This is a genomic window from Pseudomonas marginalis, assembly GCF_008692035.1.
In the GTDB taxonomy this organism is placed as follows: Bacteria; Pseudomonadota; Gammaproteobacteria; order Pseudomonadales; family Pseudomonadaceae; genus Aquipseudomonas; species Aquipseudomonas marginalis.
In genome coordinates, this window is record NZ_VTFG01000002.1 from 1,996,625 (window position 1) to 2,054,295 (window position 57,671).

Annotated in this window: 46 protein-coding genes and 1 tRNA gene (2 of these 47 running past the window's edge); 27 read left to right on the forward strand and 20 right to left on the reverse strand. The window is 59.6% G+C overall.

The window, feature by feature from the left end; all coding sequences use genetic code 11:
* The 4 genes from FX984_RS29395 to relB all read right to left on the reverse strand — a co-directional run.
* Positions 1–665 carry the beginning of an ArnT family glycosyltransferase gene (locus tag FX984_RS29395; protein WP_146476813.1) on the reverse strand. The gene continues 940 nt to the left of window position 1, outside the view, so 665 of the gene's 1,605 nt are visible here — the first part of the coding sequence; its start codon is at positions 663–665; its stop codon lies beyond the left edge, outside the window.
* Between the two features lie 85 nt (positions 666–750).
* Complete coding sequence (locus tag FX984_RS29400) at positions 751–1,716, reverse strand: arsenic resistance protein (RefSeq protein WP_092358711.1); 966 nt, start codon at positions 1,714–1,716, stop codon at positions 751–753.
* A 41-nt stretch (positions 1,717–1,757) separates the two neighbouring features.
* Positions 1,758–2,066, reverse strand: coding sequence for a type II toxin-antitoxin system RelE/ParE family toxin (locus FX984_RS29405; RefSeq protein WP_051429336.1), 309 nt, complete (start codon positions 2,064–2,066; stop codon positions 1,758–1,760).
* Entirely contained in the window at positions 2,056–2,250 is a 195-nt protein-coding gene (gene relB / locus FX984_RS29410; protein ID WP_081744416.1) for a type II toxin-antitoxin system RelB family antitoxin, read from the reverse strand. Before relB ends, FX984_RS29405 begins: the two co-directional genes overlap by 11 nt.
* A 199-nt stretch (positions 2,251–2,449) precedes the next feature.
* Here relB and FX984_RS29415 point away from each other — a divergent pair, with 199 nt between their 5' ends.
* Positions 2,450–3,424: an alpha/beta hydrolase family protein gene (locus tag FX984_RS29415; protein ID WP_092358709.1), complete on the forward strand. Its 975-nt coding sequence runs from the start codon at positions 2,450–2,452 to the stop codon at positions 3,422–3,424.
* Positions 3,425–3,441: 17 nt separating this feature from the next.
* Complete coding sequence (locus FX984_RS29420) at positions 3,442–3,846, forward strand: hypothetical protein (protein ID WP_027605088.1); 405 nt, start codon at positions 3,442–3,444, stop codon at positions 3,844–3,846.
* A gap of 74 nt (positions 3,847–3,920) precedes the next feature.
* Here the strand turns inward: FX984_RS29420 and gabP are convergent, their stop codons facing one another.
* On the reverse strand, positions 3,921–5,312 hold the full coding sequence (gabP, locus tag FX984_RS29425) for a GABA permease (RefSeq protein WP_146476812.1): 1,392 nt from the start codon (positions 5,310–5,312) through the stop codon (positions 3,921–3,923).
* Positions 5,313–5,867: 555 nt separating this feature from the next.
* Between gabP and FX984_RS29430 the strand changes: the two genes are divergently transcribed.
* From FX984_RS29430 to FX984_RS29450, 5 genes are all read left to right on the forward strand, one after another.
* On the forward strand, positions 5,868–6,641 hold the full coding sequence (locus FX984_RS29430; RefSeq protein WP_146476811.1) for an ABC transporter ATP-binding protein: 774 nt from the start codon (positions 5,868–5,870) through the stop codon (positions 6,639–6,641).
* A 13-nt stretch (positions 6,642–6,654) separates the two neighbouring features.
* On the forward strand, positions 6,655–7,407 hold the full coding sequence (locus FX984_RS29435; protein WP_027605091.1) for an ABC transporter substrate-binding protein: 753 nt from the start codon (positions 6,655–6,657) through the stop codon (positions 7,405–7,407).
* A 74-nt stretch (positions 7,408–7,481) separates the two neighbouring features.
* Complete coding sequence (locus tag FX984_RS29440; RefSeq protein WP_027605092.1) at positions 7,482–8,174, forward strand: ABC transporter permease; 693 nt, start codon at positions 7,482–7,484, stop codon at positions 8,172–8,174.
* Positions 8,174–8,863, forward strand: a complete 690-nt coding sequence (locus FX984_RS29445) for an ABC transporter permease (protein WP_027605093.1) — start codon at positions 8,174–8,176, stop codon at positions 8,861–8,863. Before FX984_RS29440 ends, FX984_RS29445 begins: the two co-directional genes overlap by 1 nt.
* Entirely contained in the window at positions 8,844–10,031 is a 1,188-nt protein-coding gene (locus tag FX984_RS29450) for a methyltransferase (protein ID WP_146476810.1), read from the forward strand. The genes FX984_RS29445 and FX984_RS29450 overlap by 20 nt, the downstream gene beginning before the upstream one ends.
* A gap of 240 nt (positions 10,032–10,271) precedes the next feature.
* On the opposite strand, the gene bcsQ (FX984_RS29455) is transcribed toward FX984_RS29450, so the two are convergent.
* From bcsQ (FX984_RS29455) to FX984_RS29505, 11 genes are all read right to left on the reverse strand, one after another.
* On the reverse strand, positions 10,272–11,201 hold the full coding sequence (gene bcsQ / locus FX984_RS29455; protein WP_146476809.1) for a cellulose biosynthesis protein BcsQ: 930 nt from the start codon (positions 11,199–11,201) through the stop codon (positions 10,272–10,274).
* Positions 11,202–11,376: 175 nt separating this feature from the next.
* The gene (locus FX984_RS29460; RefSeq protein ID WP_027605096.1) at positions 11,377–12,501 is read right to left on the reverse strand and encodes an alginate O-acetyltransferase AlgX-related protein; all 1,125 of its coding nucleotides are present in this window, start codon (positions 12,499–12,501) and stop codon (positions 11,377–11,379) included.
* 12 nt (positions 12,502–12,513) lie between these two features.
* Entirely contained in the window at positions 12,514–13,929 is a 1,416-nt protein-coding gene (locus FX984_RS29465; protein ID WP_027605097.1) for an MBOAT family O-acyltransferase, read from the reverse strand.
* 17 nt (positions 13,930–13,946) lie between these two features.
* Positions 13,947–14,612, reverse strand: coding sequence for a DUF4397 domain-containing protein (locus tag FX984_RS29470; protein WP_098480544.1), 666 nt, complete (start codon positions 14,610–14,612; stop codon positions 13,947–13,949).
* The gene (locus tag FX984_RS29475; protein ID WP_027605099.1) at positions 14,612–15,277 is read right to left on the reverse strand and encodes an SGNH/GDSL hydrolase family protein; all 666 of its coding nucleotides are present in this window, start codon (positions 15,275–15,277) and stop codon (positions 14,612–14,614) included. The genes FX984_RS29470 and FX984_RS29475 overlap by 1 nt, the downstream gene beginning before the upstream one ends.
* A gap of 17 nt (positions 15,278–15,294) precedes the next feature.
* Positions 15,295–19,134 carry a cellulose biosynthesis protein BcsC gene (locus tag FX984_RS29480; protein WP_146476808.1) on the reverse strand — a complete coding sequence of 1,280 codons (3,840 nt, stop codon included), beginning with the start codon at positions 19,132–19,134 and terminating at the stop codon, positions 15,295–15,297.
* Complete coding sequence (gene bcsZ / locus FX984_RS29485) at positions 19,116–20,312, reverse strand: cellulose synthase complex periplasmic endoglucanase BcsZ (protein ID WP_027605101.1); 1,197 nt, start codon at positions 20,310–20,312, stop codon at positions 19,116–19,118. The genes FX984_RS29480 and bcsZ overlap by 19 nt, the downstream gene beginning before the upstream one ends.
* A complete protein-coding gene (gene bcsB / locus FX984_RS29490; protein ID WP_027605102.1) occupies positions 20,309–22,576 on the reverse strand; it encodes a cellulose biosynthesis cyclic di-GMP-binding regulatory protein BcsB in 2,268 nt (755 codons plus the stop codon). The genes bcsZ and bcsB overlap by 4 nt, the downstream gene beginning before the upstream one ends.
* Entirely contained in the window at positions 22,573–24,792 is a 2,220-nt protein-coding gene (gene bcsA / locus FX984_RS29495; RefSeq protein ID WP_027605103.1) for a UDP-forming cellulose synthase catalytic subunit, read from the reverse strand. Before bcsA ends, bcsB begins: the two co-directional genes overlap by 4 nt.
* A complete protein-coding gene (bcsQ, locus tag FX984_RS29500) occupies positions 24,789–25,838 on the reverse strand; it encodes a cellulose biosynthesis protein BcsQ (protein WP_027605104.1) in 1,050 nt (349 codons plus the stop codon). The genes bcsA and bcsQ (FX984_RS29500) overlap by 4 nt, the downstream gene beginning before the upstream one ends.
* Before the next feature lie 573 nt (positions 25,839–26,411).
* The gene (locus FX984_RS29505) at positions 26,412–26,822 is read right to left on the reverse strand and encodes a hypothetical protein (protein WP_146476807.1); all 411 of its coding nucleotides are present in this window, start codon (positions 26,820–26,822) and stop codon (positions 26,412–26,414) included.
* A gap of 188 nt (positions 26,823–27,010) precedes the next feature.
* Between FX984_RS29505 and FX984_RS29510 the strand changes: the two genes are divergently transcribed.
* The 13 genes from FX984_RS29510 to FX984_RS29580 all read left to right on the forward strand — a co-directional run bounded on the left by FX984_RS29510 (position 27,011) and on the right by FX984_RS29580 (position 42,561).
* Positions 27,011–27,086, forward strand: a tRNA-Thr gene (locus FX984_RS29510).
* Positions 27,087–27,258: 172 nt separating this feature from the next.
* Positions 27,259–28,581 (forward strand): tyrosine-type recombinase/integrase, encoded by a 1,323-nt coding sequence (locus tag FX984_RS29515; protein ID WP_146476806.1) that lies wholly within the window; start codon positions 27,259–27,261, stop codon positions 28,579–28,581.
* 1,043 nt (positions 28,582–29,624) lie between these two features.
* Entirely contained in the window at positions 29,625–30,431 is an 807-nt protein-coding gene (locus tag FX984_RS29525) for a metallophosphoesterase family protein (protein WP_146476805.1), read from the forward strand.
* Entirely contained in the window at positions 30,428–31,075 is a 648-nt protein-coding gene (tmk, locus tag FX984_RS29530) for a dTMP kinase (protein WP_146476804.1), read from the forward strand. The genes FX984_RS29525 and tmk overlap by 4 nt, the downstream gene beginning before the upstream one ends.
* The gene (locus FX984_RS29535) at positions 31,065–31,946 is read left to right on the forward strand and encodes a hypothetical protein (protein WP_146476803.1); all 882 of its coding nucleotides are present in this window, start codon (positions 31,065–31,067) and stop codon (positions 31,944–31,946) included. The genes tmk and FX984_RS29535 overlap by 11 nt, the downstream gene beginning before the upstream one ends.
* A complete protein-coding gene (locus FX984_RS29540; RefSeq protein WP_146476802.1) occupies positions 31,943–32,287 on the forward strand; it encodes a MazG nucleotide pyrophosphohydrolase domain-containing protein in 345 nt (114 codons plus the stop codon). The genes FX984_RS29535 and FX984_RS29540 overlap by 4 nt, the downstream gene beginning before the upstream one ends.
* Positions 32,287–33,219, forward strand: a complete 933-nt coding sequence (locus FX984_RS29545) for a thymidylate synthase (RefSeq protein WP_146476801.1) — start codon at positions 32,287–32,289, stop codon at positions 33,217–33,219. Before FX984_RS29540 ends, FX984_RS29545 begins: the two co-directional genes overlap by 1 nt.
* A gap of 22 nt (positions 33,220–33,241) precedes the next feature.
* Positions 33,242–33,586, forward strand: coding sequence for a hypothetical protein (locus tag FX984_RS29550; protein WP_146476800.1), 345 nt, complete (start codon positions 33,242–33,244; stop codon positions 33,584–33,586).
* Positions 33,587–34,631: 1,045 nt separating this feature from the next.
* Positions 34,632–35,138, forward strand: coding sequence for a sigma-70 family RNA polymerase sigma factor (locus FX984_RS29560; protein ID WP_092358685.1), 507 nt, complete (start codon positions 34,632–34,634; stop codon positions 35,136–35,138).
* Positions 35,135–36,097, forward strand: coding sequence for a FecR domain-containing protein (locus FX984_RS29565; protein ID WP_146476799.1), 963 nt, complete (start codon positions 35,135–35,137; stop codon positions 36,095–36,097). The genes FX984_RS29560 and FX984_RS29565 overlap by 4 nt, the downstream gene beginning before the upstream one ends.
* Before the next feature lie 99 nt (positions 36,098–36,196).
* Positions 36,197–38,620, forward strand: a complete 2,424-nt coding sequence (locus FX984_RS29570) for a TonB-dependent siderophore receptor (RefSeq protein ID WP_146476798.1) — start codon at positions 36,197–36,199, stop codon at positions 38,618–38,620.
* A gap of 352 nt (positions 38,621–38,972) precedes the next feature.
* Positions 38,973–40,130 carry an AAA family ATPase gene (locus tag FX984_RS29575; protein WP_146476797.1) on the forward strand — a complete coding sequence of 386 codons (1,158 nt, stop codon included), beginning with the start codon at positions 38,973–38,975 and terminating at the stop codon, positions 40,128–40,130.
* A gap of 301 nt (positions 40,131–40,431) precedes the next feature.
* Complete coding sequence (locus tag FX984_RS29580) at positions 40,432–42,561, forward strand: M48 family metallopeptidase (RefSeq protein ID WP_108573686.1); 2,130 nt, start codon at positions 40,432–40,434, stop codon at positions 42,559–42,561.
* Positions 42,562–42,634: 73 nt separating this feature from the next.
* On the opposite strand, the gene FX984_RS29585 is transcribed toward FX984_RS29580, so the two are convergent.
* The gene (locus FX984_RS29585) at positions 42,635–43,951 is read right to left on the reverse strand and encodes an OprD family porin (protein WP_027605121.1); all 1,317 of its coding nucleotides are present in this window, start codon (positions 43,949–43,951) and stop codon (positions 42,635–42,637) included.
* A gap of 408 nt (positions 43,952–44,359) precedes the next feature.
* On the opposite strand from FX984_RS29585, the gene FX984_RS29590 reads away from it, so the two are divergent.
* On the forward strand, positions 44,360–46,447 hold the full coding sequence (locus FX984_RS29590; RefSeq protein ID WP_027605122.1) for a TonB-dependent receptor: 2,088 nt from the start codon (positions 44,360–44,362) through the stop codon (positions 46,445–46,447).
* A 71-nt stretch (positions 46,448–46,518) separates the two neighbouring features.
* Here the strand turns inward: FX984_RS29590 and FX984_RS29595 are convergent, their stop codons facing one another.
* The 3 genes from FX984_RS29595 to FX984_RS29605 all read right to left on the reverse strand — a co-directional run bounded on the left by FX984_RS29595 (position 46,519) and on the right by FX984_RS29605 (position 51,097).
* Positions 46,519–46,734, reverse strand: a complete 216-nt coding sequence (locus FX984_RS29595) for a hypothetical protein (RefSeq protein ID WP_027605123.1) — start codon at positions 46,732–46,734, stop codon at positions 46,519–46,521.
* Positions 46,735–46,968: 234 nt separating this feature from the next.
* Positions 46,969–48,075: an agmatine deiminase gene (aguA, locus tag FX984_RS29600; protein WP_146476796.1), complete on the reverse strand. Its 1,107-nt coding sequence runs from the start codon at positions 48,073–48,075 to the stop codon at positions 46,969–46,971.
* A 121-nt stretch (positions 48,076–48,196) separates the two neighbouring features.
* The gene (locus FX984_RS29605) at positions 48,197–51,097 is read right to left on the reverse strand and encodes an aminotransferase (RefSeq protein ID WP_146476795.1); all 2,901 of its coding nucleotides are present in this window, start codon (positions 51,095–51,097) and stop codon (positions 48,197–48,199) included.
* Positions 51,098–51,250: 153 nt separating this feature from the next.
* On the opposite strand from FX984_RS29605, the gene rfbB reads away from it, so the two are divergent.
* The 6 genes in view from rfbB to FX984_RS29635 are tightly spaced (at most 36 nt apart) and all read left to right on the forward strand, a layout consistent with a single transcriptional unit that may run on beyond the window.
* Complete coding sequence (rfbB, locus tag FX984_RS29610; protein WP_098480594.1) at positions 51,251–52,333, forward strand: dTDP-glucose 4,6-dehydratase; 1,083 nt, start codon at positions 51,251–51,253, stop codon at positions 52,331–52,333.
* Positions 52,330–53,223, forward strand: a complete 894-nt coding sequence (gene rfbA, locus FX984_RS29615; protein ID WP_065925793.1) for a glucose-1-phosphate thymidylyltransferase RfbA — start codon at positions 52,330–52,332, stop codon at positions 53,221–53,223. The genes rfbB and rfbA overlap by 4 nt, the downstream gene beginning before the upstream one ends.
* Positions 53,204–53,749, forward strand: coding sequence for a dTDP-4-dehydrorhamnose 3,5-epimerase (rfbC, locus tag FX984_RS29620; RefSeq protein WP_098480596.1), 546 nt, complete (start codon positions 53,204–53,206; stop codon positions 53,747–53,749). Before rfbA ends, rfbC begins: the two co-directional genes overlap by 20 nt.
* Positions 53,746–54,615 (forward strand): dTDP-4-dehydrorhamnose reductase, encoded by an 870-nt coding sequence (rfbD, locus tag FX984_RS29625; RefSeq protein WP_146476794.1) that lies wholly within the window; start codon positions 53,746–53,748, stop codon positions 54,613–54,615. The genes rfbC and rfbD overlap by 4 nt, the downstream gene beginning before the upstream one ends.
* Positions 54,616–54,651: 36 nt before the next feature.
* Positions 54,652–56,460 carry a sensor histidine kinase gene (locus FX984_RS29630; RefSeq protein ID WP_108573692.1) on the forward strand — a complete coding sequence of 603 codons (1,809 nt, stop codon included), beginning with the start codon at positions 54,652–54,654 and terminating at the stop codon, positions 56,458–56,460.
* Positions 56,457–57,671 carry the 5' portion of a sigma-54-dependent transcriptional regulator gene (locus FX984_RS29635; RefSeq protein ID WP_146476793.1) on the forward strand. The gene runs 162 nt beyond the window's last position, so 1,215 of the gene's 1,377 nt are visible here — the first part of the coding sequence; its start codon is at positions 56,457–56,459; the stop codon falls past the right edge of the window. Before FX984_RS29630 ends, FX984_RS29635 begins: the two co-directional genes overlap by 4 nt.

Here is a 57,671-nt window from a genome sequence, read left to right on the forward strand (position 1 = left end):
AGCCACCAACAGGCCGCCAGCAACACCAGGCCGACGATGCCGTGGATCAACACCTGCCTGACCCGTCGTCCAGGACTGCCCAGCGCCCAATACACGCACACCACGCCGCAGACTTCGATCAAGCCCAGCGGGCCGCGTATCGCGAAACCCAGGATGAACAGCGGGAACACCGCAAGTTGCCTGAGCCGTGAGCCCAGGCGCTCACCACTGTGCAGCAGGTAGAAACTGCCGACACACAGCAACGCCACCATCTGGTCCAGGCATACCGAGCGGGACTTCTCGAGCAATTGGGTGGTGAGCAACGTCAGCAGCACCGCGAGCAACGCCCACGGGCGACTCGCCGGGACCAGCAAGCGATAGATCAAGGCTACGACCCCGGCGGATGCAAGGGCAGTGGGCAGCACATTGGCCAAGTGGTTGGGCGCACCGAACAACCGGGCAAATACGTAACTGAAGAAGGTCGCGGTACCAGGGTAGTCCGCGTAAGGCTGCCCATAGGTGGTGGGGAAAAGACTCGCGCCATGGCGAAACATTTCCTGCAGGAACAGCGCCCAGCGCCCGTCAAAGCCCTGGGGTTGCTGGTCCCAGATACCCAGCGTGAACAGCAACAGCGCGAACAGGAAAATGCCCAGGGACTCCAGGCGGAAACGGTTGCAGTGATCCATGGGTTGGCCTGTCAGGTAGGGAACGCCGACCTAGGGTGCCGAACGTATCCCTAATAGCACCTGAACAAACCTGAACATTCACGTTTCACCGACCTGCAGGCCACACCAGCCTCGGGATCAGGCGCACGTAGATCAACTCGCCCACCAACTCGACTAGGGTTTGCAGGATCACCGCCGTCGCCGCCACGCCGCGCACGCCTTCTGGCAACGCCAGGGCCAGCGGCAACACCACCAATGAGTTACGCGTCGATGCGCTGAACGTCACCGCCCGTGCCGTCGCCGCCGGCAGCGCGAACAGCCTCGCAGCCAACGCCCCGATCACCGGCGCCAGCAACAGGAACGCCACGTACACCGGGATCACCGGCAGCAACAGGTTAATGTCACGCACCACTGAAGTGATTTGCGAACCGATCACCACCACCAACACCAGCGCCATCGCCGGCACCGGCAACCACGCCCAGGCGTCGCTCCACGCACTGACGCCCGATGAGCGCCGCGCCAGGAATGTGGTGATCACCGCCAGCCCCATGGGCAGCACGATCAACAACAGGAACGCCTCGATAAACGGCCCCGCCTGCACCACCACCCCGGACTGCGCCCCCAGCATCAACCCCAGGTACACCGGCAACAGCAGCAACTGCAGCAACAACAGCACCGGCGTCGCCGCCAGCATCAAGCGCGAGTCGCCTTTACCGATATGGGTAAACACCACCACATAGTCGACACACGGCGTCAGCAACACCAGCAATGCGCCCACCAGCAACGCAGGGCGCTCCACCAGGCCACGGGTCAAGGCCCAGACCAGCAACGGCACGAGGATGAAATTGGCCAGCAGCAGCGCCGACAGAAAGCGCTTGTGGCCCAAGCCCTGGCGCAGGTCCAGAAAAGGAATTTGCAGGAACATCGCATACATCAACACCGCGATGGCGGGCGTGGCCAGCGCGCCAAGGCCCTGGGCCAACGAAGGCGCGAACACACCGAAAGCGGCAGCCAGGAGGACAGCGGCGAAGTAGACGGGGATCTGGTGGTGTTCGAGGGTGTCGCGGGTCATGAAAACGCTCTGGTGGATCGCAGAGGTGCAAGCCTATGCGTCTACTGGCGCGAGGTCGAGTGCAGCGGGCCGGTCGCCTCTGAAGGATATTCTTGGCGTGTATGCAATACGGTCAGGATCTCGACCTGTTCCATAACGCGATAGACGACCAGATAGTTTGGATGAACAACCATTTCACGAGTGCCGGACAAGCGCCCTTGCCTGAATCCGTATGGCATTGACGACAAACCCTCAGCGGCCTCCACAATCGTACGGTGCAACGAAGCGGCGGAAGCGGCATTGTACTGCTCGATGTAATCAATAATTTCGGTCAAGGCGACGATAGCCTCAGGTCGCCATTTAACGAGCAGCACGACGAGCCTTGCGCCTCTCTTCCAGCATCCTCTCGACTTCGGCCATTGCCTCATCATGTGGAATGCTTGGGCGAGGATCATCAATGGAAGCCTGTACCTTGGCACGAAACCAACGGTCGTAGCTGGCAGCCTGCTCTTCAGTTTCAAACTCTGAAACGATGGGAGAACGTGGGATGCTCATGGAGACCTCCGGAATAGGTGCCTGCCAGTCTAATCTGTCCATGGTTTGCTGTCGTTTCTCTCGGATGTATGGCTTTCGCCGGGGCTCTGCACGCTTTGCGAGCGCCGAAGGTTAATGACCCAATCAAAGGGCAGACAAGTGCTGGCAAACTGGCTAACTGTTACTAAAAAATAATAATCCAGGCAGGGGCTTCGAAACGATGAATTTGAATGACGCCTCTTCAGTAGTAAAAATTGCAACTACACCCAGAAATAGCCAAAGCGAATCCTTCAAGGAATCCGCCGCAGACGGCCATCCCCTCGGCGGCTTCACCTGGCGCCACCCGCGCACCGACCGCGAACGCCCGGTCGTCATCATCAACGCCGCCACCTCCGTGCGTTGCCGCCACTACTCACGTTTCGCCGACTACCTGTTCGCCAACGGCTTTGACGTGATCACCTACGACTATCGCGGCATCGGCGAGTCCCGCAGCGGTTCGTTGCGTGGGTTCAAGGCGTCGTGGTCGGATTGGGGTACGCTGGATTTCGAAGCGATCCTGCTGCGGGCACAGCGGGAGTTTCCAGGCCAGCCGATTGATGTGGTCGGCCACAGTTTTGGTGGCTGTGCGGCAGGGCTGGGCGCATCCGGCGCGGTGATCCGGCGAATCGTGACCGTGGGCGCGCAGTTCGCCTACTGGCGCGATTACGCCGCCGCCGGGCGCTGGCAGATGTTTGCCAAATGGCATGTGGTCATGCCGGTGGTCACGGCATTCTGCGGGTATTTCCCCGGCAAGCGCCTGGGTTGGCTGGAGGATACGCCGGCAGGCGTGGTGCGCGACTGGAGCACGCCAACGCCCAGGTATGAGACGCGGCCCAGCGGGCGGGCCCTGGCGGACTTGCCATTCAGTCGCGTAAAGGCGCAGGTGCTGGCGATCAGCATCACCGATGACCCCTTCGGCACTGTGGCGGCGATTGAGCGGTTGCTGGGTTACTTCGACGGCAGCGAGCGCACCCATCTGCGCATCGCCCCGGAAGACATCGGCGAAAAACAGGTCGGACATTTCGCGTTCTTTCGCAGGGACTATCAGGATCGATTGTGGCCGATTGCACTGGCCTGGCTGCAACACGGTCAATTAACGGCGGATACCCTTGGGATTTCCCTCAACCTGCGCTTCAATACCCCACCCAGATCCTGACCCAAGGACGTGAGCCCATGGCCTCGCCGAACAAGCAGCAAAAACGTGCCCACCGGGCCAAGGCCAAGGCCAAGCAGAACCGCACCCAGCGCGCCGTCGCGAGCAAACCGGATGCGTTTGCCGGCGATGACGACCGGATTGACCTTGAATCAGTGGATTTGACCGAGCTGTTCGTGGAGATGCGCACCGCCGGCGAGACCAGCCAGCAGGCCCTCTGCGCGGTATTCCTGGCCCACCCGCTGCTCGCCCTGGTGCTGGAGCAGGAAGGCGAAGAAGAAGCCACCGACTTTATCCTGGCGGCACTGATCGAGTATCGGCAGTGGGCCACCGACAGCGACGATGAAGCCGCCGCACTGGCGTGGATCGAATCGCCGCAGTTCCAGGCGGATTACGTCGCCGCATCCGAGGCCCTCACCAACTAAAACCAAATGTGGGAGGGGGCATGCCCCCTCCCACATTTGAACTGCGGCGCAATCAAGCACCGCATTCCATCACATCAATTCAGCACCGCAGCGCCCACTCTCTGCGCCTTGCGACGGCTGGACACAATCAACCCCGCCGCCACTACCAGCAAGCTCAAGACCCCAGTCGCGATGATCTCGACCCGATGCGCTTCCTGGAACAGCATGATGGTCAATGTGCCGACGATGAATACCATCACCACGTAAGTCAGGCCTGGGAACAGCCACATCTTGAAGACAATTTTCTCGCCCGCCGCCATGCGCTTCTGGCGCATGCGCAATTGCGACACCGCAATCACCAGGTACACCAGCAGCGCGATGGCGCCGGAGCTGGCCAGCAGGAATTCGAACACCGCTGCCGGCGCCACGTAGTTGGCAAATACCGCCAGGAACGCCGCGCCGGTGGACAGCAATACCGCCCAGTAAGGCGTGCCGCTCTTGTTGGTGCGCTTGGCCACGGCCGGTGCATCGCCGCGACGGCCCAGGGAGAACAGCATGCGCGAAGCGGTGTACAGCGCCGAGTTCAGGCAGCTGGTCACGGCAACCAGGACCACCAGGTCGACGATCAGCTTGGCGTTCGGGATACCCATGCGTTCCAGCACGGTCTGGTAGGAACCTACCGCCGCCAGGGTCGGATCATTCCAAGGCACCAGGGACACGACGATGAAGATCGACAACAGGTAGAACAAACCAATCCGCCAGATCACCGAGTTGGTGGCCTTGGTGATTTGCTGGCCTGGGTTCTTCGATTCAGCGGCGGCGATGGTGACGATCTCGGTGCCCATGAAGGAGAACATGGTGGTCAGGATCGCGGCCAATACCGCGCCCATGCCGTTGGGCATAAAGCCTTGGGTGTCAAAGAGGTGGGAAACGCCGCTGACCTGGCTGGTCGGCAGGAAGCCGAAAATTGCCGCCAGGCCGAGGATCACAAAGCCCACGATCGCCACGACCTTGATCAACGCGAACCAGAACTCAAACTCACCGTAGTTCTTCACGCTGAACAGGTTGGTCGCCGTCAGCAGCAACGTGATGACCAGCGTGAAGGCCCAGATGGCCACATCCGGGAACCAGGCGTGGAGAATGGTCGCGGCGGCGTTGGCTTCCAATGGAATCACCAGCACCCAGAACCACCAGTACAGCCAGCCGATGGTAAAGCCGGCCCAGTGACCGATCGCACGGTCGGCGTAGGTGGAGAACGAACCGGTGTCCGGCGACGCCACGGCCATTTCGGCCAGCATGCGCATCACCAAGACCACCAGCGTACCCGCTGCGGCATACGCCAGCAGGACCGCAGGGCCGGCGGCAGCAATCGCGTGGCCGGAGCCGACAAACAAACCGGCACCAATGACGCCGGCAATCGACAGCATGGTGACGTGACGCGGTTTGAGCCCCTGTTCGAGGTCATTGGAGCTTTGCGTACTACTCATTGACACACCTTTGCGAGGAATTGCGAAAACGGTCCGCCCGGCCTGGGCTCTTCCTCGTGAAAAGAAACCAACAGGGCGTTCTTTATTTTTTACGCAAGATTTGCGCCAAAATGTTACAAAACCGCGATTGACGCGGCCTGCAGGACGATTCACCAGTCATCGCAAGTCATTGAGAACAATGGCATTCCGCTATAGCGTTACCGTGCGACTCACTTTCAAGACGAACAAGTGCACCAAAACCACACACGAAAAGTAAGCAGCGCGCCATAAAAGGGCCGATAGCTACCGTTTGCCCGTTTAACCCTTCCAACACCCGGCCAAAGCTGGCACCATCGCGCCCTTTTTCACGCGAAGCCTGCGGATTCACGGGTTAAAACGGTTGTTCGGTTGTTGATGGCGCGACACCCTGCTGTGCCGATGCGACACCCTGCCGCACACCGCCCGTTTACCGCCCGCCGCGCTGTTGGCCGCCATCAGGACGCTATGCTAGCTTGGCGCCTCGCCAGGAAGGCGGCCCAACAGCGAAGATCGCAATGAACACAATGAGGACCCCACATGGCCGAGGCCACGCCCGCGCTTGAAATCCGCAACTTGCATAAACGCTATGGTGAGCTGGAGGTACTCAAAGGTATCTCGCTGACCGCTCGCGACGGCGATGTGATCTCGATCCTGGGTTCCTCCGGTTCCGGCAAGTCCACGTTCCTGCGCTGCATCAACCTGCTGGAAAACCCGCACCAGGGCCAGATCCTCGTGGCCGGCGAAGAACTCAAGCTCAAGGCCGCGAAAAACGGCGAGCTGCAGGCCGCCGACGGCAAGCAGATCAACCGCCTGCGCAGCGAAATCGGTTTTGTGTTTCAAAACTTTAACCTGTGGCCGCACATGAGCATCCTCGACAACATCATCGAGGCCCCTCGCCGTGTGCTCGGCCAGAGCAAGGCCGAGGCCATGGAAGTGGCCGAAGCCCTGCTGGACAAGGTCGGCATCGCCGACAAGCGTCATGCCTACCCCGCGCAATTGTCCGGCGGCCAGCAACAACGGGCGGCCATCGCGCGCACCCTGGCGATGCAGCCCAAGGTCATCCTGTTCGACGAACCCACTTCAGCCCTTGACCCGGAAATGGTCCAGGAAGTACTTAATGTGATCCGCGCGCTGGCCGAAGAAGGCCGCACCATGCTGCTGGTCACTCACGAAATGGGCTTCGCCCGCCAGGTGTCCAGTGAAGTGGTGTTCCTCCACCAGGGCCTGATCGAAGAGCAAGGATCGCCACAGCAGGTGTTTGAAAACCCGCTTTCGGCGCGCTGCAAACAATTCATGTCCAGCAACCGCTAACGGAGCAACATGCATGCAGAACTATAAAAAATTCCTTCTGGCCGCGGCCGTCTCGATGGCGTTCAGCGCCACGGCCATGGCAGAAACCTTGACCATGGGGATCGAAGCGGCCTACCCGCCGTTCAACAATAAAGACGCCAGCGGCCAAGTGGTCGGCTTCGACAAAGACATCGGCGACGCCCTGTGCGCCAAGATGAAAGTCGAGAAGTGCGACGTGTACGTGTCCGACTGGGACGGCATCATCCCGGCCCTGAATGCCAAGAAATTCGACTTCCTGGTGTCCTCGCTGTCGATCACCGACGAGCGCAAGCAAGCCGTCGACTTCACCGACCCGTACTACTCCAACAAGCTGCAGTTCATCGCGCCCAAAGCCACCGCAGACTTCAAGACCGACGCCGCCTACCTGAAGGGCAAGGTCATCGGCGCCCAACGCGCGACGCTGGCCGGTACCTACCTGGAAGACGAGCTGCCTGACACCGAAGCCAAGCTCTACGACACCCAGGAAAACGCCTACCTTGACCTGACGTCCGGCCGCCTCGACGGGATCCTCGCCGACAAGTACGTGCAGTACGAATGGCTCAAGAGCAAAGACGGTTCGGCCTACGAGTTCAAGGGCGACCCGGTTGTCGAGAGCGACAAGATCGGTATCGCCGTACGCAAGGGCGACCCGCTGCGCGAGCGCCTGAACAAAGCCCTGGCAGAGATCAAGGCAGACGGCACCTACAAGAAGATCAACGACAAGTACTTCCCGTTCAGCATCGAATGACCTGAACGGCCTGCCCGGCGCGCTCACTTGAGCGCGCCGGCTTTCAGCAATGCCTGCCGCGATATGAAGACACCATGAATTTCGATCTCTACGGATTCGGCCCGGCGCTCGCTGCCGGCGCGCTGATGACCGTCAAACTGGCCCTCACGGCGTTATGCCTGGGGCTGGTACTCGGCCTCGCCGGTGCCCTGGCCAAGACTTCCCCGTACAAGCCGTTGCAATGGCTGGGCGGTACTTACTCGACAATCGTTCGCGGTGTGCCGGAGCTGCTGTGGGTGCTGCTGATTTACTTCGGCACGATCAACGCCATGCGCTCACTGGGTGAGCTGCTCGACATTCCCGACCTGTCCCTCAGCGCCTTTGCCGCAGGCGTGATCGCCCTGGGCCTGTGTTTCGGCGCCTACGCCACGGAAGTGCTGCGTGGAGCGATCATCTCCATTCCCAAGGGCCACCGCGAAGCGGGTGTGGCGCTGGGCCTGTCGAAGTTTCGTATCTTTACCCGGTTGATCATGCCGCAGATGTGGCGCATCGCCCTGCCGGGCCTGGGCAATCTGTTCCTGATCCTGATGAAAGATACCGCGCTGGTCACGGTCATCGGCCTCGAAGAAATCATGCGCCATGCGCAGATCGCCGTGACCGTCACCAAACAGCCTTTCACCTTCTATATGGTCGCCGCGTTCATCTACCTGGGCCTGACATCGCTGTCGATGGTGGCCATGCACTTCCTGGAACAACGCGCCGCCCGCGGCTTCGTGAGGACGACGTAATGGAATGGGAAGTCATCATCAAGTGGCTGCCGAAGTTTATCCAGGGCGCCATCCTGACCCTGGAGCTGGTGAGCATCGCTGTGATCCTCGGCCTGATCCTGGCCATCCCCCTGGGTATCGCGCGCTCGTCCAGGCACCTGTCTGTGCGCGCCCTGCCTTACGCCTATATCTTTTTCTTTCGCGGCACGCCGCTGCTGGTGCAGTTGTTCCTGGTCTATTACGGCCTGGCCCAATTCGACAGCATCCGCTCAAGCTTCATGTGGAAGTACCTGCGCGATCCGTTCTGGTGTGCCACCGCCACCATGACGCTGCACACCGCCGCGTACATCGCCGAGATCCTGCGGGGCGCCATCCAGGCCATTCCGCCTGGGGAAATCGAAGCCGCCCGTGCGCTGGGCATGTCCAGGCCCAAGACGCTGTTCTACATCATCCTGCCCCGGGCCGCGCGCATCGGATTGCCGGCGTACAGCAACGAAGTGATCCTGATGCTCAAGGCCAGCTCGCTGGCGAGCACCGTGACCCTGCTGGAGCTGACCGGCATGGCCAGGACGATCATCGCGCGCAACTACCTGACGGTGGAGATGTTCTTCACCGCCGGCGTGTTCTACCTGCTGATCTCCTTCCTGCTGGTACGCGGCTTCAAGCTGCTGGAACGCTGGCTGCGCGTCGATGCCTGCCAGGGACGTTGAAGCCCGCTTCAAGGCGCTGGATGCGTTTCTGATCGAGCACCAAGGGCTGTGGCGACCACGGCCCTTTGTGCATCGGCAACTGACTTGGGAAACCGAGCATCCGCAACTGGCCCGATGGCTGCGTCAACGCTCGTTGTCCGACGCGGAAACCAGCCATAACCATCCCCACACCCTACCCGCGCCGGCGCCTTTTCCCTCACTGGCCCGCGAAGCCCTGCGCCTCAGTGCTGTGGATAAGTTACCGAAGCAGCCCCTGCAACCCGCGGCGCGCCGCCTGAATGTCGACGTACCCGGGCGCAAGTGGCAGCAAATCGAAGCCTTCGGCGCCGCGCTGCAGTTTGCGCAAACACCCCGGCATTGGCTGGACTGGTGCGCCGGCAAGGGCCACCTCGGCCGCCGCCTGCTGCACACCGGCCAGCAACTGACCTGCCTGGAATACGACCCGGCGCTGATCGCGGCAGGCCAGGCCTTGAGCGACCACCACGGCCTGCCCGTCACCCATCGCCTGCAAGATGTCATGGCAGACGTGGCCCTTGACCCCGAGCACACCCCCGTCGCCCTGCATGCCTGCGGCGACCTGCATGTGCGCCTGCTGCAACTGGCCAGTGCCGCCGGCTGCAAGCAACTGGCCGTAGCGCCGTGCTGCTACAACCGCATCCACGCGAGCGCCTACCAACCGCTGTCCGAAGCGGGCCGTGCTTCCACCTTGCAGCTGTCGGTCGACGACCTTGGCCTGCCCCTCAGCGAAACCGTTACGGCCGGCAAACGCGTGCGCCTGCAACGGGACATCTCCATGGCCCGCCGCCTGGGCTTCGATCAGTTACAACGCCAATTACGCCACTGCGACGAGTACCTGCCCACACCGTCCCTGCCCGCCGGTTGGCTGGACAAACCCTTCGCCGACTACTGCCAGGCGTTGGCCAGCCTCAAAGGGTTATCCACAGGTGAACAGGATTGGACGGCGCTGGAGGCGCACGGCTGGCAACGGTTGGCCGAGGTCAGGAACCTGGAGTTGCTGCGTGGGCTGTTTCGGCGCTCACTTGAGCTGTGGCTGGTCCTGGATCGGGCACTGTTTCTGGCCGAACGTGGCTACAGGGTCGAGGTGGGCACCTTTTGCGAAACCGCACTGACACCACGCAACTTGATGGTGCTTGCCGAGCGCGATTAAGGGGCAGAATTGTCGCACCCCAGCCTGTGGATAACTCTGTTGATGGAATCGTTACAAGGCCTGTGGTCATCTGCGCTACAGGCAAAAAGCCACGTTGTTCATTTTTTGTTCACAGAATAAAACGCACGTAAAACAGGCAGTTGCGGGGTGATGAGAATGGCTCCACAACCTGATCATTTCGCGACAGCCCAAACAACCAATTGTGCATAAGCATCTGGCGTCAAGGACATAAACCGGCATTTACAGTTGCTTTTTGCGGGCAATCAGCAGGCGGCAAAGCTCATTGATATCGTCACCGGCCAGGCTCAACGCCTGGCTGTCCAGCGGGTCGGCACCGAACGCCAGGGCTTCGCTGATCCCTACGTCGTGATGCACCTCAAACGGCTCTTTCGTCCCCAGGCGCTGCCGGAATGCCTCAACCATATCCAGGCTGAAGGCGCTGTCCTCATCCAACTGGTTAAGCACGTAGTGAACGTGCGGCGCCCGGTCGCGCCCAAGGTGCGGCGCCAGCAGCCCATCGAGTTGGTCCAGGGTTCCCAGGGACGCCGCGTCGGCCTGGGCGATCACCAGCACCACATCCGCCACGCTCACGGCTTGGTGGAAATAGACGCTGTTACCGGCGGGGGTATCGAGGATCACCGTGTGGCGGGCGTCCAGGCCCAAGGCGTACAGCCGCTGCGCCAGCCAGTACGGTTCATGTTTCAGCCAGCGCTGCAGGGTGTCCTGCTGCTGGATATCGGTGTCGCCAAAGGTAATGACGCGGCTGCCGACAAAACCAGGCTGCTGGATGTGTTTCCAATGCGCATTCTGCAGGCTGGCGAGGCCGATGCCCGGAGAGGTCGGAGCGACACCGAAGTGACGGCGCAAGGCGTTTTGCGGGTCCAGGTCCACCGCCACCACCGATTCGCCCAGGCGCTGCAAACCACTGCTCAACAGGGTGGCCAGGGTGCTGCGCCCCACGCCTCCGTTGACCGACACCAGCGCCACCACGCAAGGGCGCCGCTCGGCCTTCTCCATCAGCGCGGACTGTACAGTGGAATCCTGAGGGGGAAAGGGGGTGCCATCCTCCACGGGAATGCTGCCAAAAAAGTGCAGTCGCGAATTCAGGCCAAGGGGGTCACGGCTGACATCTTTGCCAAGCAGAGCAAGAAGACCGTCGGTAAAGCTCATAGCGCACCCTCCTCACGGCGAAGCTTAAAGACGTGAAAAGGTCAGCTGATACGACTGCTTACCGCAGGTCTTCTTATGGTCGCCCTTGTGCAGGCAGTCTGCTTCAAGCGCACAAAAGTGTCATTATTTTGATGGATAAGCCGTCTATTTTTTAGATAAACGGTAAAGCGTCAAATTACCGACCAATACTGATCGTGTCGTAGGGAGTCTGCAGATCCCGCTCTGGAATTTCCCAAATCAACAACTTCGGCGGGGTTTGCTTGAACGCCGGGCTGTCGAAGTACGCCTTGGCTGCGCCGGAGAACTCGCCGCCGTCCTTGCTGAAATTGCCCACGGGAGCGTTCAGGGCTTTCTGCAGGAAGCCGACAAAGTTGGAATTGCGCGAGAACGAAGTCCCGATCAGTGCCACATTGGGCAACCCGGCGTCGCCGAACAGGTCATCAGTGTTGCTGGTGGCGCCACCCGCTTCGTGGGCGGAGCTGGCCGCGACCGATTCCCCCGGGGGCTGCAACTTCGGCGGTAACCAGTCGAGACCGGCCAGGCGCACCAGATCACCGGGGCGCACGGCAAGCGGTGCCTGGGTGATCTCAAAGGTTTGCTCGGGCGTAGCCTTGATCTCACGTTGCTGGATGCGTTTTGCCAGCGCCTGGGCGCCGGCGTTGGAGCCGATTTCGCTCCAGTGGGTGTCGGTGCGCAGGTATGCCTCGGGCCCGAGGGGTTTTAAGGTATCGGTGAGGTCCAGCGCGGACACGCCAGCGGCCTGCAAAGTGGCCGTCCAGTCCTGAATCCGGCTGTTGAGCACTGCCGGTCGGTACACGCCACACAGCTGGGCAACCGCAATGCGGCTCTTGTCCGGTACCACCACCACTTGCAGCTCGATACCTTTTTCACCCAGTTGCCGCTGCAGGTCGATCACGGCCTGGGCCTTGGTCTGTGCGTTGGCTTGGGCGTGGCGGTTGATGCGCAGTTCATCGCTGATAAACAGCCAGCCCGGGCAACCCGGCCGCACGCGTGGGCCGGTGTCGCCGAACGCCAGCCAGCTTGCGCCACGTTCCAGGTTGGCCGCCTGGATCGCCATCGGCGCCTTGGCCAGTTCCTTGGCGAAACGGTGGGTCAACTCACCGTGCAGCAGCATGTCGCTGTCGACCTTGGCGGGCAAGAAGCTGATCGGCCCCTTCACCATCAGCCAGGCACAGGACAGCAGCCCCGCCGCCAGGAAGGGTACCAGCACCCAGGCCGCCAGGGGGCTGGTGCGAACAGCCAAGTCGCTCGGAGGAGTCGGCGCGGTAGGAGCGGGCATGGTCGGGCGTCCTTAGAACTGAAAGTACAGAAACGGTACGGCGTCGCGGCTGGCGATCAGCGCGAACGACAACACAAACCCGGCCACCGGCCACAACGAAGCGGCCACCACAAACCAGGGCTGGGTACCGAAACGCTGCTCGCAACGCACCTGCCAGATCGGCGCAATGATGCACACCAGGCCCAGTAACGCCGCCATGCCGTGGGCCGGGCGCATGGCCACGGCCATGGCGTCACCCAAGGCCACGCCATGCATACCGAACTGGCCGGCGTACATGGTCAGTGCCGAATGGAAGTCCGGCGCGCGGAACAAGGTCCAGGCCAGGCACACAAACAGTAACGTCAGGATGTGCGACAGCACCGGCGGAATGCGCGGCAGGCTCGACCGCGACCAGGCGCGATCCACACACAGCGCGATACCATGCGCCGCCCCCCACAACAGGTAGTTCCAACTGTCGCCGCCGTGCCACAACCCGGCGATCGCCATGGTCAGGAACAGGTTGCGATAGGTACGCCACACGCCGTCGCGGTTACCGCCCAGGGCGATATACAGGTAGTCGCGCAACCAGCTGGACAACGACAAGTGCCAACGACGCCAGAAGTCCTGGATGCTGCTGGCCAGGTACGGGCGGTTGAAGTTTTCCGGGAAGTGAAAGCCCAGCATCAGGCCCAGGCCGATGGCCATGGCGCTGTAGCCGGCGAAGTCGAAGAACAGTTGCAGCGAATAGGCCAGGCAACCGATCCACGCATCCACCAGGCTCGGGTTTTCCAGGTGGAAGGCAATGTCCACCAACGGCGACAAGGTGTCCGCCACCAGCACTTTCATGCCCATGCCGATCATGAAGCGCCGCGCACCGAGGGAGAAATTCGGCCAGTTGAAATAACGCTGGTTCAGCTCACGGCGAACCCAGTCATAACGGATGATCGGGCCTGCAATCGAGTGGCCGAACATCGAAATGTACGTGGCGTAATTGATGAAGCTGCGTTCCACCGGCACCGTATGACGGTGCACGTCCACCAGGTAGGAAATCGCCTGCAGCACGATAAATGACAAGCCGGCCGGCAAGGCCACGCGCTGCCAATCCAGCGGCATGGCGCCGTACCAGGTGATCACCTCGCTCACGGTACCGGCGACGATGTTGGCGTACTTGTACCAACACAGCACCGCCGTGTTGAACACAATCAACGCGATCAACAGGCGCACCCGGCCTTTGCCGTCCTCACGGGAACGGTCCACCAGCAGGCCGCCGACCCATGCCACCACGGTCAACACCATGTGCAGGAACAGGAACAACGGGCTCAGCCAGCCGTAGAACAACCAGCTGCCGATCAACAGGATGACGTTGCGCCAGCTCGGACGAGCCAGGGCATAGATCAACAGGAAGGCCGGCAGGAACAGCGTGAGGAATTCGAGTGAGGCAAAGACCATGGTGGTGTCGGGCCCGATCAGTTAGCGAGTGCGTCGGAAGCGAACAGCAACTTCGAACCTGCAGCCGAAGGGACGGCCAGCACGCTATAGCGCTCACCCGCCTTGAGGGTGAACGTCAGCGGCTGCCCCACCGGAGCACCGGCGCACTTGAGCTGCACCGACAATTCCAGCGGGTTGATCATGCGGCGTTGCAACGAACCTTCGGCCACCTTCTTGAACAGCTCGGCCTTTTGGGCCACGGCTTCCAGGCTGGCGTCGGCGCAGGCGGCATCGGCGTTGATAAAGGCCAGGGAAGCCTTGAGCGCGTTGAAGTCGTCCGGTTGCTCACGCACCACCAACTGGCGCGTGGCGCCCTGGGCGTCGACCAACGCGACCACGGTGGCGAATTCGCCGGGGGCCACGGTCACCGACAGGTCGACGTTTTTGCCGTCGCGGCTCAACACGCCCTTGATCGGCTTGTCACCCCCCACCACCGGCAGGAAGGCCGACACGGCTTTATCCCCGCTCAACACCAGGCTGGCCTTGGAACCGTCCGCCACCAGCTTCAACTCACCGGGAGTGCCGTTGGCAAAACGCAGGAACGCTGCGTCTTGCTCCGGGCCGGTGGGGTACAACGGGATGTCGGCGCTGTAGGCGCTGACACTGGCGAGCAAGGTCGCCAGGCCCAGGGTCATGCGTTTCATTATTTGCTTCCTTTACCGTAGGCCGATGGCGGCAGGTCGCCCAGGGCCGTACCAATGGCCTTGGCCCATTTCTGGTAGCCGTCGATGGTGAAGTGCTGGCCGTCAGTGGTGATCCACTCGCCCGGCTTGGAGAAGGTCAGCGAATCGATGTAGGTGCACGGCGCCACGTTACTGGCCAGGAAGGCCGACATCAGCTTGGTGCGGGTGTCGTCCTTCTTGTACTGGGAACCGACCTTGCCCCACGGCGGACCGACCCACACGCACTTGGTGCCGGTGTCGGTGATCGCCTTGGTCAGCGAGGTCACGCTTTTCCAGGCCCAGGCCTTGGGGAACACCGGGTTGGTGTACGAGCCCATGGTGTCGCCGATGATCAGCACGACAACGTCGGGTTTGTCCTTGGCGATCAGTTCCTGGATCGGCGTGGTGCTCATGGCGTTCTTGCCGTAGATCACCGCTTTGCCGGTGGGCAGGCGCTCGCCGCCACACTCGACTTTTTTCGGTACGACCCAATCCGCCGCACCAGCACCGCAGGCACCGATGGAATGAACCACCGCGCCTTGCTTGGTCAGGTTGTCTTGCAGCGGGTTGAGCAACGAATCGGGAAAGCTCATATGACTTTCGCCAAGTACCAGCATGGTTAGGCCGGCAATCGCAGAAACAGGCATGAATGACTCCGATTTAATCAGTTGGAATAAGGGGAACGGTACGGGCTGACCGGCAAAGGCATAGGTCCGCTCAGGTCTTCGAACAAGTAGCGCAGATAAGCATTACCCGCGTACTGGCGGTAATCCTGGGCGTTATCGAGTCCGATTTCACCCCCCAGGTAGAACCGCGAGCTGAGACGGTATTCGGCCGCCGCGTTGAAGCTATAGCCGACGCCGGTTTTGCTGGTGCTCTCGTACTTGGGATTATTCCTGGACGCTTGCAGCGTACTTTCGCCAGGGAAGAAATCCGCCCCATCTTGCGCGATATGCTGCAGGCCTACCGAACTTTTTACCTGGTAACTGAAGCGATCAAAGCTTTGTGCCCAACGAATCGGCACGCCCAGGGAGAAGAAGCGCTGCGGGCTGAAGTAACCACCGTTGCCGTAGGTGTAGAAGTCCTGGTTTTCCTTGAAGGTCATCGCCGAGCCGCTGATGCCCAGGGTCAACGTGTCCCGCTGGTTGTTGCGCAGGTACCAGTAGATGCCGCTGCCCAGTTCCAGGCGGGTGTTGTCTTCGACGTTATTGCCCAGCAATTCATGCAGCGACGCGTAGCCGTAGACGCCCAGCTTCTGGTTGTCATAGCTCAGCTCACCACGGCCGCCGTTGGCGGTGACGCCGCCCCATTTGTTGCCATCGCCGTCTTCGGAACCCGCGAAGGAAGTGACACTGTCGGTGACCGGACGCCGGGAAATATTGGCGCCATAGCGGAAGTTCGAATTGGCCTCGAACGGACGCGAGACACTCACGCCACCCACCAGGGTGTTGTAGAGGAAGCCCAGCGGGCTGACCCCGACGTCGGCCTTGAGACCTTCATCCGGATTCTCGAACGCGACGGCCAAGCCAACACCGGTGTCGCTCTGGGAGCCCGCCGGTGTGGTGGTGCCTTTGCCGAAACGCGACAACGCATCGCTGCCCACGCTGCCCGCACTCAAGTGCACCGGCGTGACGCGCAACGCTATGGTGTTATCGCCCACCGGCATGCGCGCTTCGAACGGCGCTTCCACATCGGTGATCTTGCTCAAGCCTTTCTCGCCGTTATTGCTGCGCACGCTCAAGCCCTGCACCACATACCCGGTACGGTCACGCAGGATGGTATCCAGCGCACGCCGTGCCGGGCTCAGCTCGGGGCTGTCGATGGAGGCGATGGTCGACGGCGGCACAAACGGGTCGCTCAGGTCGTTGGACGTCGCGCTGGCAAACGCGCTGGACGTGACGGTCTTGGTCGGTGCATCGATCGGCGGCGGCACGGCGCCGGCGACAGTCAGGTCGGTGACCTGGCGGCGCTGGCCCGGCAAGCCCACGAAGGGGTTAGACGATTTGCCCTGAGGTTCGGCCTGGGCCACCTGGGTCCTGGCCTTCATCGCGGTTTCAATCGCCAGGGCCTTGCGCAGCAGTTCAGCGGCTTCGCTGTTCTTGCCCAGGCCCTGATAGATGCGTGCCGCCGAAGTGAGGATCTCCGGGTTGCCCGGTTCGAGCGCCAGGGCCTTGTCGCTGGCCGATTGCGCCAGGCTGCGGTCGTTGCCTTTCAGGGCGATGTCCGCCAGACCCAATTGCAGGCGCGCATTGTTCGGGTTCTGCTGGATCAACGGCGTGTACAGCTCCATGGCCTTCTTGCCATTGCCGCTGGCCGCGTACATGCGCGCCAGGGCACCGACACCCAATGCGTCATTCGGGCGCTGGGCCAGGGCCGGGGAAAGCATGTCGTAGGCCGCCACCAGGTCGTTCTTCTCGCGCAGGGCGTCGGCCTGCTTGACCCGGTACAGGTAGATCAAATCGTCATAGCGCTGGCGACCGATCTCGGTCAACGGCTGGTCTTGCACTTCGCGCAGGATCTCGCCCGCCTCGCTGTACTTGTTGGCCTTGAGCAGTACGTTGGCGTACAGCAGTTTCTGGTCGACAGTCGGGTTGGGGTTGTTCTCCACCACCTTCTGCATCATGTCCAGGCCGAACTGCGGGGCGCCCACTTCAACATAAGCAGCAGCCAGCACCGCCACGCGCTCAGGTTTTTGCCGGGTCAGCGACTCGGAACGACCAAGCAGCGCCAGGGCTTCCGGACGCTGGCCACGACGCGCCGTTTCGATGGCGATGTCCGTCTGCTGATGCAGGGCGATATCGATCGCCAGCTCGTTCATGTCCGCCGTGCGCTGGGCGGTTGGGATGCGCCCGAGGGTGGCCTCGGCTTGTTTCCACTCGCTCAATTCAGCCGACAACAGGGTGCTGGTGTACAGCGCATCCGGTTGGTTGGGCTGGGTCTTGAGCAGGCCGTCGATCAGGGCACGCGCATTGCGGATCTGACCGTCGCGCAGGTACATGCGCGCCAGGGCAAAGCGGGTCCAGGGGTTTTCCGGGTCGGCGTCGAGGGCCTGGCGGTAGGCGGCTTGCGCGGCCTTCAGGTCACCGCGCTGCTCGGCCAGTTTGCCGACCTGGGTAGCGCGCAGCGCGTTGATTTTCACGCTCGGCGCAAACTTGGCGCGCTGGGCCGGCGACACCGAGTCGATCAGCTTCAGGGCTTCATCCGGCTGGCCGGATTGGGACAATACGTTGATCAAACCGCTGAGCGCATCCGGGTCGCCAGGGTGACGGGCCAACACCTTGCGGTAGCCGGCTTCGGCAACGTCGAACTGGTTGTCCTGGGCCTGGAAACCGGCCAAGGCGATTGCCGCACCCGGTTGGCCCGGGTTCAGGCGCTCGGCCTGGGCCACCAGGTCGCGGGCCTGGGCACCGCGGCCGGCGCGCTGGGCGTCACGGCTCTGGCTGATCAGGTTCCAGTAACGCACGTCGTTCAGGGCCGACTGCCACGCGGCGCCACCGGGCAAGCGCGTGGCCTGCACCAGGTAGTTTTCCGCATCGCTGAAACGCTCTTGCTGTTGACGCAACACGCCCATGCCACCAAGGGCATCGACGTCATTGGATTTTTGCGCAAGGCGCGCCGTGAGCAGTGGCTCGGCGGTTTTCAAGTCGCCGTCGTCCAGGGCCTTGAACGCCTTGGTCATCTGCGGATCACGCTGCCAGGCACCGCCGCCCCTGCCTTGGGCGATGCCCTTGTCCATGAGCGCGCGGATCTCGGTGTCATCCGGGTGCACGGTGAGAAATTGCTGGAACAGCGACACCTGGTCCGGCTTCGGTGGGCCGAGCCAGACCAGCGCAAAGCGCCAGGTTTCATCGGCGTTGCCGCCCACATCGTTGTTCGAGGCCAGCTTGGCCAACGCACGGATACCGTCCGGCCGGGTTGCCGGGTTGCGTGCCAGGTGCTTGGCCAGGAACAGCGCAACGATCGGATCGTTGGGCCGCTCACGGGTCAGGCGCTGCAGGCCGGCAATGGCCTCATTGGTGCCCTTGGCGGTAAAACCCAGGGTGTTGTAGTACTCACGGGCAATCAGGCCCTGGGGCTGGCGGCCCTGGAAAATCTGACGGTACAAGGCCACGGCCTTTTCGCGCTCGTCTTCGGGCTCACCCAATTCACGCGCCTGCTCCAGCAGCTTGGCATTTTCCGGCATGTTGACGGTGATGTCCTGCTCCAGCTGCAACGCCTGGCGCGGCACCGGGCTCAGCGCTTGCAGTCGGGCCAGGTACTTTTGCGCCTCGGCCGGGTGGTTCTGCTGCATCTGGATCAGGCCGATGCCATAAAGCGCGTCCGGCTGCTCGGGGCTCAGGTTAAGCAGTTTCTGCCAGGTCTCCAGGGCCCGCTCGGGGTTTTTCTTCGCCTGCCAGTAGTAGCCCTGCTCGATCAGCAGGGACTGCGGGTCGCTGGTTTCAGCGAAGCTGGCGGTCGAGGCCAGGGCGGCGAGAATCGCAATGGCTAGCGTGTGACGGCGCATGCTGCCTCCCAGGAAAGTTTGACCGTACCGTCTTGTTCAAAACGGTACTTCTGATCGGAAAAGCCTTGGCTGAACAGGCTGAGCATGTAGTCGTAGTAGATCGGCTGCGCGCTGTCCGGCGCCGAGGGCGCCAGGGCTTTGTTAAGCGCGTCGTCGACCTTGGCCTTTTGCAGTTGTGCCAGGGCGGTTTCGCCACGGGCCTGGAAGAAGGCAATGGTCGACGCCGAGAAGCCGATCGGCGAATAGCCGTTGTTCTTCTCGACTTCGCCGGTGGTGACGTGGATTTTCTCCGGCGGAAAGCCGGTGGCCGCCGCAGCCGTCGCCCGGGACATGCCCCCCAGGGACTTGAGCATGCCCGCCGCGAGTGGATCGGCCTTGGCGGTCATGCCGGCCCACATGTAGGTGCGGATCGCGTCGTAGCTGCCCAGGTCATCGGAGAACGGGTCGACCACAAACAGCCCGGTGTTGGCACTGGTCGCACGGTAACCGACCCAGTTGGCCGCCAGGCCATGGGGGTTGCTGGCGGTGTCGGCGAGCATCCGCGCGTTGCTTTCGGCCACTTCGTTCCAGCCGGCATTCGGCCGCTCTTTATGAAAGCGACGTAGCTGCGCCAGCACCTGGTAGCTCGGGTTGAACCGCCACAGACCACCGGCATGGGCGTAACCCACCGGCCCCGGCAACAGCATCTTGCCCAGGCCCGGCACACGCACGATCAGGTTGCGTTCCACATTGGCCAGCACCAATTGCGCATCGGCGCGGTATTGCGGTGCATTCCACACGCGGGCCGCTTCAAGCAGGGCGTAGGCCATCCACAAATCCGCGTCGCTGGCAGAGTTGGGGTCGATCACGCCCCAGGTGTTGTCAGGCTTTTTGCCCCACAACCAACCTGGCAGGTTCTGGCCGATATCGGCCCCCGACATGTTGGCCTTGGTCCAGGTCCACAGCTTGTCGAAGCTGCCACGGTCGTTGCCGACCAGGGCGAAGAACATCGCGTAGGACTGCCCTTCCGAGCTGCTCTCGGTAGGTTTCATGGAGGAGTTGAGCACGCGGCCGTCGTCCTGCACGAAGCGCTTGGCATAGTTCTGCCACAACGGCCAGTCGCAGCTCTGTGCCTGCGCCACACCAGCACACATCAGCGAGCCCAGCGCTATCAGGGCCATGCTACGCAGCGGGCTCATGCCAACCGCCGTTTTGCACGGGCACGCAGCGACAGGTAGATCAGCGACGTGACCACCGCCAGGCTGAGGAAGGTGATCAACAGCATCCACCCCAGGTGCTGGGACAGTTGCCACTGCATGAACTTGAAGTAGTTGAGCTTGCCGACGTAGTACTGCTCGTCCGCCACCAGCGAGCTGATCTGCGTGCCTTGCACCACCGCCAGGCTGCCCTGGATCGAATCTTTGTAGTCGTCGCCGCCGATCAGGGCGGAGGTAGCTTCCAGCAGGCCTTGCGGCTGGTTGCTGGCGATCAGTACCACGCTGCGCCCGGACTTGAGCGGCGATTGGAAACCGGCCAGCCAGGTGCTGCTGCTCAAGCTGTTGAAGGTGATCCCGGTATTGGCCTTGTGGATATTGGCCGCCGGATCGGGGCTGACCCAGCTGCGCACATAACGCGGCAGGTCCGACAACAGGAACTGATGCTGCGCGCCATCGCTGGTCGCCGGCAGGTACTGCTGCCACTGCTTGAGCAGCGGTTGGTTGGCGGCGGTGGCGAGCACCAGCAGGTCCTTGTCGGCGACGCTTTGCACATCTTTGGCCTGTACCACTTTCACCGCAGTCGCCGGGTAACCGGTGGCTTCGCCGAAGCGGCCGAGCACGGTCAGGTAAGCGGTGATTTCATCGGTGCCGAAGTTGTCCGGCATGACCACGGCGGATTCCGACAGGTCGGCCAGGCGCGTGAACGGGAAACCGGAGTCGTTGAACACACCCAGGTTAGGCATGGCGATGTAGTGCTGGTAACCGGTGACATCGAGGGTCGAGTCCGGATCGACGGAACCGCGCATGTTGTCGACGATAATGTCGCGGCATTCGCCTTCCTTGATGTAGTCGTACATAAAGCGCAGCTGCAGCTTGGACTTGGGCGATGCCGAGCTGATCGGCAACAGGGTCGTCACTTCACGGGGCAGGCTTTCGTCTTTCTTCAACTGGTCGAGCAGGGTTTGACCGCCGCCCAGGTTGGTCACCGACGGCAGCGCCACGGACTTCATGAACTGGTCATTCAGACCGATCAGCAGCGCGGAATTGGTCGACACCTGCTGGGGGGTGTAACGGTATTTGAGGTGCAGCGGCACGCCTTCTTCGCGCCAGTTGAACAGGTCAGGCGGCAGGCGCATGTCGACGCTGATGGCGCCGGGATTGTAGCCCGACACACTGAGTTTCTGCTGCTCGACCAACTCACCGAGGCGCACCGGGCGGTTGCTCGGCAGCCAGTTCGGGGCGTCATAGGGACGGCGCGGCGCGAGGGCTTCGAGCTTGGTGATGACCACGCTGTTGCCGGCCAATACCGGGCTACCCAGCACCACGGCGGTGGCGGCGCGCTTGAGCTCTTGCGCGTCACGGCCGGTGACGATCAGCAGCTTGCCATTGGCGTCGGTGGGGTTGGCGATCAGGGTCAACGTCGGGCCGGTCGGCTTGGCGATGGCGACACCGTGCACATCCATGGCTTCGGCGGTTTGCACCAGCACGATGGCATTGCCCTTGGCCGGCAGCTCGCCGAGGGTGGTCGGGAAGGTCGCGCCACGGTAGCTGGCGAGGCCGCCGATCCAAGACGACAACGCACCGGCCGCTTCCAGGGCGGCACTGTCCGGCGCGGTGGCGAACACGAACGGCAGGCTCACCCGGCGCGCGTCACGCTTATCGAAGAATGGCAGCGGCAGCACGGCCAGGTCGTCCTTGAGGACGATCGGCTCGACCTGCACTTTCAGCTCACTGCTGTTGCTGATCTTGGCCCACAGGCTGCTGTGCAACGGGTCTTCGCAGGACATGGTGTAGTGACCGATGAACTGCAGGCTCAAGCGGTTGAATTCGGTGATCAACTTCGGCGGGATCTGCACCAGTTGTTCCTGCTGAGTGCCGGCCCCCTCTTTGGGCAACGCCAGGCTGGCGGCTACTTCGCCGTTGACCAGCACGTTGATCTGCGACAGGTCCGCCAGCAACGCCGGCGAGTAGCTGTACTTGAGCAACAGTTGCGCGCCCTTGACCACTTCGTCGGCACGAATGTCGAAGTTGACGCTGTCGGAAGACTCCACCCCTTGCAGGTTCATGGTGTCGCGACGCCCCAATTGCTTGAGGGTCAGGCTGTAGCCGTTGTCGGTGCTTTGCACGGGCACGGTGGTCACCGCTTGCTCGGCAGCTTGCGCCAGGGTGTTGAAACCCATCAGCGAGGCGATCATCAGCGCGAGTGCACGGCGCGGATGAGGGCGAGCGAAAATCTTCGAGGTCATGGCTTGTCCATCAGCGTATCAAGCGGTTTTTTGGGGGTGCGGCTCAAGGCCAGACGCAGTTCGTGTAGGGTGGCGCGGCCGAGGGTGAACAGGCCGCCGATGCCGATGGAACTGACTTCGCGCAGGGCCGCCAGCGGCGTATCCGGTTGGCCGGCGCCCCAGCTCGCGGCCCAGGTGTCGGCGCGGGAGAAGGTCAGGCGTACCAATTCGCTTTGCTGGCGCAGGCTGAGGGGTTCGAACTGGGCGCCGATCTGCGCCCCTTTGCTGAACACCACGCGCGCATCGAACAGGCTGTCCTGGCCGTTGCGCGAAAGCACCAGTTGCACGCGCTCGCCCTGGGTGATCGAGTGACCATCGGTGAGCATCAGGCCGAAGCCGTTCTGCGAGAAATCCTGGGTAGTGCCATCCAGCACACGGCCGTCGGCACAGATAATGCTCACCGGTAGCTTGGCGCTGACGCGCGGCTCTGAACGCACCTGGCGCGCCTCCGAGGCCACGGCTACGGCGGCGCTGGTGATGATCAGGTTGTAGAGGGTCCAGGTCAGGTTGATCGCCACCGTCACGGCCGTGGACGCATCGCCCCAGATCAACTGATGGATACCAAAGCCCAGGCCGACCAGGTTCACGGCCAACAGCACCAGGTAAGGGCGCGCCAGCTTCCAGTCGAAGAACTGCTTGTCGATGATGCCGCCCTTGTCGGTGACATTGAAGCCACCGGCCTTGGGGTTGACCAGCGCCACCAGCACCGGCGGCAGGATGTACCAGGCCAGTACGGTCTCGTACACCTCGTTCCAGAACGAGTGCCGGAAACGGCCCTGGATGCGTGAGTTGGTCAGGCTTGAATGCACCAGGTGCGGCAGTACATACGCCACGATCATCAGCGCCGAGGCATGGAAAATCTCCGCGCCAAAGACCAAATAGGCCAGCGGCGCGGTGAGGAATACCAAACGCGGCAAACCATAAAAGAAGTGCAACATAGCGTTGGCGTAGCAGATGCGCTGGCCCCACTTGAGGCCCTTGCCCAGCAGCGGGTTGTCGGTGCGGAAGATCTGCGCCATGCCCCGCGCCCAGCGAATCCGCTGGTTGATGTGGCGCGACAGGCTTTCCGTGGCCAGGCCCGCGGCTTGCGGGATCGCCAGGTACGCCGTGTTGTAGCCCAGGCGGTTGAGCTTGAGCGCGGTGTGGGCGTCTTCGGTCACGGTCTCGACGGCCACTCCGCCGATTGCCAGCAGCGGCTCACGGCGAATCACCGCACACGAGCCGCAGAAGAAGGTGGCGTTCCACAGGTCGTTGCCGTCCTGCACCAGGCCGTAGAACAACTCGCCCTCGTTGGGCACGGCGCGGAAGGTGTCGAGGTTCTTTTCGAACGGGTCCGGCGAGAAGAAGAAGTGCGGCGTTTGCAGCATCGCCAGCTTCGGATCCTTGAGGAACCAGCCCAGGCTGACTTGCAGGAAGGAGCGCGTCGGCACGTGGTCGGCGTCGAACAGCGCGATGTATTCGCCGTCGGTGACCTTCAACGCTTCGTTGAGATTGCCGGCCTTGGCGTGGAAGTTGTTGTCGCGACGGATGTAGTTGACCCCGACCTTGCGGCAGAACTCGCGAAAGTCATCACGGCGGCCGTCATCGAGCACGTGCACGCGCAGCTTGTCCTTGGGCCAGTCCATCGCCTGGGCGGCGAAGATGGTCAGCTTTACGATGCTCAACGCTTCGTTATAGGTGGGGATGAACACATCCACCGTCGGCCATTCTTCCGGCTCGGTCTTGAGCCACACCGGAGTGCGACGCAGCGGCCAGGCGGTTTGTACGTAGCCGAAGATCAGCACGATCAGGGCGTAGAACTCGGCGGCGACCAGGCCGTAGCCGAAGAACATGTCGAGCCAGGTTTCAAAGCCCAGGGTGGAGGTGAGTCGCCAGAACATGTAGCGCAGCGAGGCCACCAGCGACAACACCACCAGCGCAAGGATTGCCAGGCGCCCCGGGATCCTGCGCAGCACCAGCACCGCCATGAAGCACACAGCGGCAAACAGGCATTGGCTGTAGAGGTCCAGCGGCGCACTGATAACGCCAAAAAACAGCAGGGCACCGAGCACGCAACTGGCAAATACCAGCACCGTACGTAGCGCCGCAGGCCAGCGATTGAAGCGCGCGATGGCGCCATTCAGGCGCTGTTCAGCGCGCCCTTCGACGAAGGGCGTGGAGGACGTATTGTCGGTCATGGAAGGTCCGAGTCGATGCGTTCGAGCAAGGCGCGGCACAGGGCGTGGACGTCCTGGCAGCCGATACTGTTGACGGTAGGGTCGAGGGGATCACGCCCGTAGGCCTGGGCTTCGCTGAACGCCAGGTCGCGGTGTACCGTGCCCAGCAGGGCACTGCCGAGGCGCGTCTTGAACACCTCGGCCATGTCCAGGCTGAAGCGGTGGGCGGCGTCCAACTGGTTGATCACATAAAAGCGTTGTGGCGGTTTTGCGCGTTGCAGGTATGGCGCCAGCACGCTGTCCATCTGCTCCAGGGTGCTGAACGACGCCACATCCGACTGCACCACCACCAGCACCGCGTCGGCGACCGACATGGCTTGACGGAGGTACACGGTGTTGCCGGCCGGTACGTCGATGATGACCGTGTCCTGGCCGTTCAGCTTAAGGCTGGCCAAACGCTTGCCAAGCCACTCCGGATCCTGGCCCAGCCAGCGATTCAAGCTCTGCTGCTGCTCGTGGTCAGTGCCACCGAACGCCACCAGGCGGCAACCGCCAAAGCCGTGCTCAGGCAGGGCTTCCCAGCTTTCGTTAAGCAAGCTGGTGGCGCCGACGCCGGGGAAGTCGAGGCCCAGGCACAAGTGGTGACGCAGGGCGTTTTGCGGGTCCAGGTCGAGGGCAAGCGCCGGGTGCCCCTGGCGCTGCAAGCCACTGGCAATTGCAGCAGACAAGGTGCTACGGCCGACGCCCCCTTTAACCGAAACCACCACCACCACTTTCGGCGTGGACTGCTCCGAATACACCTCGCCTTGCGTGCCCGGTACCACTTCGGACCGTGGCAGGTGGTCGGCGGCGCCATGGTTCAGCTCTTCGAGCAAACGCAACAACGGGGCCGATGGGGCTTCGTCCAAGAGAGCTGCCACTGCAGGCGGGGGAGCAACAACCTCCGGGCTTTCCAGGACCTCTACTTCGTCCTCGATAAACTCATGGATAAAGTCGATTTCGCGGTAGCCATTCGGGTTGGCACCCAGCTTGTTGAATAGTTTTGAAATGTCATCTGCTCGACTCACTCACTGCCCCTCCCCACCTGGTTTGCGCTTTAAAGGCGATAAAAAGGTCAGCGAAGAGCTGACCTTGTATTTTTATAGTTATGTGTTGGCCGAGGCATTCTGTGATATCACATTGATGGTGTCAGTATTTTGATGCTTTTAGCTCGATCTTATCCGACGAACGGCCTGGCGCCATTTTTATGACTATTTCGCCGAAAAAAATGCATTCCTTGTAAGAACATGAACTTGCACTGATTTATCGTGATTTTTGTTGGCCTGCTGGTCAAAAACGGCACAAATCTGACATACCCACAAACAAATAATCCATTGCCTCAAATCTGTCTCGAAAATTTGCCTACACGATTTTGCGATTAAACCTACTATTCATATCGCGCGACAGAATACGCAAACCGCAGCTGGATTCAAGGCAAAACCCACCCGGCGGTCGCCCGCGACGTCTATGCACAACTAAGCAAAACCCACGCCGCTGGACACTTCCTCGACCCTCAATGACCCCACCCATTGAACCAAGAGGATACCCAGCACGAGCGCAAACGCGTTGACCATCGTCAGCCTGCGGGCATTGGCTCAGGCTTATTGATGAACCCGCCGCTCGGTGAATTCATAATCACCCTGGCAATCACTGGTAGGGGCCGCTGCCATGCTCACGTAATGCACGGTGTCCGGATCCACCAGCTTATAGGCGTACACATCCGGCGAACGCACCCCATCGGTGCGCAACTCGTTCTTACCGTCGGCCGCCGACCACGAACCCTGCTCGGTCTGAATCACCTGCGTCTGCTGCGCATCGCGAAAGAAGGTAATGGTGAAACGGCCATCGGCCTTGAGGTGGTTGGTCCACGACAGGAACTGACAGTTGCCGGTTTCCGAACGCAGGCCTTTCCAGGTACCGACCAGCGCGGGGTCGTTGCCGGGCTTGGTAGTGGAGCACGCGCTGAGAGCGGCGGCGAGGAGGATGAGGCACAGGGAGAGAATCCGTTTCACGTGGGGCTTCCTTAGGCAGGGATGAACTCAAGATCGCACCGGCCAGGCCGCCCGGCGGCGAGAGAAGAATCCTACCCGTGCTTGCCGGAAAAAGGGGCGTTCGTGAAAAAAGCTCGGGTTCTGCAAAAATAGTCAGAATTCAGGGGTTTACAGAACGTTGCCAATCGCTATAATCGTCGCCCTAACACGCCGGTATAGCTCAGTTGGTAGAGCAACTGACTTGTAATCAGTAGGTCCCGGGTTCGACTCCTGGTGCCGGCACCATACAAGGTTCCAGAGAAGGCTTTCAAAATCTCTGGAATCCCCGAAAAACCCGCCTTTTGGCGGGTTTTTTCGTTTTGGCGTTCCATCGGTTTCCGTCAGAAACTGGTGGATTCCAACCGTTTTAAGGGTAGAGTTTGGGATACAGGTCACTTCGATAAAAGGGAGTACCCTTATGTCGCGCACCACAGCTCCGCTCTCCGACGCAGCTTGCCGCTTGGCAAAACCTACAGACCGCGCCTACAAGCTTTTCGACGGCGATGGCCTCTATCTCCTAGTCCAACCCAATGGCCGCAAAGGCTGGCGGCTCCGTTACGTCAAACCTGACGGACGGGAAGGACTGACCTCGTTCGGCAACTACCCCGTCATTGGCCTCGCCGATGCGCGCCGCAAGCGCTTGGAGGTCAAGCGAATGCTGGCGGATGGCATTGATCCCATAGAGACCAAACACCAAGCCAAGGCGGAAGCCGTTATCAAAGGCAGAACCTTTGAAAGCGTTGCGCTGGACTGGCACACAGCAATGTCAGCCAAGTGGGCACCAGGCCACTCCAAGACTGTGATGAGCCGCCTCAAAACCCACGTGCTCCCGCTGATCGGCGCCCGCGCCATTGTCGACCTCGACACCCATGACCTCATGCAGCCCTTAGAGGCGATCAAGAAGCGCGGAACGATAGACGTTGCTTTAAGGGTACAAAACTACCTGCAGAGCATCATGCGTGAGGCAAAACGCCTCCGGCTTATCACTGCAAACCCTGCTTACGACCTCGAAGGCTCGATCAAAGCCCCGCGGGTAGTACATCGCCCCGCTCTACCCTTATCGCGACTGCCAGAGCTACAGGAGCGGATCGACACCTATAAAGGCCGAGCACTTACCCGTCTGATGGTGATGCTGTCGCTTCATGTGTTTGTACGCTCCAGCGAGCTGCGCTTCGCCCGCTGGAGCGAGTTCGACCTCAAGCGCGGCACCTGGGAGATACCCGACACGCGACCAGCGTTGGAAGGTGTACCCTTTTCTACAAGGGGTACGAAGATGGCAGGCGATATCCATCTTGTACCCTTATCGCCGCAAGCGGTCGCCCTGCTTGAGCAGATCCACACAATCACAGGAAAATTTGACTTGGTGTTCGCAGGTGATGCCAAACCCTGGAAGCCCATGTCCGAAAATACCGTGAACAACGCGCTACGGACGATGGGATACGACACCAAAACCGATATCTGCGGGCATGGGTTTCGTTCGATGGCCTGCAGCGCACTGATCGAGTCAGGATTGTGGTCGGAGACAGCCATTGAACGGCAGATGAGCCACAAGGAGCGCAACAACGTCCGCGCCGCTTACATCCACAAGGCCGAGTTCATCGAGGAGCGCAGGCTGATCATGAACTGGTGGAGCCGGTACCTGGAGGCCAACCGGCAGGAACATGTCACTCCACACGAATTCGCGAACCAGACCGGAGCGAACGTCACTCGCCTAAAAGCAAAACGTGGCGCAACTGAGTAAGCGCTCGGTCTTCATATCTCAGCGATCCGCTTGTCCACGCGGGTCCATCCAAACAGGGCTGCAAAGCCGCCCTTCTTGGATGGACCTCACTTAAAAAATCTAAAGCCCACACAACTGTCTGTGGAAAACCACTGATTTCCACCGGTGGATAATTTCATCCACAGCCGCAGAACTCCTGAAAATTGGAGTCTTGACCCGAATTATCCACAGGCGTAGAAAAGATCGGGCAAAGCGCTGTCGTCGACAGCAACCCAGGTAGCCAGAACCTTTAAGGCTACGCCACACGGTGGTGGTTCTCCCAAAGTGCGATTAGCGTCCGGCGGCTCGCACGGTCACAGCAATGTGATGGAGGCCTACTTTTACCAGTGTGCCCACTGCGGCAACTCATCCCCTTTCATAGCTGCCCTGCAGCAACCTATCCGCTTGGCCATTCCCGTGCGCCAACCTGCGCCCGTCTCTTTCTTCCGGAAAGAGACGGGCGCTCCTACCGCTGCTGCAGCCCAACTCGTACAAGGCTTTGCGGCATTCCCCCTCGTGACAATCGGCGTGACAAACACCGAAGTCACCAGCAACAGCGATGCAGATGATGGTGCCGCAGCCCACGGAATGGACTGCACCTGACTGACAGTCAGGCACGCCCCGGTCATCGCTTCACTGCCTTCACCTGACTCAAGATCTCGCGGCGCCGGTCTCGTCAGCCAGTGCAGCCTCCACCCGCCCACCGGTATCGGTGCTCAGGAGGCCAGATCATGAGATGCCCTTGCTCCCGGTCGTAAGGAGCCGCCAGTCCCGCGTCAGTGGACACCCTCACAGGTCGCAGGGGCCTTGATCCCTGATAACACTCAGCATTTTTGGCGGGAAGACGTGGGGACAGTTTTGAGATCTCGTAACAGACAGCGAAATATGATGGTTTCAGTTGGAGGGCCGGGTGGTCTTGACTGAGCAGTGTTTAGGGAGGACTAGTTAGGAAAAATTGATACACTGCTCCACTTGAGCAGTGAACCTGCATTAAACCAAAAAACAATCTCAATTGATAAAAATTTATGCCAACTAAAATAATCCACATATCGGACACACATTTCGGCGATCCGTCTCCAACATTTGACAGAGGATCTATAAAAAGAGCATTGATTAAGCAAATCAATGAAATAGATGAGGAGAAAATACTAGTCATTAGCGGAGACATAACCTACAAAGCCTCTCAGCAAGGCTATAGAGATGCAGAAAGGTTTTTTAGCGAAGTAATAGACAGCTGCAAAATCTCAAGATCCAATATAGTCGCCTGCCCAGGCAACCACGACATTGCAAGTGACGGAGAACCATTTAAAGAATTTGATCGCTTTATTTACACCTTAAGGCGAGACAACGCCATAGAATTTGCAAACAATAGCTCAGTTCTACTCACTATCCAAGATACATGTTTTTTGCTTGTGAATTCTGCGTCTCATTTAGATCATCGTTATGGAAACATTCCAGACTCTACATTTTCTTTACTAGACAAAGAGATATCTACACTTAAGCACTGCAGCCGAAGAGTCGCGATTACACATCATCACTTAATCGGGCAAGAGCTTAATGACACCTCAACCACTCGTAATGCTTACCGATTCCTTTATAACCTTGACCAAGCAAGCTTCAACTATGTTCTACATGGGCATCAGCACTCGAAATTAGACTTAGTTGTTGGACAGAATAAAATAAGAATTTTATCCGCTAGATCTATGAGCTATCATGGGAGAGGCTACAGTAACGGGATCACGATAATTGACCTCGAATCAGGCACAGCCACTCCAGTGATTTGGACCCCTGACGAGGTTCCTGGATTATTAACAACAGGTGTAATCAAGTGAAAGGCAAATTTATTGTATTCGAAGGTATTGATGGGTCGGGGACTTCGACTCAATCACAATTACTATATAAATATTTTTCTGGAAAAGAGAAAAAGCCTCATCTGACTTGCGAACCGTCAAACGGGCCAATTGGGGATTTGATTAGACAGATTTTCAAAGGCCGCGTAAGCATGCCTAAGGGTCAGAACCCTTTGGTACCGACAGCCGATCTTTTTGATGAGCAGATGGCATATCTATTCGCCGCCGATCGGCACGACCACCTTTTCAATTCTGTCGATGGCGTTATCAGCCTGGTGAATAAAGGCTACATTGTAATTTCCACAAGGTATTTCTTTTCATCTTACGCCTACCATTGCACAACTGAAAGCGACGCGCATTTTGTAAAAACACTCAACGACAGATTCCCCAACCCTGACTTGGTTATTTATCTGGACAACCCAGCCGCCGTATCGGTTTCAAGGATAGATGAGAGAGTATTCAAAGATGAATACGAGAATAGCGGAAAACTCATTAAGGCCAAAGAGAATTACGATTCATTCTTCAAAAGCTACCAGGGTGATCTGCTTATTTTAAACGCAACCGATAAAGTCGAAAGTATTCACAGAAAAATTGTCGAGCACGTGGAGAGAACAATTGATAATTGAAGCAACCCAAGTAGCTTCACTAGAAGACATTGCCCGAAATGCAGAGCAGGAAGTGAGCGAGAACTTTTCGCTTAACTATGTATCTTCACACATTATCAGCATGGCAGACCTCAAGAACAAGCCACTCGCCGACGTTACTGAAGAGGCAACTCGCTGGGCTGCTCGCGAAAAACCTGTTGAGCTACAGATCAATCATGGGGAGCACATTAAAGACGGACTCGACCATATAATTCACGAACTTAAACACAAGAACACCAGCAACAGGGCTCTATTTTCATTAATTGCACAAGAACACATTTCAGGTACCGGCGATAGGCCTATACCTTCATTTATGATAATGCAGTGTAACATTCACGAAAACACTCTCTACTGCACCTCTTACTTTAGAGCCCTTGAAGTATCCAAGTTCTTTAGAATTAATCTAGAAGAACTACGCCTAAAAATATGCGAAATTCACAAAGCCATTAGAACCTTTGAAAGAGTCAATATTACAGTATTTGCATTTAGAGCATACATAAACCGAACTATTAACACACTAACTGTGCCAGAGATCGATAGAGTCCACCCGATTGATCTCTACACTACTTTACTCGAAAACAAGAGCAAAGTAGCCGACATGCTAAGGGAAAAAAGCTTGCCGTCGACGGTCATCGAAACCGCATCGATCCGAAACTTAATTATCTGTATTAATAAAGACCCCTTTAAGTCTGTCAATAAGAGAGCAATGACTCTTGACGCTGAAAAGGCTATCCACATTGCAGACGAGCTCTCAAAATTGAGGGAGCGCGATTCACACCACCCTGACATTGAAAATCTAAATAAAGAGTTTCAAAGCAAGTTAAATAGTATTGCAGAGGAGCTTGAAAGATGAGCAAATCACTTGCGGAACTGAAGGAAATTCAAAAAAAATTTGACTTGGGACACGAAGGAGCAAAGCAACCATTTTATATTGAGATCACTGAAAATAATATCTCAGACCTTGAACACCTGGCAGTGTGCCTAGCGGGAGAAGTCGGTGAGTTTTGCAATGCCTTGAAGAAAGTCACCCGTGGTGATTTTGGCTGGAATCAAGCAAAGTTGGAATTGAGCGAAGAGCTGGCAGATGTATTCATTTACCTAATAAAAATCTCTAACCAAGCTGACATTGACATTGAAAATGCCGTATTGAATAAGATTGAAAAAAACAAACTTCGCTTCAGGACCTCCTCATAATGCACGTATTCTCCGGAGAGAGCATTAACAGCGTCTACCTATCCGCACTAAAGTCTTTTAGCGCAAACAAACGACAGGTATCCGACTCAAGAGTGGGCCAAGTGTTTGATTTAGGGCCTGCATATTTTGAATTCACAAACCCTAGAGATCAATTCCTGACATTAAGGAATAGAAACTATAACCCTTACTTCGCCATAATAGAGGCAGCATGGATACTCAATGGAGACAACAATCTTGACGGACTAAATAAAATCATCCAAGGTTACAATAAGTATTCAGACGACGGTCATTCATTAAACGGTGCATATGGCTATAGAATAAGAAAGTATTTCGGGAGGGATCAGATGGATTCAGTCATTAGACTGCTGTCCACCGAACAAAACTCGAGACGGGCCGTAATTACGCTGTACAGCCCAGACGACCTTGAAAACAATACATCCCGTGACATTCCGTGCAACATTTCAATTTGCTTTAAAATCCGTAACAAGCACCTCGACATGACAGTTATGAACCGCTCTAACGACGTGTTTTTAGGAATCCCTTATAATGCCTTTGTTTTCAACATAATACAACGCTATATCGCTAGGGAGTTAGGCTTGCCTTTAGGAGTCCAGCGACACTTCACTGACTCACTGCACTTATATAAGCGAGACTTCGTGCGTGTAGATGAGATCTTACAAACCAACTCCCAAGATGAAATAGATTCCTGGAGGAAAGCTCCTACCGCCGATTACATTTTTGAAAGCATAATTGAAGAATCCCAAAAAATATCAACCCATAATATAGATCAATTAGAATCAGATGCCATCAGAAACATTTTGAGCAATTATTGGAACCTTAAGAACGGCGGCTCAAAACTTGATTTTATTGATAAATTACCTTATGATAATTTCGGAATAAGCAGTAAACTTTGGGCCGAATCCAAAAAGTAACTATATATCAGGATACGACGTTATGTTTCCAAACATTTTAAGCGATGAACCGAGCGTAGCCGCCAAATCAATAAGGTTCATCGCTATGAGCAATCTAGACAAAGAAATAGAATTAAAAAATATAATTCTTAGCTCTAAGCATATAGACAGATATCCTTTCTCCGTTTTAAGCGGGGAAGAGTTTATGTGTTACGTAATTGCCTGCTTAACTTGGACAAAAATTGACATCGGTCTCGTAAACGCCCCTCAATTTAAGAGCCGCTTGAACCAAAATATAAAATCAGTACTGGAGCTCCTTTCCTTGAAAGATCAAAGCATTGTAGTTCTTTCTTCACTAGAAGAAGAACTCTGCACAATCATCAAGTAATTTTTATCCCAGCATCAGGCCTGCGAGTAATTTATTTCTGCTCGCTTGGAAAGACCGCCAATAGAAACCCCTATACCTTTTCTTGCAAAAGCATGACTTTTTATTATTACATTTTTAATATACTGCACTGCTACCACTTAATCCTAATCCGCAGGATTCATACTGGCAATAAAATCATGGCGGGTTAAAGGGTATTTTTTGAGATAGCCCCTTAAAAATCCATATGAATCCTTATAAAAAACAAGCCAATATGATGCTATTCGACTCCTGGTGCCGCACCATACAAAACAAAGCCCTCACAGAAATGTGAGGGCTTTGTTGTTTCTGGGTTAATACAACCCAGTCGCTCGCCTGTAAATCCTTCCCCAAACCGACAAACCGCTATTGGTGGCCGACTACCAGCCGAAGCATAACGTCCGCATACCATGTACACAGTGCATACAGAACACGTGTGGAACAACGTTAATGGCAGCCTCTCCCGTTCTATCTTTCTGAGTAAAGCCCGAACTTTTCAGCGAGTTGGATCAACTGGCGCGGGCGACCGACCGAGATCGTCAATACCACCCTGCAGCGGGCTTTGAGCCGCTACGTGACCGCTGAGTGCTGGCATTTAAAGCCGTGCAGAAAGACATTGCAGATACTGATGCCGGCAACGCCACTGATTGGGAATTGAGGGAGGCAGCCGTCTTCCACATTCTCAACAGCCTGGGAATGCTGGAGCGTTCCCTCATGCAGGGAAAGCGTCTCCAGTACTCGATTGCCGGGAGCTGGTTATCACTGCGTATCCGTATCGAGCGACCTCTAGTTTGCAAGGTGACCGCGAAGCGCACCACAGCACCAAGCCCCGTAACTCGGGGCTTGGTGCTATTTGGCGTTTGAATGAATATCGGCAACTGCAAGAAAACAAACCCGGCCAGGGTAATTAAAAGGCCGTCAGGAATATGGACGGAGAATTCCACCCCATCAAACAGGTGTAAACACTGTACAACCATGCGCCCGATCAATACGATGAGAAGCATTATCATTCACGCAGTGCGAGCCTCACATGCAGGATGCCAGCCCAACATCGTCCGTCGAACAGTTGTACGAGAATCATCACGGCTGGCTGCAGGGCTGGCTGAACCGGCGGTTGGGGCACAGTGCCGACGCCGAGGATCTGGCCCACGACACGTTCATCCGTGTGCTGCGCGCCCCCCAGCAGGTGTGCGAGTTGCGCCAGCCCATGGCGTTTCTCGCGGCGATTGCCAATGGACTGCTGGTCAATCGCTGGCGCCGCCAGGAGATCGAGCGGGCTTATCTTGAAGCGTTGGCTGCTCGGCCCGAAGGGGGGGAATCGTCACCCGAGGACCGGTATCTGGTGATCGAAACCTTGTTGCAACTCGACTCGCTGTTGATTGGCCTCTCTGAGCGCATACGGCAGATTTTCTTCATGTCTCAGCTCGACGGCCTGACGTATCCGCAGATCGCTGCGCAGTTGGGTTTGACTGTGGCTCAAGTGCAACGGGCCATGGGCAAGGCATTCAGTGTGTGCTATGCGAGCCGTTTCGAATGAGGGCCGAGATTAATCCGCAGGTGCGCGATATCGCCATTGATTGGCTGGTCAGGACGCAGTCCGGGCTTATGAGTGCGCCTGATCTGGAAGCATTGCAGTGTTGGCGCGAGGCGAGCGATGAGCATGAACAGGCCTGGCAACGTGTCGCCAGCTTGCCGCTGTTGCAGCAGCCCGGAGCGAATCTTTTGCGCGACGCCACCGCGCGCAGGGCACTGGCGTCGGCTGGGCCGGACATGCAGAAACGTCGGCAGTTGCTCAAGCGCCTGTTGGTCCTTGGTGCGGTTGGCACAGTTGCCTGGCAAGGCGCGGGTTCCACGCCAGTGCGCGCCGCGCTGGCGAACCACCGCACAGGAACAGGCGAGCGTCGCCAGTGGACCCTGGTGGATGGCAGCTCGCTATGGCTGAACACGGCCAGTGCGGTGAACCTGGATTTTAATGACCAGGTGCGGCGCATCCAGATGATAGAGGGCGAGCTGGCCTTGAATGTGCGAACAGAATCGCGCCCGCTGCAGTTGATCACGCCGGACGCGATCCTGCAGAGCCGCGATGCGCAGTTGCAAGTGCGCCATGACCGGCAGGGCACGCAGGTCACCGTCATGGGCGGCCAGGTGCAGGTGCACTCACGCGGCCAGCCAACGTCCTCTTCACTTGAGGCCGGATGGCAGGCACGGGTGGACCGCCTGGGTATCGGCGTACCGAGCCGCCCCGACCTGCTGGTCGCCCAGGCCTGGCTGCGCGGGATTCTGCCGGCGGATCGCCTGCGCCTGGATGCCTTGGTGGCGGAACTCTCGCGTTATCGTCCCGGTGTTTTACGTTGTCACGAGCAGGTCTCAGGGTTACGCCTCACAGGCAGCTTTTCGCTGGATGACACCGACGCAGCCTTGACCCTGGTAGCGCGCACGCTGCCGGTGCGTATCGAGCGCATGACGCGGTATTGGGTCTCGATCGTGCCGGCCTGAAATATTTTTTTCCGCTGCACGATAGTTTTTTCGTACTCGCTTGGCCTATAGGGATCACCCACCCGCCAGAGGTGGGTCTTGACCCCTTAGGAGCCCCGTATGACTTCACCTTCCCGCGCCCTGCGTGCCCGTACGCTTGGACTGTTGTTGCTCAGCGTGCAACCGCTTTGCAGCCTTCCAGTCTTTGCCGCGGGTAGTTCGCAGCATTACAGCATCGACGCTGGCCCCCTGGATTCTGCGCTGTCACGTTTCGGCGCACAGGCGGGGATTACCATGGCGGGCAGCTCAACGCTGACGGCCGGCAAGAAAACCCAGGGGCTGCAAGGCGATTTCAGTACTGAGGCCGGCCTGACGCAGCTCTTGCTCGGCTCGGGGCTGACCTATGAGCGCCAGGACGACGGTAGCCTGCTGCTGGTACCGAGCAACGGCGACGTGTTGGAGTTAGCGCCGACTGCGATCAGTGGCACCGCATACGACACCTCGTTGGGCCGCAACGATGGCCTGGTCGCCAGCCGGACCATGAGTGCCAACAAGACCGATACGTCGATCATGGAAACGCCGCAATCGATCAGCGTGGTCACCCGTAAGCAGATCGATGCCCAGCAGCCACAAAGCATCGGGCAGGTGCTGCGCTACACCGCCGGGGTCAATGGTGAAGCCAACGGTGTCGATACCCGGCGCGACACGATTAGTATTCGTGGCTTTGACGCGACGACTGGCGGTGGTATCTATCGCGATGGCCTGCGCCAGTACAGCTTTGCCAACCAGAGCCGTGCCGTGGGTGAAGTCTATGGACTGGAGCGCGTGGAGGTACTGCGCGGGCCATCGTCAGTGCTCTACGGTCAAAGCTCACCGGGCGGCATGGTCAACGTGATCAGCAAGCGTCCCACCGATGAGCCGCTGCATGAACTGGTGGCGCAGGCAGGCAGTTTTGATCGCAAGCAATTGGCTGCGGATTTCGGCGGGCCGCTTAGCGATGACGGCGTCTTGACATATCGCCTCACCGGGCTGTGGCGAGACAGCGGTACGCAAATCGACTACGCCCGTGATGACCGTCAATTCATCGCCCCGGCAATCAGTTGGCGCCCCTCGGACGACACCTCGCTGACGGTGCTGGCGTCCTTTCAAAAAGACCGCAATGTGCTGGGCTACTACGCGTTGCCACGGGTCGGCACCCTCGATAGCTCGCGTTACGGACGGATCGCTACGGACCGTTTTGTCGGCGACCCTGACTTCGACAAGTACGATGTAGAACAGTGGTCACTGGGGTATCAGTTTGAACATCACCTCAATGATATCTGGACATTCCGCCAGAACGCCCGTTACAGCCGTTCCTACCAGGAACAGCGCACGATTTACCAGTACGGCCTGGACGACGACCAGCGCACCGTGGGCCGCTTCGGTTATCTGGGCCACGAAAAGGTGAAGAATGCCCTTCTCGATAACCACTTCCAGGCCCAGTGGAACGCCGGCCGTTTCGAACATACAACGCTGGTCGGTATCGATTTGCAACACGCCAGTACCAACCAGTTGGGGGGTGGCAACGTGGTTGATCCGCTGGATGTGTATGCGCCGGTCTATCACCAGGATTACAGCGACCTGGACGCTTTTTACGACATCAACCAGCGTCGTCAGCTAGACCAGGCGGGTGTGTATCTCTCGGAACAGCTCAAGTTCGACGAACATTGGGTCTTCAACCTGGGCGGTCGCCAAGACTGGGCACGCTCGAAAACGGTCCATTACGCCACCGATACGGCGGCAGACCTCAAGCAGCGCGATCACGCCTTCACGTGGCGGACCGGTGTGATGTACCTGGCAGACAACGGCCTGGCGCCCTACGCGAGCTATTCCGAGTCGTTTTTCCCTAACATCACGGCGGTGGCGCGTGACGGCAGTGCGTTCGAACCCGAAACCGGTCGCCAGTATGAAGTCGGGATCAAATTCCAACCCAAGGGCAGTGACAGCTACGTGACCGTCTCGCTGTTCGACCTGACGCGGCAAAACGTACTGACTGCCGATCCTGCCAACAATCGTTTCTCGGTGGCGACCGGAGAAATCCAGTCGCGCGGTATCGAACTGGAAAGCAAGGCGCAGGTGTCCGATGCGCTGGAGTTGATGGCCAACTACAGCTATTCACACCTTGAAATTACCCGCAGCAATACGGCCGATGAGAAAGGCAATCAACCTGGCAATACCCCTGAACAACTGGCCTCGCTCTGGTCGCAATACACCATTCAGGGCGGCGCGCTATCGGGCTTGGCGATAGGGGGAGGAGTACGCTATGTCGGCAAGAGCTATATCGACTCGCAAAACAGCGAAGGCATTCCCCACTACACGCTGTTTGACGCCAGCCTGAGCTACGACCTGGGCAAGCTGTCTTCATCCTATGCAGGGGCGAAGCTGGCGCTCAATGCGTCCAACCTGACCGACGAAACCTATGTCTCCCAGTGTGGTTACACCGGCGACAGCTGCAAATACGGGTATCGCCGAAATGTGACCGGATCGGTGAGTTACAACTGGTAAGCACCCCCTTGGCGACCGGATCGGCACGTAGCGCAATTGCCAGACAAAACCGCTTTCGTACTCGATATTTCAACAGCGTCGGCCGATAGAGGGCGTTGACAGCGGACTGCTTTCGGCAGCCTGCTGCCACGGCAGCTTTTGGCGGATTCCTGCCTATTCTCTACGGAAGGGATGATCGACAACGTTCGAATTCAGGAGGTTTACCATATATTCATCCTCGATCATCCCCTCCACGCCTCACCTCCCCTCCTGTTGAATCACCTCTTTTCGCGCCAAAGCTCCGGATTTCATCCTTTATGCTAAATTATGTATTGGCAATAATTATGGCGTATCCATAAAAAGGGATAATTGCATGAGCAGCATATTTCAGCGCCCTGAACTGGCTGAATCGATGGCAAACCAGCTTCTCAATCCAGGCGTATTAGATGAAGGTCTACGCTCAGGTCTTTTTCTGTCTGGCCTGCGCCGTACAGGTAAAACGACCTTCCTGCGCAACGACCTTATCCCAGCCCTGGAAGCAGCAGGCGCCCTGGTGATTTACGTCGACCTATGGAGCGATACGCTGGCCAACCCGGCAACGCTCGTGCACAACGCCATCCACAAGACCCTGAAAGAACTGCAAACGCCGGGCTCTTCAATCCTGGAAATGCTCAAGCGAGTCAGCAATGTCGATCTGGGCGCAGCAGGATTCAAGTTCGGTTTCAAACTCGACAGCATCGGCAACGCCGACGGCCCCACATTGGCGCAAGCACTCGCAGAGGTCGTCGACCAAGCGAAGACCGATCTCGTGCTGATCATCGACGAGGTGCAACATGCCATTTCCTCCGACGATGGCAACCAACTGCTCCTGGCCCTCAAGGCTGCTCGTGATGCAATCAACCCGCGCCCGAATACGCCGGGCTACTTCCTCTTTATCGGCACAGGCTCCCACAGAGCCCAGGTAAGCGAGCTGACCGCCAAACGCAACCAAGCGTTTTCCGGCGCGACATCGGCCGCGTATCCACTGCTAAAGGGTGACTACGTTGAATTCCTGCTCAACCGACTGGCAATGACGGTGAAGAAGGAAAAGCTCCCCTCACTTGAAGCCGCTGTCGAAGCCTTCAATACCCTGGGCAATCGACCTGAGGAAATGCTCAAGGCATTGCGTCAGCTACTGCAACAGGGCGGTGATCCTGATCTTTTCCTCCCCGTGATTGCCAGCACCTTACGCTCAGCGGCGGCAAGTATTGAGCTTGAAAAAGTCGAACAGCTGGGCAGCCTGGCTCAGGCGATTTTCAACAAGATCGCGGCTACGGAAGGCGATGCTCGGGGGATTTTCTCTACCGATGCAGCTGCGGAATATTCAAAGACGGTAGGTCGCGAAGTGCGGGTTGAAGAGATTCAACCCGTAGTGATTGCGCTGGTGGCGGAGAACATCATCATGCGGCGAGGGCATGGGATTTATGCGATTACGGATCAGTTTGTTCAGGAGATTTGGTTGGAGGAGCGTGCGTTGATTGAGGGGCGGTAGGGACAAGCAATAAATTTTCCACCTTAGTCACATGCTTGGACTTTGTAGGTCCGCTATTGATGATGTGGTGAAGGTGTTGGAGTCGCCTGGGAATACCGGGCTGTAAGTAGGGCTGTGAAGCGGCCCCAAAACCAGGCCCTTAGTAAAATCTCAGTGCCTTTATTGGGGCTGCTGCGCAGCCCGGCGCGGGGCAAGCCCGCTCACCACAGAGTTGTGTGCCCGCATTTGAGGGTGGTGTAGATACCCAGGGGCGTTTTTTTCGGTATAAACCTGAACATCCCTGCGTCGTGAACGGACTCCCATGAACGCCCTCAAACTGATCTGCCTCCTCATCGTTTTCCCGCTGCTGCTGGCCGCCCTCGGTGGCTGGGAGCGTCAGCGTGCTGACGAAACCACCACGGCGCTGGTCGATTACCACGTCACGGTGACTACCGCTAAACAGCAACTCCAAGCGCTGGCGGCGAAGGAGCCGACGGCGATGGTCGCCCTGGTCGATGAAAAAATCAGCGTGCAAACGGCCCTCTCGCGTCTGGAAAAAATCGAAGCCGAGCTGCCCATTGCCCACCGCGTGAACCGTGCGATGCGGGTCCTGGCGCCGTGGGTGATGGGCTTGGGTCTGTCGGCGGCGTTGATTGGTGCGGCTGCATTGGCGGGTACGTACTGGGCCGGGCGGCGGGCACGGCACTCACGGGAGAGGTTATTGCAGGCGTTCTCCCTGGGCAGCCGCCTGTTGCCCTATGTGCTGGTGGGCCATGTGGTGGCGGTGGCGGCGGCCGTCGCGTTGGCGTTGAGTTTCGAAGGCTTGGGGATGTGGCATATCGGCCGGCTGGGCAGTGGCGAAGTCAAGCTGATGGCGGTGCTGGGGGTGATCGCGGCGTTCTGTGTGTATTCGATCTGGCAGTTGCTCAGACAGCTGCGCCCTATGCTGGGGATGTTCAAGCCCGAGCCGCTGGAGATGTTCGGCCAGGTGGTGACGCCCGTGCAGGCTCCAGGGTTGTGGCGCCATGTGGACGAATTGGCGGAGAGGCTCGGCGCGCTGCCACCGGACCACATCGTGGTGAGCCTGGCCCAGGGCTTTTACGTGACCTCCAGCGCGGCCACTGTGCAACCGGCGAATACTTTGCTGCAGGGGCGCACCTTGCATGTGCCGTTGCTGTATCTGGGCCTGCTGAGCCGTGAAGAAATCAGCGCGGTGATCGGCCATGAGCTGGCGCACTTTGTGGGGCAGGACACGGAATACAGCCTGCGCTTTTTACCGATCTACGATGGGGTCAATCGCAGCCTCGAAGCGCTATTGAACACGATGCTGACCAGCGATTTTATCCAGGGACGGCTGATGCGGCCGTCGTTCATGTTCGGTGTGTTTTTCATGCAGCGCTTTGATGACGCGGTGAACCACTGGAGCCGTGAGCGTGAATTGCTGGCGGACGCTGCCGGCGCGCAGTTGGCGGGCCCTGCGGCGGCGGCTTCGGCGTTGTTGCGGGTGTCGGTGGTGCAGCCGCACGTTGAGGATGCCTTGTTGGCGTTGTGTGAAGCAGGCGCGGCTACCGATCTGCCCGACGCCGTATTCGCGAGCTTGCGTGAGTGTGAATTGCAACCATCAGCCGAAGCCCTGGAGATTCATCAACCCCATCCCACCGACTCCCACCCCTCCAATGGCGAACGCCTGCAGGCGCTGCACGTGCCACTGGACGATACCCTGCGCAGCGCCACCCGCGAGGTGGATAGCGACGTAGCGAATGCGCAGATGGATGCCTATTTCAGTGCCCCCCAGGCAGTGCGCGAGCAGCTGTCTCGCGACGTGATGGACGTGGCGGTGTCGGAGAACAGCGCGCACACCCAGCTGCTGGAAACCTTGGCCGCTTCGGCCGAGGGTGAGCGCAGCCTGCATGAAGGCGGCCAGTGGCGCGGGGTGCTGATGGCGGTGTCGGGCCTGCCCTTTGTGCTGGCGGCCCTGTTTATCCTGAGTCGAGTCTGGCTCGCCCCGGAGCGTTTGAAAGGCACGCCGCTGTCGGCAGTCGGCGCGGGCGCGTGCCTGGGCCTTATCGGGCTGGGCCTGCTGTGGCTGGGCATCCGTCGATTCAAGCGCGCGCCGCAGACCGCGTTGCGCCTGACACCGGAGCATTTTGTGTTCAATAACCTGGCGCAACCGCTGCCCATCGAACATATCGAGGAGATCACGTTGCAGTTTGTCCAGGGCATCTGGGTAACCGTTCAACTGACGCCCGAGGCGCCGTTACCGGCAATGCGCAAGACCGCGTTCGGTGTACCCGGCGTGCGGGTCAACAAGAAGAAACGCCAGGTGCTGCTGCTGATGGCACAGCTGTGTATCGACAATAAAAAGATCGAACCTTATGAGGGGTTGTCCTTGATGCTCGACTACAAGAATGCGGCGTTGGCGCGCAAGATTTTGCAGAGCCGCGAGGACTGATGCACACCCATAAAAAAACCCCGAACCAGTCGGGGTTTTTTATTGCCTGGAATCAGGCGCGAGGTGCGATCACTTAGAAAACGTTGATCGGATAGTCGGCGAACAGACGGATTTCGTTACCGCCTACGTTGTACTTGTCGGCATTGCTGGAAACGCGCAACCAGGACGCACGAGCACGCAGGCTCAGGTCTTTGGCCGGGCCGCTTTGGACGACGTATTTGAACTGGTTGAAGATCTCGCGCTCGGTGCCATTGCCACGGTTGGAACCGTCGTCAATGTTGGTGCCGCGCACGTAGGCCACGTTGTAGGTCAGGCCAGGCACGCCGAAGGTGCTGAAGTCCAGGCCGTAGCCGGCTTGCCAGGAGCGCTCGTCCTTGCCGTTGAAGTCGGACCAGTAGGAGTTGGCCAGCAGGATGGTGTTGCCGCCGTCGCCGATGCCGCCAGCGTTGCGGTAGCCGCCGTACAGGTAGCCGGTGTCGCCCGTGCTGCGCTGGTGAGCGACGGTGAAGCTGTGGGGGCCGACAGCCCATGTGGCGCCCAGGCTCCAGATCTTGTTGTCGCGAGCGTCTTCGCTGCCTTGGTTTTCCAGGGCGAAGCTCTTGTCCAGCTTGGTCTTGTAGCCATTGAAGTCAAAGGTCAGCGACTGTTTCTCTGGCAGGGCCAGCACGTAGTTGACGTTGACGTATTGCTTCTTCAGCACGTCTTGCATGTCGGAGGCGTACAGCGCGGCCGACAGGTTTTCGGTGAATTTGTAGCTGCCACCGACGTAGTCGATGCTTTTCAGACGGCCGCTGTCGGTACCTTCGGCGCTCTTGCGAGCTTCCTTGGTGAAGTGACCGGCGTCGAGTTGCAGGCCGGCGATCTCTTTGGAGACGATCGACGTACCCGTGAACGTTTCGGACAGCAGACGGGAGTTGTCGTAGGCCAGGACCGGAACGTTAGGGAACTGATCACCGTACTTGAGCACCGTGTTGGAGACGCGGAACTTGACCGCTGCGCCGCCTTTGGCCAGGTCGTGTGGTGCCGAGCCAGGGTTTGCCGAGCCATCTGGGTTGGTGGTGCCATTACCCTGCTTGAAGAAGTCGATCCCCCCCGCGCCGGCGCGACCTTGGCCACCGTCCAGACGGATAGCATATTGGCCAATCACGTCCACACCCACACCGACGGTGCCTTGGGTGAAGCCGGACTCGAACTTGCCGATGAAGCCTTGGCCCCATTCGGCTTTGTCTTGCTTGCCGTTTTTGTAGTCGCGGCTGATGTAGGCGTTACGGGCTGCGATGTTCAGGTGGCTGTCTTCAACGAAACCCTTGGATTGCTCCTGGTCGTTTGCCATTGCTGTCGATGCGCTCAAAATCCCCAGAGCGATCAGACTCATCCGTTGCTTCAACATTTTTTGTATTCCTTATTACGGGTTGAGTACGCGCGATGACACCAGGCTCCATGTCGCTTTTCTGGTGTCGACTTTTCCGAAAAAAGAAGGCCCGCGGACGACTGAACATGCCGCGGGCCTTTTCTTATTGGATGAGTCATGGCTGTTAGCCACAGGCGTTGGGCGCAATCCTAGTCGCGCGTTGAACTATGTGTCAATTTCGTGAATCGTCTGTATTTAGGCGAAATAATTCTAAGCAAAGGCCTACTGCCTTTCTGAAAACGACCAGATTCTGTCTTTAACGACCCACGAAACACATCTCGTAACATATTTCAAAGCCGATACGTTTGATAATGGATAACGCACGCAAATGCAAAGCATTACCATTAGCGTGCTTTTTCCTGCCAAACCCTTTGGATGCATTCCACCATGCCTGCCCTTCGCCTGACGCCCATGACCCTTGGGCTTTCTGTTCTGCTGTCTGCCGGTTTTGCCTGTGCCGCCACCACCTTGCCCGAAACCTCGATCAGCGCCGAAGCTGACGAAGACGACCCGCGCGTCAAGGAAACCAGCACCGCGACCCGCACCGCCACACCGGTACGGTATGTGCCCCAGGCCATCGACTCGGTGAAGACCGAAAGCCTGCGCGCCTACGGCACCAACGACCTGGGCCAGGCCTTGAGCGGCATCCCCAACGTCAGCAGCGGCGCCGACACGCGCTTCGACAGTCTGCGCATCCGTGGCTTCGACGCGAGCAACGACTTCTACCTCGATGGCATTCGCGACGACAGCCAGTACGTGCGCGACCTGCACAACATCGAGCGCATCGAAGTGCTCAAAGGCCCGGCAGCCGTGCTTTACGGGCGAGGCGGCCAGGGCGGGATCGTCAACCGCGTGAGCAAACTGCCAACGGCCGGGCGCAAGTCGAGCATCGAGGCCCAGGGCGGCAGCAACGATTTGCGCAGTGTGTATGCCGACCTGAGCACCGACCCCACCGACAACATCAGCCTGCGCCTGAACATGGGCAACCAGGACAACAACAGCTTCCGCGACGGCGTCAGCGGCAATCGCCAACTGTTCGCACCGTCCATGAGCTGGCAGCTCACACCGGATCTGAACTGGCTGGTGCAATACGAATACAGCCGCTACAACCGCACGCCGGATCGCGGCATCCCCGGCGTCAACGGCCGCCCCGCCGACGTCAGTCGCAGCACCACCTACGGCGACAGCCGCGATTACATCGACGACAAGACCCAGTCCCTGCGCTCCAAGCTGGCCTACGAACTCAACGACAACTGGCAACTGCGCCAGACCCTCGGCGTGTTCAAGCTCGACAGCGATTTCGACAACACCTACCAGACCGCCTATGTTGCCTCGACCAATCGGGTGACGCGCCAACGCTGGCAGCAAGACCTGACCACCCTCAACGTCTTCAACAACGTCGAGCTGGAAGGAGGCTTCAGCACCTTCGGCCTGGAACACCGCCTGCTCACCGGCGTGGAGCTGGGCAGCCAGCGCCGCGATCCAAAGCTGTACACCGCCACTGCTGTGAACCGCGGTGGCCAGGCCGTGCCAGCCCTGGACCTCAACCAGCCCAACCGTCGCCTGAGCCACACCGGGCGCATGAGCGTATCGAGTAACAACCACACCGAAGTCGAAAGCCGCGCCCTGTATGTGCAAGACCAACTGCGTCTGAACGACCAGTGGCAAGTGCTGGCCGGCCTGCGTTACGACCGTTTCGAAGTGGACACCAAAAACAAACTGCTCAATACCCGACAAGACGTCAAAAGCCACAGCACCAGCCCGCGCTTTGGCCTGGTGTGGACGCCCCTGGAACACCACTCGTTCTATGCCTCGTGGAGCAAGACCTTCTCACCGGCCGGTGGCGGCCTGATCGGCATCACCCCGAACGCCGCCGGCAGCGTCAACGACCTGAGCCCCGAGCTGACCAAGCAAAAAGAGATCGGCGTAAAAAGCGACTGGCTCGACGATCGCCTGAGCACCACCCTGGCGGTGTACGAACTGGAACTCTACAACCGCCGCACCAGCGACCCGCTGGACCGCACCATTACCCTGCTCAGCGGCCTGCAGCGCTCGCGCGGCGTGGAGCTGACAGCCACCGGCAAGATCGTCGGCAACTGGTCTGTACGCGGTGGTGTCGGCCTGCAGGATGCCAAGGTCGAGAAGGACAACAACGGCTTTGAAGGCAAGCGCGTCAGCGACGTGGCCAAGCGCAATGCAAGCCTGTTCATCACCTGGAAACCGGAGATGGGCTGGTACGCGGAAACCGGTTTGACCCTGGTCGGCGACCGTTATGCCGACAGCCTCAACACCGTGGTGCTGCCGGGTTATGGCAGTTGGGACGCGTTGGTCGGGTTCCGGCAGAAAGAATGGGATGTGCGCGCGGCGCTGAACAATATCGCCGACAAGACCTACTACGAATCGGCGACCAGTGTGGCGCAGATTCAGCCGGGCGAGCCGCGTAACCTGGTGGTGACGGGCACTTATAGCTTCTAAACGTAAACCCCCTTCTTATCGCAGCTGCCGAGCGCAAGCGAGGCAGCTGCGATGAAGCCAAGGCTATTTCGTTAGTTACTCATCAACTCGCACAACGCGTGCATTTCAGCCTCGCTGAACAACCCCACCGGGTAGCGTTCACTCATCACACTGCGCAAATCCGGCTGCTGCCTGGCTTGTCGCGAGCCGTTTTCCTTCAACCAGAGCCCCAGCGCATGGATCGCGTCACCGTCAACCCGCGAAGGGTGGAAGGTGCGCGTGTACATCGGGTTGATATTGGCATTCATTTCGGCGCTCTCTCCTGCTGCGTGAGCGGCTAACTTACTTAAGGTTTATGACAGAACTGTGCGGTCATCACCCTGGGACACTGGGGCAACACCGATACAAGAGCTATGCCAATGTCGCGTGTTTATAGGTGGGCGGACACAAAAAAGCCCACGACCGTGCTGGGCCGTGGGCTTGCTGTAGAGACCGAAACCGAGGGACGCCCGGTTGCCGGAAAGGCGTTGTTACAACTGCACTCAGTTTTTATGCGGGGCCGGCTGTTGTTGGGTCAGGCAATGGATATTACCGCCACCCAGTAACAGTTCACGGCCCGGCACCATCACCACTTCGTGCTGCGGGAACAGGTCCTGCAGGATAGCCTTGGCTTCAGCGTCCAACGGGTCGTCGAAACTTGGCGCGATGATGCCGCCGTTGACGATCAGGAAGTTGACGTAGGAACCCGCCAACCGCACGGTCGGATTGCGTTCCTGTGTGCCGTCCACCGGGTCGACCCCTGCGCACTCTTCCTCAGTGGCATACAACGGCCCCGGGATCGGCATTTTATGCACTGTGAACGAGCGCCCCTGGGCGTCGGTGCTGCTTTGCAGGACAGCCATGGCGGCGTGGCAACGTGTGTAGTTCGGGTCTTGCGGGTCGTCGGTCCAGGCCAGCAATACTTCACCTGGGCGCACGTAGCAGCAGAAGTTATCCACATGACCGTCGGTTTCGTCGTTGAACAGGCCGTCCGGCAGCCAGATGATCTTATCCACAGCCAGGTTGGCGCTGAGCACCGCTTCGATTTCGGCACGGTCGAGGTGCGGATTACGGTTGCGATTGAGCAGGCATTCCTCGGTGGTAATCAGGGTGCCTTCGCCGTCGACGTGGATCGAACCGCCTTCCAGCACGAAGCCCTCTGTGCGGTAACGCGGCGCGCGCTCGATTTCGAGGATCTTGCCGCCCACCTGCGAGTCGCGGTTCCACGGCGAGTACAGGCCACCGTCAAAACCGCCCCAGGCGTTGAAATCCCAGTTCACGCCGCGCACTTCGCCACGGTCGTTGATCACGAACGTCGGGCCGGTATCGCGCACCCAGGCGTCATCGCTGGACATTTCCACCACACGGATATTCGGCACGTCCAGGCGGGCGCGGGCGTTTTCATACTGGCCGGCAGAAACCGCCACGGTCACCGGCTCAAACCGTGCGATGGCCTTGGCCACCGCCACGTGAGCCGCCTGCGCGGGCTTGCCGCCCAGGCGCCAGTTGTCCGGGCGCTCCGGCCACACCATCCAGGTTTGGGTCTGTGGCGCCCATTCGGCGGGCATATGGAAGCCATCGGCGCGGGGGGTGCTGTGCAGGGTGGTCATGGCGATCAGGACTCCGAATGGGGTAAAGGCCGACTTTATAACGGATAAAAATCGGCTTTAAAAGCGAACAAACAGCCCGGATGAAAAATATGACAGCTAATCACCGATAACAATCGATTATTTACAGTTGCTCATCCAGCACCTTCGACAGCATGTCGACAAAGAAGTCCACGCTACGTTTGGAGGTCACCATCGGCGGCTTGATCTTGAGGATGTTCAAATAATCGCCAGTCGGCTGCATGAAAATCCCCAGCTCCCGCAATCGATCACACAACAGGGTGGTCTCTTCGGTGGCGGGCTCCAGGGTTTGCCGGTCACGCACCAACTCCAGGCCCAGATAGAAACCGGAACCGTGAACCGCGCCTACCAGGGGATGACGGTCGATCAGTGCTTCCAGCCGCGCCTTGAAATGCCCGCCGACCACCTGGGCGTTTTCCCACAATTTTTCTTCTTCCATCACATCCAGCACCGCCATGCCGATCCGGCAACTCACCGGGCTGCCCCCCGACGATGAGAAGAAATACCCCTCGGCCTCCAATGCCTCGGCGATCTCGCGACGGGTGATCACCGCGCCAAGTGGCTGACCATTGCCCATGCCCTTGGCCATGGTGATGATGTCGGGCACCACGCCCTGCTCTTCGAAGCCCCAGAAAAAGTGCCCCATGCGGCCGTAGCCCACCTGCACTTCATCGGCGATGCACACGCCGCCTCGGGCACGCACCAACCCGTACACCTGCTGCAAGTAACCCGGCGGCAGGGAGATGCCGCCGGCGTTGCCGTACACCGGTTCACAGATAAACCCGGCCAGTTGGCGCTTGCTCGCAGCGACTTTCGCCAGGTTATGTTCCACGCTTCGTACGTAGTCCGGCGCACTGTCCTGCCCGCGGAATTCACCGCGATAGGTGTTCGGCGCGGTAACCGGGTGGACCCACTCCGGGCGGCTGCTCAGGGCCTGGGGATTGTCCGCAATCGAGGTGGACACCGCATCCGCCGCCACCGACCAGCCGTGATAGGCCTCCAGCACACTGAGCATGTCGCGCCCACCGCTGTAGGCCCAGGCCAGGCGGATGGCCAGGTCGTTGGCCTCGGTGCCGCTGTTGACCAGGAACACCCGATCCATGCCCGCCGGCGCCAGCGCCAGCAAGCGCTCGGAAAACTCGGCAATGGCGGCATAGTGAAACCGCGAGTTGGTATTGAGCAGCGACCATTGCCGCGCCGCCACCGCCGCCATGCGCGGGTGGCCGTGACCCAGTACGGCGACGTTATTGAGCATGTCCAGGTAGGAACGGCCCTGCATATCGATCAGGTGGTTGCGCCAGCCGCGCTCGATGCGTGGCGGGTCGACGTAATAGTGCTTCTGCGAGCGGGCGAAACTGGCATCACGCCGGGCCAGCAGGGCATGGGGGTCGAGTTCCGGTTCGGCATCGCAGGCCAGTCCCAGTAACCCCGCAGGCGAGGGGCACAAGGCTTGCCAGGCCAAGGCCCGGGACGGTGTACAAAACAGCGGCGGTTCGAGGTCGGCACGGCACAGTTGCACGGTCAGCGGCCCATGGACCTCACCGAGAACCTGCCCCTCCACCAGCAATGAACCATGCTTCAACCGGGTGTCCACGCCCCACAACCGCACGCTCAGCTCCACCCCTTGCACGCTCACAAGGCCATCGGCGTCCTGATGCAGCGTTCCGGCAAAAGGCGCCTCCAACACCGTGCCCTGGGGCAGATGCAGCTCTACGTGGAGGGGGAAAGTCTGCGGTTCGGTGGCACTGTCCGGGCAGGTACGCGACAGCCGATATTGGCCATAACGACTTGCCGCCAGCCCATGCACCGCCGCCGCCTGATCCAGCAGTTGCCGATCAATGCCGGCCAGTTCCCAGTTGCCGGCTTCGAAATGCGGGCTGAGCACACCCAGGTCGATCAGCGCGAACTCACGCCCCACCAGGCCCGGTAACAAAGGCGCGAAGTCCTGGCTGGCAATCGAAGGCAGCGTCTCACCGACACTGCCGAGAATCGCAGCCTCCATCAGTTCAAACGGCACCGACGTCGCCACATGGAAAATTTCCCACTCGTGTTCGGCGTTTTTCAACAGGTAAGTGTTGTCCGGATCCAGGCGTTGCTGCTGTTCGCTGCTTAGTACCAACACTGCCGCACGGGCGACGATCAGTGGCCACAACGCCTGCAATTCCTCGCGTTGCAACGGGGTCACGGCATGGCAGGCCCGGACCGCCGGCAGGATGGCAAACGGGTCGCCCTCGGCATGGTGCAACAGGGCCGCACAGGTCACCGACAGGTCGGCAATCCGCCAGGTGTGCACCAGGTCGCCGAAATCGATGACGCCTTGCAGTTGCCAGTGCCGTTGCGCATCGCGCTGCCACACCACGTTGTCATCGGTGATGTCCATGTGCACCGCTTGCCAGGGCAGGCGGTCGGCCAGGGGGCGAATGCGCTGTTCAACCTGCTCGGCCACCTGTTCCAGTGCGGCGCGGTGGGGCAGGTTTTCCAGGGTGGCCAACAGATAGGTGATCAGTTCCCGGGCATAGCGTGGGTCCCATTGCAGGGTACGGTCCAATCCAGGGTGGGAGAAATCCGCCAGCGCGCGGCTCATGCGCCCGCACAGGTCGCCGAAGCCTGCGATCACGTCGCGCCCCAAATGCGGCAGATGGGTCAACGGCTGGCCGTCGATATAGTCCAGCAGCCGCAGGTGCAGGGGCTGGCCATCGACCGTCACGCTCAGCAGCTCTTCACCGCCCAGGGCCTTGATGACCTTGGGCACCCGCACGGCCTGCAGGGTGTCGAGGGCCGCGTGCTGGGCCTGCAGCTCAATCGCCGCATAGTCGCCCCGGCAGATTTTCAGAACAAACCGACCGCGGGCACTGTCGATTTTGTAATTGAGGTCTTGCTGGCTGCCCAGTGATTGCAGGGTGCCCGTGAGGCCGTAGTGCTGCTCGAGCAATTGCGCTGCCTGGTCGGGGCCTACTTGCGGGCAGGGTAGATTGGCGCGATGGATCAACGTAGCAAGCAGCATGGGCGTGGCCTCGTTTTTTTCAGGGGTGTATATCGCCATTGTTCAGGTGAGTTAGGCAACCCCCCTACGCATACCGCGCTTGCGCCTATCTTCCGCACAACTCAAGCTATGCTTCATTCGCTTAATGTCCGTCTAAGGAAAAGGCCCTCCGACATGCGCATTCTCATCACCGGCGGCGCTGGATTTATCGGCTCCGCCCTGATCCGCCATCTGATTCAAAACACCGAACACGAAGTGCTCAATCTGGACAAACTTACGTATGCAGGCAATCTGGAATCACTGACCAGCATTGCGTCTAACAGCCGCTATGAGTTCGTACAGGCCGATATCATTGACCAGGCCAGCGTCAGCGCCGTGCTGACGCGCTTCGAGCCACAGGCAATCATGCACTTGGCCGCAGAATCCCATGTCGATCGTTCGATTGACGGGCCGTCGGATTTTATCCAGACCAATATCGTCGGCACCTACAGCCTGCTGGAGGCCACCCGCGCGTACTGGCACACGCTGGCGGAGCCCTCCAAGAGCGCTTTCCGTTTCCATCACATCTCCACCGATGAGGTGTACGGCGACCTGCACGGCGTTGACGATCTTTTCACCGAAACCACGCCTTACGCGCCCAGTTCACCTTACTCCGCGAGCAAGGCGGCGTCCGACCACCTGGTGCGTGCCTGGCAACGCACCTACGGCCTGCCGGTATTGCTGACCAATTGTTCGAACAACTACGGCCCTTTCCACTTCCCCGAGAAGTTGATCCCGCTGGTCATCCTCAACGCGCTCGCGGGCAAGCCATTACCGGTCTATGGTAATGGTTTGCAGGTGCGCGACTGGCTGTTCGTCGAGGACCATGCCCGCGCACTTCTGAAAGTGGTAACTGAAGGTGTGGTCGGCGAGACCTACAATATCGGCGGCCACAATGAGCAAAAAAACATCGACGTGGTACGAGGCATCTGCGGCCTGCTGGAAGAATTGGCACCGCAACGTCCGGCCGGTTTGGAAAAATTTACCGACCTGATCACGTTCGTCAAAGATCGACCAGGCCACGATCAGCGCTATGCAATCGACGCCAGCAAGATCGAACGCGAACTGGGCTGGGTCCCGGAAGAAACGTTCGAGACCGGCCTGCGCAAGACCGTACAGTGGTACCTCGACAACCTGGAATGGTGCCGCAGGGTACAGGACGGCAGTTATCAGGGTGAACGATTGGGCAACACCGACATGAAGGATCTGATTGCATGATGAAGGGAATCGTATTGGCAGGAGGCTCAGGCACTCGCTTGCACCCCATTACCCTGGGCGTGTCCAAGCAGCTGCTGCCAGTGTATGACAAGCCGATGATCTATTACCCGATCTCGGTGCTGATGCTGGCAGGAATCAAAGACATCCTCGTGATTTCCACGCCAGTGGACTTGCCGCAGTATCGTAACTTGCTGGGCGATGGCAGCCAGTTCGGCGTGCGCTTCACCTATGCCGAGCAGCCGTCGCCGGATGGCTTGGCCCAGGCATTTATCATTGGCGAAGAATTTATCGGTAATGACCCGGTATGCCTGATCCTGGGTGACAACATTTTCCACGGCCAATATTTCGGCGAACAGTTGCGGACTGCAGCCAGGCGTCCTTCCGGCGCGACGGTATTTGGTTATTGGGTAAAAGACCCAGAACGATTTGGCGTGATCGACTTCGACAAGGATGGTCGCGCCCTGTCGATTGAAGAGAAACCACTGAAGCCAAAGTCCCCCTATGCCGTAACCGGCCTTTATTTCTACGACAACGACGTGATCGAGATCGCCAAAGCCGTGAAACCTTCACATCGTGGCGAGCTTGAGATTACCGACGTCAACAACGCCTATCTCAAGCGCGGCGACCTGCATGTGGAACGTTTCGGGCGCGGATTCGCTTGGCTCGATACAGGCACCCACGACAGCCTGTTGGAAGCTTCGCTCTACGTGCAGACCATCGAGCATCGCCAGGGCCTGAAAGTAGCCTGCCTGGAAGAAATTGCTTACCAGAACCGCTGGATTGACCGTGAATACTTGCTGGAGCGGGCCAAATATTTTGGCAAGACCGGCTACGGTCAATACTTGTTCACCCTCGCAGGGGATAATCCATATGAATGTATCCGCCACTGAGTTGCCCGGGGTATTGATCATCGAGCCGAAGGTTTTTGGCGATGAACGCGGTTTTTTCTATGAGAGTTTCAATGCCCGGGACTTTGCGCAAGCAACCGGGCTGCAGCAAGAGTTTGTTCAGGACAACCACTCGCGCTCACAAAGAGGCGTGTTGCGCGGCCTGCATTACCAAGTGGAACACGCTCAGGGCAAATTGGTGCGAGTGACTGCCGGTGAGGTGTTAGACGTCGCAGTGGATATACGTCAGAGCTCACCTGCATTTGGCAAATGGGCCAGCGTTCGGCTATCGACCGACAACAGTCGCCAACTGTGGATTCCTCCGGGGTTCGCCCATGGTTTTGTGGTGCTCAGCGACTACGCCGAATTCCTCTACAAGACGACTGATTACTACACACCCTCTGCAGAGCGCTGCATCCGCTGGGACGATCCGGACCTCAATATCGACTGGCAATTGACGGGGCCTCCAACCTTGTCTTCCAAGGACCAGAGCGGCAAAAGTCTGAAAGACGCCGATCTGTTCCCATGAAAATCCTGATCACCGGCCAACATGGCCAAGTCTCCCAGGCACTGCAACAGCAGCTCCAGGGCCTGGGCGAACTGATTGTCCTCGGCCGCGAGCACCTCGATCTGGCCGACGCCAAGCACATCCGCCAGCAGGTGCGCGCCCACCGCCCCGACCTGATCATCAGCGCCGCCGCCCACACGGCTGTGGATCAGGCCGAAAGCGAACCGGACCTCGCCTTCGCCATCAACGCCACCGCCCCCGGAATTCTCGCCGAGGAAGCCAAGGCCCTGGGCAGCCCGTTGATCCACTACTCCACCGACTACGTGTTCGACGGCAGCAAGCCTGGGCCCTACACCGAAGCAGACACGCCCAACCCCTTGGGCGTCTACGGCCAGAGCAAACTGGCGGGTGAACAGGCGATTGCCGCAGTGGGAGGCCAGTACCTGATCCTGCGCACCAGCTGGGTCTACTCCAACCACGGCAAGAACTTCCTGCTGACCATGCAACGCCTGCTGCAAGAAAAACCCCACCTGCGCATCGTCGCCGACCAGATCGGCGCGCCGACGTGGGCCGTGACCATTGCCGCCAGTACGCGCGCCCTGATCGAACGCTGGCAGGCGGGCAAGGCCGGGGAATGGGGCATCTACCACCTGACCGCCGAGGGTGAAACCTCGTGGTTCGGCTTTGCCCAGGCGATCGGCGAGCACCTGCGCGCCAGTGGCCGCGCGTGTGCCGAACTGGAGGCGATCCCGTCCAGCGCCTACCCGACGCCCGCCCGGCGCCCGCTGAACTCACGCCTCGATTGCAGCCACCTGCGCCTGCAATGGCGCGTCAGTCAGCCCTTGTGGCAAGACGCATTGCGCGAGTGTCTTGCCGGGCAGCACTAGGCATAATGCGCCTGTACCCACAGGCGCACGACTCCCATGACTCCACCCCTTCCGCGAAGACCCCGCTGGCGCAGCCTCGCCCTATTGGCCCTGTGCCTGGCACCGTTGCTGTGGCCGCTGGAGCACTTGGCCGAGCGTTACTATCGCAGCGAACTGGCCGGGCAAAACCGCCAGACCCTCGATCTGTACGTCGCCAACCTGCTGGGCACCCTGCATCGCTATGAAGTGCTGCCGCAGATCCTCGGCGACTTGCCGGCCTTGCGCACGGCGCTGGCCGCGCCGCAGGTCAGTACCAACCTGGTCAACGCCAACATGCTGCTCAAGGACGTCGCCGCCCAGGCCGGGGTGGAAGTGATGTATCTGATGGACACCACCGGCAAGACCCTCGCCGCGTCCAATTGGGACAAGCAGGACAGTTTCGTCGGGCGCAACTTCTCGTTCCGGCCCTATTTCAGCGAAGCCATGGCCGGGCGCCTGGGACGGTTTTTCGGGCTGGGCACCACATCGGCCAAGCGCGGCTATTTCTTCGCCGCCGCCGTGCGCGATGGCGACACGATCATCGGCGTACTGGTGGTCAAGGTCGACCTGGACCACACCGAAAGCCTGTGGGGCAATACCCCGGAACAACTGCTGGTCACCGACCACAACGGCGTGGTGATCCTCACGTCGCGCCCGCAATGGCGCTTCCGTGCCACCCGGCCGCTGACCGCCGAGGAACGCCAGGCCATCATCGCCATCCAGCCCTACCCCACGCGCGACCCGCAACCCTTGAGCCTGAGCAGCAGCGCATGGCTGCGCCAATCCACCGCCATTGCCGAGACCGGCTGGAATGTGGAAATCCTGGCACCGCAATCCTTGATCAGCCGCCCGGTGCGCACGGTGGTCGCCGTGGGCGGCGCCACGTTGCTGGTGTTGATGCTGCTGCTGGGCCTGTTGATGCAACGCCGCCGCCACTACCTGGAACGCATCGCCTTCGAAGCCAAGGCCCGCCGCGAGCTGGAGATGCGCGTGGTCGAACGTACCAGCGATCTGGAAGGCCTCAACCGGCGTCTCAAACAGGAGGTGCTGGAGCGCGAACACGCCCAGCAGGAACTGGTGCGCGCCCAGGATGACCTGGTGCAGGCGGGCAAGCTGTCAGCGCTGGGCACCATGTCGGCGAGTATCAGCCACGAACTCAACCAACCCCTGGCGGCGATTCGCAGCTATGCGGAAAACGCCGAGATCCTGCTCGACCACGAGCGCACCAGCGATGCCCGGGGCAATCTCAAGCTGATCAGCGAACTGACCGGACGCATGGCCTCGATCATCGCCCACCTGCGCGCCTTCGCCCGGCGCGACCGGCACGCGCCGGAGAGCGTGGCCCTGCAACCCGCCCTCGACGATGCCCTGGCGCTCCTGGCCAAGCGGCGGCGCTCGATGGAAGTGGAACTGATCCGCGATTTGCCGGAAGCGACCCTATGGGTGCAGGCCGGCGAAACCCGCCTGCGCCAGGTGCTGGGAAACCTGCTGGCCAACGCCCTCGACGCCCTTACCGAAAAAGGCCCGCCGCGCAAACTGTGGCTGAGTGCCGAAACCACCGCCCAGGGCGTCAACCTGTACATTCGCGACAACGGCCCGGGCTTTTGCATGGAAGCCCTGGGCCGCGCCAGCGAACCGTTCTACACCACCAAGACCCGCACCCAGGGCTTGGGCCTGGGCCTGGCGATCTGTGACACCCTGATGCGTGCCTTTGGCGGCGAACTGCTGTTTGCCAACCACAAGGAAGGTGGCGCGCTGTTAACCCTGAAATTGCGTGCCGGCTCGCCGGGCGTCAGTCTGCAACCGTCCGAGGACCGCAGTGTATGAGTATCGATAACCAGATTCAGGTGGTGTTGATCGACGATGATCCGCACTTGCGTCAGGCCCTGTGCCAGACCCTGGACCTGGCCGGGCTGAACGTCCTGCCCCTGGGCGAAGCCACCGGCCTCACCGTGCGCCTGTCGCGGGATTGGCCGGGCGTGGTGGTCAGCGACATCCGCATGCCCGGCATGGACGGCCTGGAGCTGCTGGCCGAGCTGCACGGCCAGGATCCGGACCTGCCGGTGCTGCTGATCACCGGCCACGGCGACGTGCCGCTGGCGGTGCAGGCCATGCGCGCGGGAGCCTATGACTTCCTCGAGAAACCCTTCGCCAGCGACGCCCTGCTCGACAGCGTGCGCCGCGCCCTGGCCCTGCGCCGGCTGGTGCTCGACAACCGCAGCCTGCGCCTGGCCCTGAGCGACCGCCAACAACTGAGCACCCGCCTGGTGGGGCACTCGCCACAGATGCTGCGCCTGCGCGAGCAGATCGGCGCCCTGGCCGCAACTCGCGCGGATGTGCTGATCCTCGGCGAAACCGGCGCCGGCAAGGAAGTGGTGGCCCGCGCGCTGCACGACCTGTCGAGCCGGCGCAGCGGGCCGTTTGTGGCGATCAACGCCGGGGCGTTGGCCGAGTCGGTGGTGGAGAGCGAACTGTTCGGCCATGAGCCCGGCGCCTTTACCGGCGCGCAGAAGCGGCGCATCGGCAAATTCGAATTCGCCAACGGCGGCACCTTGTTCCTCGATGAAATCGAAAGCATGAGCCTGGACGTGCAGGTCAAGCTGCTGCGTCTGTTACAGGAGCGTGTGGTGGAGCGCCTCGGCGGCAATCAGCTGATCCCGCTGGATATCCGCATCATCGCCGCCACCAAGGAAGACCTGCGCCTGGCCGCCGACCAGGGCCGCTTCCGCGCCGACTTGTACTATCGCCTCAACGTCGCGCCGTTGCGTATTCCGCCACTGCGCGAGCGCGGTGAAGATGCGTTGATGCTGTTCCAGCACTTCGCCGACGAAGCCAGCAGCCGCCATGGCCTGCCGTTGCATGAGCTGCAACCGGGCCAGCGTGCCCTGCTGTTGCGTCATAGCTGGCCGGGCAATGTGCGCGAATTGCAGAACGCCGCCGAGCGCTTCGCCTTGGGCCTGGAGTTGGCGCTGGACAGCACCCCGGACAACCCCGCCAGCAGCGTGCTGACTTCCACGCCGGGCGGCTTGAGCGAACAG

Coding starts and splice junctions, on each gene's coding strand:
- FX984_RS29400 (WP_092358711.1), bottom strand. CDS start 1,716: ATGACCCGCGACACCCTCGAACACCACCAGATCCCCGTCTACTTCGCC.
- relB (WP_081744416.1), bottom strand. CDS start 2,250: ATGAGCATCCCACGTTCTCCCATCGTTTCAGAGTTTGAAACTGAAGAG.
- FX984_RS29415 (WP_092358709.1), top strand. CDS start 2,450: ATGAATTTGAATGACGCCTCTTCAGTAGTAAAAATTGCAACTACACCC.
- FX984_RS29420 (WP_027605088.1), top strand. CDS start 3,442: ATGGCCTCGCCGAACAAGCAGCAAAAACGTGCCCACCGGGCCAAGGCC.
- gabP (WP_146476812.1), bottom strand. CDS start 5,312: ATGAGTAGTACGCAAAGCTCCAATGACCTCGAACAGGGGCTCAAACCG.
- FX984_RS29430 (WP_146476811.1), top strand. CDS start 5,868: ATGGCCGAGGCCACGCCCGCGCTTGAAATCCGCAACTTGCATAAACGC.
- FX984_RS29435 (WP_027605091.1), top strand. CDS start 6,655: ATGCAGAACTATAAAAAATTCCTTCTGGCCGCGGCCGTCTCGATGGCG.
- FX984_RS29440 (WP_027605092.1), top strand. CDS start 7,482: ATGAATTTCGATCTCTACGGATTCGGCCCGGCGCTCGCTGCCGGCGCG.
- FX984_RS29445 (WP_027605093.1), top strand. CDS start 8,174: ATGGAATGGGAAGTCATCATCAAGTGGCTGCCGAAGTTTATCCAGGGC.
- FX984_RS29450 (WP_146476810.1), top strand. CDS start 8,844: ATGCCTGCCAGGGACGTTGAAGCCCGCTTCAAGGCGCTGGATGCGTTT.
- bcsQ (WP_146476809.1), bottom strand. CDS start 11,201: ATGAGCTTTACCGACGGTCTTCTTGCTCTGCTTGGCAAAGATGTCAGC.
- FX984_RS29460 (WP_027605096.1), bottom strand. CDS start 12,501: ATGCCCGCTCCTACCGCGCCGACTCCTCCGAGCGACTTGGCTGTTCGC.
- FX984_RS29465 (WP_027605097.1), bottom strand. CDS start 13,929: ATGGTCTTTGCCTCACTCGAATTCCTCACGCTGTTCCTGCCGGCCTTC.
- FX984_RS29470 (WP_098480544.1), bottom strand. CDS start 14,612: ATGAAACGCATGACCCTGGGCCTGGCGACCTTGCTCGCCAGTGTCAGC.
- FX984_RS29475 (WP_027605099.1), bottom strand. CDS start 15,277: ATGCCTGTTTCTGCGATTGCCGGCCTAACCATGCTGGTACTTGGCGAA.
- FX984_RS29480 (WP_146476808.1), bottom strand. CDS start 19,134: ATGCGCCGTCACACGCTAGCCATTGCGATTCTCGCCGCCCTGGCCTCG.
- bcsZ (WP_027605101.1), bottom strand. CDS start 20,312: ATGAGCCCGCTGCGTAGCATGGCCCTGATAGCGCTGGGCTCGCTGATG.
- bcsB (WP_027605102.1), bottom strand. CDS start 22,576: ATGACCTCGAAGATTTTCGCTCGCCCTCATCCGCGCCGTGCACTCGCG.
- bcsA (WP_027605103.1), bottom strand. CDS start 24,792: ATGACCGACAATACGTCCTCCACGCCCTTCGTCGAAGGGCGCGCTGAA.
- FX984_RS29515 (WP_146476806.1), top strand. CDS start 27,259: ATGTCGCGCACCACAGCTCCGCTCTCCGACGCAGCTTGCCGCTTGGCA.
- FX984_RS29525 (WP_146476805.1), top strand. CDS start 29,625: ATGCCAACTAAAATAATCCACATATCGGACACACATTTCGGCGATCCG.
- FX984_RS29540 (WP_146476802.1), top strand. CDS start 31,943: ATGAGCAAATCACTTGCGGAACTGAAGGAAATTCAAAAAAAATTTGAC.
- FX984_RS29545 (WP_146476801.1), top strand. CDS start 32,287: ATGCACGTATTCTCCGGAGAGAGCATTAACAGCGTCTACCTATCCGCA.
- FX984_RS29550 (WP_146476800.1), top strand. CDS start 33,242: ATGTTTCCAAACATTTTAAGCGATGAACCGAGCGTAGCCGCCAAATCA.
- FX984_RS29560 (WP_092358685.1), top strand. CDS start 34,632: ATGCAGGATGCCAGCCCAACATCGTCCGTCGAACAGTTGTACGAGAAT.
- FX984_RS29565 (WP_146476799.1), top strand. CDS start 35,135: ATGAGGGCCGAGATTAATCCGCAGGTGCGCGATATCGCCATTGATTGG.
- FX984_RS29570 (WP_146476798.1), top strand. CDS start 36,197: ATGACTTCACCTTCCCGCGCCCTGCGTGCCCGTACGCTTGGACTGTTG.
- FX984_RS29575 (WP_146476797.1), top strand. CDS start 38,973: ATGAGCAGCATATTTCAGCGCCCTGAACTGGCTGAATCGATGGCAAAC.
- FX984_RS29580 (WP_108573686.1), top strand. CDS start 40,432: ATGAACGCCCTCAAACTGATCTGCCTCCTCATCGTTTTCCCGCTGCTG.
- FX984_RS29585 (WP_027605121.1), bottom strand. CDS start 43,951: ATGTTGAAGCAACGGATGAGTCTGATCGCTCTGGGGATTTTGAGCGCA.
- FX984_RS29590 (WP_027605122.1), top strand. CDS start 44,360: ATGCCTGCCCTTCGCCTGACGCCCATGACCCTTGGGCTTTCTGTTCTG.
- FX984_RS29595 (WP_027605123.1), bottom strand. CDS start 46,734: ATGAATGCCAATATCAACCCGATGTACACGCGCACCTTCCACCCTTCG.
- aguA (WP_146476796.1), bottom strand. CDS start 48,075: ATGACCACCCTGCACAGCACCCCCCGCGCCGATGGCTTCCATATGCCC.
- FX984_RS29605 (WP_146476795.1), bottom strand. CDS start 51,097: ATGCTGCTTGCTACGTTGATCCATCGCGCCAATCTACCCTGCCCGCAA.
- rfbB (WP_098480594.1), top strand. CDS start 51,251: ATGCGCATTCTCATCACCGGCGGCGCTGGATTTATCGGCTCCGCCCTG.
- rfbA (WP_065925793.1), top strand. CDS start 52,330: ATGATGAAGGGAATCGTATTGGCAGGAGGCTCAGGCACTCGCTTGCAC.
- rfbC (WP_098480596.1), top strand. CDS start 53,204: ATGAATGTATCCGCCACTGAGTTGCCCGGGGTATTGATCATCGAGCCG.
- rfbD (WP_146476794.1), top strand. CDS start 53,746: ATGAAAATCCTGATCACCGGCCAACATGGCCAAGTCTCCCAGGCACTG.
- FX984_RS29630 (WP_108573692.1), top strand. CDS start 54,652: ATGACTCCACCCCTTCCGCGAAGACCCCGCTGGCGCAGCCTCGCCCTA.